This window comes from Microbispora sp. CSR-4 (genome assembly GCF_008033685.1).
In the GTDB taxonomy this organism is placed as follows: domain Bacteria; phylum Actinomycetota; class Actinomycetes; order Streptosporangiales; family Streptosporangiaceae; genus Microbispora.
The window spans coordinates 1-55,590 of the sequence record NZ_VJVX01000051.1 but is presented as its reverse complement, the minus strand read 5'-3'; the positions used below and the strand labels follow the sequence as shown (position 1 = coordinate 55,590).

Genomic DNA, 55,590 nt, shown 5'->3' with positions numbered 1-55,590 from the left:
GGTGTTCACCGTGCGCGACGTGCCGCACGACCCGCCGCCGCGGCTTTTCGCCATGGGACTGATGACGAACCTGCTCAATCCGAAGATCGCCATTCTGTACATCTCCGTGATTCCGCAGTTCGTCGATATCCGGGCGGGGAACGTGCTGGCTCAGGGCGTCGTTCTCGGCCTTTTCCAGATCGCGGTGGCCGCGACGGTGAACCTTTCGATCGTGCTGGCCGCCGGAAGCGTCGCGGGATTCCTGGGGCACCGGCCTGCGTGGCTGCGCGCCCAGCGGATCGCCATGGGCAGCATGCTCGGAGCACTCGCCGTGATGCTCGCCTTCAGCGCTTAGTCGTCGCTAGTCGTCGTCGGCGGAGCCCTCGCGGCTGGCGAGCAGCCGCCGCAGAGACTCCAGGCGTGCGGGATCCGCGTGCCCCTCCGCGACGTAGCGGTCGAGAGCGCAGTCGTCGTCGCCGAGGTGGGTGCAGCCCTTGGGGCATTCGGTCGTGGCGTCCACCAGGTCGGGGAAGGCGGCGAGCACGGTCTCCACCGAGATGTGGGCGAGCCCGAAGCTGCGCACCCCGGGGGTGTCGATGATCCAGCCGCCTCCCGGCAGCTCCAGGGCGACCGCCGAGGTGGAGGTGTGCCTGCCGCGGCCGGTCACGGCGTTCACGTGGGACACGGCCCGGCGGGCGTGCGGCACCAGCTCGTTGACCAGGGTCGACTTGCCGACCCCGGAGTGGCCGACCAGCACGCTGATCCGGTCGGCGAGCGCCTCGGCCAGGTCGTCGACCGGGCCGCCCTTGCGCACGACCACGTACGGCACGCCGAGGGGCTCGTACATCGCGACGAGGTCGTCGGCGGGGGCCAGATCGGCCTTGGTGAGACAGAGCAGCGGCTCGATGTCGGCGTCGTAGGCCGCGACGAGCATCCGGTCGATCATCCGGGGGCGCGGCGGGGGATCGGCGAGCGCGGTGACGATGACCAGCTGGTCGGCGTTGGCGACGATGGGGCGCTCGATGTCGTCCACGTCGTCGGCGCTGCGGCGCAGCATCGAGGTGCGCTCCTCCACGCGGACGATGCGCGCCAGCGTGTCGGGCTGCCCGGTCACGTCGCCCACCAGCGCCACGCGGTCGCCCACCACGATGCCCTTGCGGCCGAGTTCACGTGCCTTCATGGCCACGACGAGGGTGCGCTCGCCCCGCCGCTTCTTCGGCGTCGTGGCGCGGGGGACGCCCTCGCCGACCAGGCAGGTGTAACGCCCGCGGTCGACGGCCACCACGAAGCCCTCGACGGCCTCGCTGTGGGCAGGCCGGATCCGGGTCCGCGGCCGTGAGCCCTTGCCCGGCCGGACCCTGACGTCGTCCTCGTCGTATTGCCGCTTTCTCAGTGCCCGCGCCCCGATCGCCCGGCAGGCATCGGCCCGCGGTTCATTGCCGTCTCCTCGCCCGGTGCGCCGCCCAGCATCGTGGCCCACATGCGGGGGAACTCGGGCAGTGTCTTGGCCGTCGTCGCGATGTCCTCGACCTCGACGCCCGGCACGACCAGGCCGATGACCGCGCCCGCCGTGGCCATGCGGTGGTCGGCGTAGGAGTGGAAGACGCCGCCGCTCAGCGGCCGGGGGTGGATCTCCAGGCCGTCGTCGGTCTCCCGGGCGTCGCCGCCCAGCCGGTTGATCTCCGTGGCGAGGGCGGTGATCCGGTCGGTCTCGTGCCCCCGGATGTGCGCCACACCGCGGATGCGGGACGGGCCGTCGGCCAGCGCGGCGAGCGCGGCGATCGTGGGGGTGAGCTCGCTGACGTCGTGCAGGTCGGCGTCGATGCCGTGCACCCCGCCCTCGCCGGTGACCCGCAGGCCCTCCGGCACCCGCTCGACCCGTGCGCCCATCTCGGCGAGCAGCCCGCGAAGCGCGTCGCCGCCCTGCGTCGTCTCCTCCGGCCAGTCGGGCACGACGACCGAGCCGCCGGTGACCAGGGCCGCCGCGAGGAAGGGAGCGGCGTTCGACAGGTCGGGCTCGACCGTGACGTCCCTGGCCCGGATCGGGCCGGGCTGCACCCGCCACACGTCGCGCTCGGAGTCGTCCACCTCGACCCCGGCCTGACGCAGCATCTGCACGGTCATCTCGATGTGCGGCATCGACGGGACGGGCGGGCCGTCGTGCCGCACCGTCACGCCCTTCTCGAAGCGCGCGGCGGCCAGCAGCAGGCCGCTGACCATCTGCGAGGAGGACGACGCGTCGAGGGTGACCTCGCCGCCGGGGATCGGCCCGCGGATCGTGAACGGCAGCGCGTCGTTGTCCACCGACGCGCCGAGCGCGCGCAGCGCGCCCAGGATCGGGCCCATCGGCCGCTTGCGCGCGTGCTCGTCGCCGTCGAAGAAGACCGGCCCGTCGGCCAGCGCGGCGACCGGGGGCACGAACCGCATCACGGTCCCGGCCAGCCCGACGTCCACCGATGCCCCGCCGCGTACGGGATGTGGGGTCACCGACCAGTCCACGCTGTCGGCGCTCTCGTTGGACGGCGTCATCTCGGCGCCGAGCGAGCGCAGCGCGGCCGCCATCAGGTCGGCGTCGCGGCTGCGCAGCGCGAGCCGTACGGTGCCGGGGGCGTCGGCCAGCGCGGCGAGCAGCAGCGCCCGGTTTGTCACCGACTTCGAGCCGGGCAGGCGGACCGTCGCACGGACCGGCTCGGCGGCCACCGGAGCGGGCCAGAGCGGCGCGGCGGCGTTCTGGTGGACGGCGTGCGGCTCGGCGCCGCCGGACGCGGACTGCGGAGAGGCCATGCCGCAAGCTTAGTCGCGCACGCTCCTCCGCACTGTCGCGAGAGCGCGGGCGGCCCGCCCGAGTGGCAGTCTTGGGAGCATGTGCGGGAGGTACGCGTCTGCGCGCAAGAAGCAGGAGTTGCTGGAGGAGTTCCAGGTCGAGCTGGACGGGGTGCCCGACCAGGTGCCCGGCGGCGAGCTGCGGCCCGACTACAACGTCGCGCCCACGAAGAACGTGTACGCGGTCATGAGCCGGGTGCCGAAGGACGACGGCGGCGAGCGCCCGGGCGACGAGCCGGTCAGGCAGCTCCGGGTGGTCCGGTGGGGGCTCGTGCCGAGCTGGGCCAAGGACCCGTCCGTGGGCGCGCGGATGATCAACGCCAGGGTGGAGACCGTGGCGGAGAAGCCGTCCTACCGCAGGGCGCTGAAGTCGCGGCGCTGCCTGATCCCGGCGGACGGCTACTACGAGTGGATGCCGCTGGAAGGGAAGAAGAAGCAGCCGTTCTTCATCCACCCCGCCGACGGCGGCGTGCTCGCGATGGCCGGCCTGTACGAGTTCTGGAAGGACCCCACCCGGCCGGACGACGACCCGCTGAAGTGGCTGTGCACCTGCACGGTGATCACCACCACGGCGACGGACAAGCTGGGCCGCATCCACGACCGGATGCCGATGATGGTCGAGCGCGACCGCTGGACGGAGTGGCTCGACCCGCGCGTGACCGACCCCACCGGCCTGCTCGTCCCGGCCGGCCCGGACCGGCTGGAGGCGTACGCCGTCTCCGACGCCGTGAACAGCGTCCGCCACAACGGTCCCGAGCTGATCGAGCCCCTCGAAGGCGACGACGTCCCGCGCCTGTTCTGACGTACGACCCCTACCCGCGCCGGCGGACGGTGGGCAGGTCAGGGGTGTAAGCGGCGCGCGAAGTGGGCATCCGTTCGAGAAAGCGGCCGCACGGAAGGTGATCGGCCGCGGACCTTCCAGGAGACCGGGGGCTCCTGGACGGGTGACTCCCCCACTCCCGGAGGTGCGGATTCGTGGACGTCGCGACCGCGCGTATGCGCCTGGAAAGCATGCTCGCCGAGCTCGACCGGTCGATCAGCGTGCTGCGTGGGGATCCGGCCGCCGGACACGACAGATCGCTCGCCGACGCGGGAGCCGACCTCACCGACGCCGACCGGACCCGGGCCATGCTCGACGCCGCCTCCCGGCAGCGTACGGCCGTGCTGGCCGCGCTGCGCAGGCTGGACGACGGCGGCTACGGCCGCTGCGTCGACTGCGGCACGCTCGTGCCCGAGGGCAGGCTGGAGGCCCGCCCCGAGGCGGCCCGCTGCGTGCAGTGCCAGTCGCGGGCCGAGCGCCGCCGGTGACCGGCCGGCGCCTGCCCGAACACGGCCAGGACAACGCCCGGACGCTCTCCCGGACACCCGCCCGGGCGGGCGTCCGGGCGGGCGTTCACAGGGGCTTGCGGGCGCTGGCCACCAGGTGGATGCCGACGGTGTCGTCGCCGTCGGCCTGGGTCTCCAGCTCGGTGCGGACCAGCCAGGACAGCGACTTGCTCTCGCCGCTCAGCACGTGGTCGACGGTGGAGGGGGACAGCACGGTGCGCGGGCGCACCCACTCCACCTCCAGGCCGGCGCCGGTGATCAGCTCGCGGATCTGCTGGCTGGTGAAGCATCGGGTGATGCTGCCGTCGGGCCAGGGGATGAGCATGACCTCGCCCGTCTGGCACAGGTGCGCCCAGTAGTTCTGCTCGGCCAGGATCGCCATGCCGAGGACCAGTGAGTCGACGCACAGCAGCGCGCGCCCGCCGGGCCGCAGCACCCGGGCCACGTCCTCGATGACGGACTCGGCCATGATCTCGACCGACAGCGCGCGCTCCTCGGCGATCACGCCGTCCACGCTGCCGTCGGGCAGGAAGCCCAGGTTGTCGGCGCGCACCTTCTGTATTCGCTCGGAGGCGTCACGCAACCACGGTTCCGCCGGCCTGCGGAAGTCCATGACCTCGATCACCCGGTGTCCGCCGCGCGCGGCCTGGGCCGGCCACCGCCCCCGTCCGCCGGACAGATCCAGCAGCAGAGACGGACGGCCGGGCAACCACTGGCGCAGCTGTTCGGCGACCACCGCGTGATAAAAGGTCCAGTACGGTCCGAGCGTGCCCGAGCCGTTGAGTTCGTTGGCCGGTATAGGCAGCACGAGCGACTCCTGGACTCTGGCTGCCCCGCGCATGGGCGTGCGGCAGCGAAACTCGGTTTCCGGGCTACCAAGCCGGTGCTTACTTTTTTCCCCGCACCGGGTCGTTCGTCACCTCAATCTGCACCGGGAACAGACTCTACGCCCGCCCTGTTGCAGTTGTGCATGAAGACGTTGGTGCTGCCAGAAGGCCTCGACGGGCTCGACGTTGCCGGGCCGGTATCCTCGGCTGGGTACGGTGTCCTGAAGGGGGTGGGTCCGGTCTCCAAGACAGCCGAGGAGACTCTGGAGCAGCGCAGTGAGCGGTTCGAGCGCGACGTCATGCCGTTTCTCGATCAGCTCTACTCGGCCGCGCTCCGGATGACCCGAAACGCAGCGGATGCGGAGGATCTTCTCCAGGAGACCTTCGCCAAGGCGTTCGCCTCCTTCCACCAGTTCCAGGAGGGGACGAACCTCAAGGCCTGGCTCTACCGCATCCTCACCAACACGTTCATCAACAGCTACCGGAAGAAGCAGCGGGAGCCCAAGCAGGCGGGCACCGAGGAGATCGAGGACTGGCAGCTCGCGCGGGCGGAGTCGCACACGTCGAGCGGGCTGAAGTCGGCCGAGATCGAGGCGCTGGAGCACCTTCCCGACAGTGACGTGAAGGACGCTCTCGCCGCGCTCCCCGAGGAGTTCCGCATCGCCGTCTATTTGGCGGACGTCGAGGGCTTCCCGTACAAGGAGATCGCCGACATCATGGGCACGCCCATCGGGACCGTGATGTCGCGCCTTCACCGTGGCCGCCGGCAGCTGCGCAACCAGCTTGAGGACTACGCGCGCGAGCGCGGCCTCGTGCGGTCGGACTCCCGCGGCGCGGGTCTCGGCGGGACGCTTGGCGAGGAGGAGCGATGAGCTGCGGGAAACACCACGACACCCCGTGTAGCGAGGTGCTCGACCGGGTGTACACCTACCTGGACGGTGAGCTGGACAGCGACCGCATCGCCAAGATCAGGCAGCATCTCGACGAGTGCTCTCCCTGCCTGGAGGAGTACGGGCTCGAGGAGGCCGTCAAGCGGCTCGTCGCCAAGCACTGCGGGTGCGACCCCGTCCCGCACGACCTGCGCAGCAAGGTGCTCACCCGGATCGAGCAGGTACGCGCCCAGATGGCGGAGTAGTCCAGGACCGGTCCGGGGCTCGTCCGCCGGTTGTGGGAGGCTGAGGCCGCGCGTCTTCGCGCCGTGCCCTGCCGCCGCCGGGCGTGCCTCCACCGTGGGGGCGTGACCGGGCCGTGCCGGGGCAATGCTCGTTAGGATCTTCCGTTACAGCCGGGGGAAGGACGGGGACATGCGGGCACTGGTCACGGGCGGGGCGGGGTTCATCGGTTCCACCCTCGTCGATCGGCTGTTGGCGGACGGCCACGAGGTCGCGGTGGTGGACGACCTGTCGTCCGGCAACGTGCGCAACCCCGACGCCCCCCTGCACGTCATGGACGTGCGCGACCCCGCGCTCGCCGAGCTCGCGGAGCGCTGGCGGCCGGAGGTCGTCTGTCACCTCGCCGCGCAGATCAGCGTGCGCAGGAGCGTGGCCGACCCGGTGACCGACGCCAGGGTCAACATCGAGGGCACGGTGAACGTCCTGGAGGCCGCCCGCCGCGCCGGCGCTCGCAAGATCGTCTACGCCTCCTCCGTCGCCGTCTACGGCAGGCCGGCCGTGATCCCGGTGCCCGGCGACGCCCCCACCGATCCCCGCTCGCCGTACGCCGCCTCCAAGCTCGGCGGTGAGCTGTACCTCGCCACCTATCGGGCGCTGTACGGGCTCGAATACACCACGCTCGTGCTGTCGAACGTCTACGGGCCGCGCCAGTCGCCCGAGGGCGAGGCCGGGGTGGTCGCCATCTTCACCGACGCCCTGCTCGCGGGAAAGCCGACGGTCGTGTTCGGCGACGGCTCCCAGACGCGCGACTACGTCTTCGTGGAGGACGTGGTGGACGGCTTCGCCCGCGCCTGCGGGCCCCGGGGCGACGGGCGCCGGGTCAACCTCGGCACCGGCGTCCAGACCACCGACCGCGAGTTGCACCGCCTGATCGCCGCGGCGGCCGGTGCGCCCGACGAGCCGGGCTTCGAGCCGCCTCGCCTGGGCGACCTGCCCGCGATGGCCGTCGATCCCGCTCCGGCGTACCAGGCCCTCGGCTGGCGTCCCCGGCACGACCTGCCCACGGGCCTCAAGGCCACCGTCGAATGGGCCCGCCAGGCGCTCGTCTGACCGGCTTCGGCCACCACCGGCGGTGAACCGGCCGGGCATGACGGGACGTCTGATCCGTATGCGTATGCGTTCGATCTTCATGGCCGCCGCCCTGTGCGCGGGAGCCGTACTGGCCGGGTGCGCTCCGGAGCCGAAGGCGGTGCCCGACGCGTGCCCGCAGCGCTGGGGCGGGGAGGGCATCGGCGCCTGGGTGCCGGACGCCGTGGACGTGGACGGCGCGGACGAGTCGCTGGTGCCCGGCGCGCCGGTTCGCGCGCTGATCTGCGCCTATCCCGGCGTCAACACCGACCCGGGCGGCGAACGGCTCGGCGGGTCGCGGACGCTGACGGACCAGGCGGCGGTGATGGCCCGCGACCTCGCGTACCTGCCGGTGACCACCGGCAGGGCCGATGGTGTGTGCACGCAGATGGGCGGGCCGATGACGAACTACCTGGTCCGGTTCGCGTACGCCGACGGCTCGGCGCTGTGGGTGGGCAGCGCCGAGGAGGCGAACTCCTGCGTCACGACGACGAACGGCACGGTCCGGACCCGCTCGTACGTCGGGAAGGCCCTGACCACCGCCTACCGGGAGGGCACGTGGCGGATGCGGCGTCCATAGGCTGATGGCCCGGTTGACCCCCTGAAACGGCACCGACATACCGGTGCAATTGCACGCGGTGTGATGGCTTGGTTACGGTTTGGCTGCGATGGTCGCGACATCCCGGAGTGGCGGTCGGCCCTTCTGTAGCCTGAGTGCGACATCGACGTGGAGGCGGCGCAATGCTTGGGAAGACCGTCGTCAGGCTGATAGTGGCGCTGGCGCTGCTCACTCCGGTGGTGGCTCTGGCCGGTCTCGCGGCCGGCACCCCGGGGATCTCCTGGACGTAGTCACTGCCCGTGGGCCGGTCCGGCAGGACCGGCCCACGGGTCCGAACCGCAGTCAAGGTGGCCGCCATGCGGGAACTGCCGTGGCCCGCCAGGGTCTACTTCGTCGCACTCGTCGGAACCGCGGGTCTGGTGATCACGCGCGGTCTCCTCTCGCATCACGGGCTCGTGGCGGAGGACTGGTCGGCGCTTCTCGTTCTGGCGCTGCTCTTCCTGCTCTGCGAGTCGGTGCCGACGCTGCTCAACGTGCCGAACGTCGCGATGTCGGTGAGCTTCTCCGCCGCGCTGGCCGCCGTGGTGCTGGTCGGCCCGGTGGGCGCGGCGCTGGTGGGGCTGGCCGCCGTCGTGAGCGTGCGCCCCGGCCTGCCGATGGTGAAACGGCTGTTCAACGGCGCGCAGTACGCCCTGTGCGGGTACGCCGCCGGGTGGGCCTACGAGAGCGCGGGGGGACGGGCCGCGCTGCCCGAGCCTTCCGACTTCCCGGGCATCCTCGTGCCGTACGCCGCGGCGGCGATGGTCTTCGTGGCCGTCAACTTCGCACTGACCGCGGTCATTTTGCGGCTGGCGTCGGGGGTGCACAGAGACCAGGTGTCGTTCCGCGCGACGGTGCAGTTCCTTGGCTCCTACGTCGGCTTCGCCACCTTCGGCCTGCTGATCGCGGCCCTGTGGTCGACGGTGCAGTCGATCTCGGCCGTGCTCGTGCTGCTGCCGCTGTTCGTGGCCCGGTGGGCGCTGGGGCACTACCACGCCGAGCAGCGGGCATACGACGCGACCATCGCGGCGCTGTGCCAGGCGGTGGAGACCAAGGACTACTACACGCGCGGGCACTGCACGCGGGTCTCCGCGGCGTCGTCCATGATCGCCGAGGAGATCGGGATGGGCACCGAGCGGCTGCGCGCGATCCGATACGCGGGCATGCTCCACGACGTGGGCAAACTCGGCGTGCCGACCAAGGTGCTGCAGAAGGACGGCCGCCTGACCGAGGAGGAGTACGCCGCGATCCAGCTTCACCCGATGCGCGGGCTGGAGATCGTGCGGGGCATCGACTTCCTCGACGAGGCGTTCGCCGGGATCATGCACCACCATGAACGACATGACGGCAAGGGCTATCCGATGGGCCTGGCCGGCTCGGAGATCCCCGAGTTCGCCCGGATCATCGCGGTGGCCGACGCGTTCGACTCCATGACCTCCGACCGCTCCTATCGCAAGGCCAAGTCGATCGAGTTCGCGGTGGCGGAGCTGCGCAAGAACGCCGGGACCCAGTTCGACCCCGACATGGTGTGCGCGTTCGTCAAGGCGCTCGACCGGCACGGCTGGGACCTGGCGCAGCCGGTGCCCGCACCCATGGACGACACCGCCGTGGAGACCACCGTGAAGGACCACGACGACCCGACGACGCCCATCCAGGTGGTGTCGGAGCGGTGAGAGAGCGTCGGCTGACGGCCAGGCCGGTGGGGCTCGACTCCGGCCAGCTCCTGCTCATCTGCGCCGCCGGGATGCTGACCGTGGCCGGGATCGCCCACACCGCCGCGGTGGGCCTGACCGACGCGCGGGTCGCCATCGGCTTCGGCGCGCTCATCGCGGCCGGAGAGCTGGCCCGGCTCACGATGCCGGGCAACCGCGAGGTCGCCCCGATCTCCACCGCCGCCTCCCTCGGATACGCCCTGCTGCTCGACGTCGGCGGCCGGCCGGCGAACCACTCGGCCCTGCAGGTCGTGGCGGTGATGGCGGTCGGCATGATCGCGGGCGGGCTGCCGCATCTGGCGGTCGGCAGGCCGCCGCGTCTCGACGCGATGGCCCGGCGGCTGCTCGCCGGGTCGTTGCTCGCCTTCGCCTACCGGCCGCTCAGCGGCCCGCTGGGGGAGCTCGCGCGGGACACCGACCGGCACGGCAACTGGTGGCCTGCGCTCGGCGTGATGGCCGTGCTCGTCACGGTCATGCTCGCGGCCGACGTGGTGATCGCGGCCATGCTCCGTGCCGACCAGGTCAGGACCGCGTTCGGCGTGGCCGTACGGGACGAGATCAGGATGGGCGCGCCGCTCGGCGCCGCCGTCGCGGCCTCGGGCATCCTGCTCGCGCTCGCCTCGCACAGCATGGACATGACCGCGCTGCCCGCGTTCGCCGCGCCGCTCCTCGTCACGCAGGTGGCGTTCCGCAAGTACGCCGGCATCCGGGCGACCTACCTGCAGACCGTGCGCGCGCTGAGCCGGGTCACCGAGGTCGGCGGCTATGTCGAGCCGGGCCACTCGCGCCGCGTCAGCCAGCTTTCCGTGGCCATCGGCCGGGAGCTGGGCATGGCCGAGCCGCAGTTGCTGGAGCTGGAATACGCCGCGCTCATGCACGACATCGGCCAGTTGTCGCTGCGCGACCCCATCCCCGGAGGCGCGACCGTGCTGGCCGACCCCGCGCAGGCGCGGCAGATCGCCGAGCTGGGCGCCGAGGTGATCAGGAAGACCGGCGTCCTCCACAGCGTCGCGGAGATCGTCAGGCGGCAGTGCGAGACCCTCGGCGAGTCACCGCCCATCGCCAGCCGCATCATCAAGGCCGCCAACGCGTACGACGACCTCGTGGGCGGATCGACCGACAGGGACCGCGCGGCGGCGGCGCTGGAGCGGCTGCGCCTCGACGGGGGAACGGCCTACGACCCCGGCGTGGTGGAGGCGATGGCGCGCGTCGTCGACCGGCTCGTGCTCGTCACACGCTTGTAGCAGACGTAGCATCGGAACGTCTCCAACGGCACGCCGGGCCCGTCGTTGTTGTGGCGACCCTACAGATTCGGCCCCCGCGTTCAGTCGGAAGGGGCGGGGGGACGGAGCGGGGGATCACCCTAGAGTTGGGTGCGTGTTCGACTCAGTTCTCGTCGCCAATCGTGGTGAAATCGCCCGCCGGATCATCCGTACGGTGCGGGGTATGGGGCTGCGCGCCATCGCGGTCCACTCCGAGGCGGACGCCGACCTGCCGTTCGTGCGTGAGGCCGACGACGCCGTGCTGCTCGGCCCCGCGAACCCGGCCCAGAGCTACCTCGACGTCGACAAGGTCCTCCAGGCCGCCCGTACGACGGGAGCGCAGGCGATTCACCCCGGATACGGGTTCCTCGCGGAGAACGCCGCGTTCGCCCGTGCGGTGATCGACGCCGGTCTCGCCTGGATCGGCCCGGACCCGAAGGCCATCGAGCGGATGGGCGACAAGATCAACGCCCGCAACCTGATGGAGTCCGCGGGCGTGCCGGTCGCCGCCGGCACCAGGGAGCCGGTCTCCGACCTCGCGCAGGCCGAGCGGGCCGCCGAGGAGATCGGGTTCCCCGTGATGGTGAAGGCGGCCGGCGGGGGCGGCGGGATCGGCATGGGCGTGGCGCGCGACGCCGAGTCGCTGGCCAAGGCGTTCGAGCAGGCCACCCGGGCGGCGGCCCGTTTCGGCGGTGAGCCGGCCATCCTGCTCGAGCGCTACATCGAGCGGGCCAGGCACGTCGAGGTGCAGATCCTCGGTCTCGCCGACGGCACCGTGGTCGCCCTGGGCGAGCGTGACTGCTCCGTCCAGCGGCGTCACCAGAAGGTCGTGGAGGAGAGCCCGTCCCCCGGCGTGTCCCCCGAGCTGCGCGAGCGGATGCTCGCGGCGGCCGTACGGGCGGGAGAGGCCGTGGCCTACCGCGGCGCGGGCACGGTGGAGTGTCTGGTGGACGCGGACGCCCAGGACTTCGTCTTCCTGGAGATGAACACCCGGCTCCAGGTGGAGCACCCCGTCACCGAACTGGTCACCGGTCTCGACCTCGTGGAGCACCAGATCCGGATCGCGGCCGGCGAGACCTACTCCCTGGAACCTCGCGTTAACGGCCACGCGATAGAGTTCCGCGTCTACGCCGAGGACCCCCGCAGGTTCCTGCCGGGTCCTGGCAAGATCGGCGTTTGGGAGGAGCCGGCAGGTGAGGGAGTGCGCATCGACTCGGGATACGCGGCGGGCAACACCGTCACGCCGTTCTACGATCCGCTGATGGCCAAGCTCTGTGTCGTCGGCGCCACCCGCGAGGAGGCGCTGGAGCGGGGCCGGGAGGCCGTCGCCGCGTTCCGTGTCGAGGGCCCGAAGAACAACCTGCCGTTCTGCGCCGAGTTGCTCGACCATCCCGAGTTCGTGAGCGGGAACTATGACACCGGGCTGGTCTCCCGGATGAGAAAAGCCTGATCTGCTGAATTACGTTGAGGGGAGTGCCCGGGTGGCCGAGGTGCGCGCCGAGATGGTGGCGAACGTCTGGAAGATCCTCGTGAGCGAGGGTGGGGTCGTCGAAGAGGGCGACACCCTGGTGATTCTGGAGTCGATGAAGATGGAGATCCCCGTCGTCGCCGAGGACGCCGGGACCGTCTCGAAGCTCCACGTGAAGGAGGGTGACGTCGTCCAGGAGGGAGACCTCATCGCCGTCATCGAGTAGCGCGGGCCGGCCGGACCGCCGGTGCCGGGAGTCCGGAGACGGGCGCTCAGAGGCGGGTGCTCGGAGGCGGGACGTTCAGAGGCGGGAGAGGAACCGTTCCCGGTCGACGACGACCCGCTCGATCGTGCCCGTGGCGACCAGGGCGCCGGTCTTGTCGACGGCCCTGACGGCGAAGACGAGGCGCCTGCCGTCCACCTCCGTGAGCTCGACGCTGATCTCGACGTGCATCCCGACCGGGCTGGGCAGCCGATGCTCGATCAGCACCCTGGTCCCCACCGTGGTCTGCCCCGGCTCCAGGTGATGCTGGACGGCCTTGACCGTGGCTCCCTCGGCGAACGACAGCAGCCGCGGCGTGCCCAGCACCGGCACGTCGCCGCTGCCGACCCGGATCGCCGTGTCCGAGCGCTCCACCATGATGAGGACCTCGGCGCGCAGACCTGGAGCAACACTCATGCGGGTCAGCCTATTGGGTCGTCGTTCCCCGGTGCCCGAGGAGGCCGCAGGCAACTAATCGGGACCGCGGAGCGTCTTAGAAGGCGGCGGGGACTCCATGTGCTTTCCGGACGTCGGAGGCGGTAGCGGTTAAGGTGGTGCACTGTGGACCTCTACTGCGATCACTGCGGCCGTCCGGCAGGCAACGGTGATCACGCGGCCTGTCTGGCCGCCAGGGTGATGGAGCCACCGCGTTACTGCCCGCACTGCCGCCGCCGCATGGTCGTCCAGGTCACGCCCAGGAACTGGACGGCACGGTGCTCGGTGCACGGTAGTACGGGCGGGTAACAGGTAGGCTCGACCTTCGATCCCCCGAGCCTGGATCCCTTACGCGTACAGGGTTCCGTGAAGTTGTCGTTATCAACCCGCGACACGAACCTGCTTTGTTGGACACCTTCGGGGGTCGATTGACTTAGGGGGTACGGGGCGCAAATGGTGGCCCAAGGCATGACCCTGGCTGGGCGTTACCGGTTGGACGCCCGGCTCGGCGCCGGGGGCATGGGCGAGGTATGGCGTGGTGAGGACACCGTCCTCGCGCGCACCGTCGCCGTCAAGGTGCTTCTCCCCGGTCGTCTCGACGACCCCGGATTCGCCGTCCGCTTCCAGGGCGAGGCCCGCGCGATGGCGACCATCAACCACCCCGGTGTCGTCGACGTCTACGACTACGGGGTCACCGAGGTCCCCGGCGACGGCTCCACCGCGTACCTCGTCATGCGGTTCGTCGACGGCGAGCCGCTCGACCGACTGCTGATGCGCCTCGGCCGCATCGGCGCCGAGCCCGCGATGGAGCTCATCGCGCAGGCCGCCTCCGCCCTCCAGGCCGTGCACGAGCGGGGGATCGTGCACCGTGACATCAAACCGGGCAACCTGCTGGTGCGGTCCGACGGCACGCTGGTGCTGACCGACTTCGGCATCGCCCGCGCCGACCAGGGCAGCCGCCTCACCGACGCCGGAATGGTGCTCGGCACCGCGGCCTACTGCGCGCCCGAGCAGGCCGAGGGCGCCCCGGTCACACCCGCCGTGGACATCTACGCGCTGGGCGTGGTGGCGTACGAGTGCCTGGCCGGGCAGCGTCCCTTCGACGGCGAATCGCCTGTGGCGATCGCGCTCAAGCACATCCGCGAGGAGCCGCCGCCGCTGCCGCCGGACGTGCCGCCCGCCGTCCGGGCCATCGTCGAACGGGCCATGTCGAAGGATCCGGCGCGCCGCTGGCCGTCCGCCGCCGCGATGAGCCAGGCCGCCCGGCAGTCGGTGCTGCCTCCGGGCGCCGCGCTCCCGGACGCCGCGCCCGGCTATGGCCCGCAGGGTCTCGCCGGAGGGGGATACGGCCCGCAGAGCGTCACGGGGGCCCCGGCCTCCACGGGCATGGGGGCCGTGCCTCCGCCCACGGGCGCGGCCACCCAGGCACATCCCTACCAGGGCGGGCCGGAGGCCGTGCCGGCCGCCGGCGCCACCTATCGCGTCACCCGGGAGTCGTGGAACGACGCCCCGGCCGTGCCTCCGACGACCGTCTCCTCTCCGCAGCAGCAGGGTTCCCGTACGGCGCGGCGCGCGGCGCAGCGGTCCAAGGGCGGCAAGGGGCTGCCCGTCGCGGCCGGGGTGGCCGCGTTCGCCGTCGTCGGCGGTCTGGCCGTCCTCGGCATCAACATGGCCTCGGCCGGGTCGGGCGTCACCGAGTCGCCCGCGCCGTCCCTGACGGTGGCCACCACCGACCCGTCCCCGACTCCGTCACGGACCCGCGGCACGCGGCCCTCCGCGAGGCCGTCCCGCGAGGTGCCGGTGACGCAGCCGAGCCCGTCCCCCAGGACGAGGAGGCCGAGCCCCACGCCGAGCCCGACTCCCAGCCCGACGCCGAGCCCCACCGCCTCCCCGACGCCCTCGCCGAGCCCGACGACGGGTCTGGTCAAGGTGCCCGATCTCAAGGGCCTGGCCGAGAGCTCCGCACTGGCGCGGCTCAACATGCTGGGCCTCAGCCCGAAGCCCGCCTATGACGGCGAGGGGGACTGCAAGGGAACGGTCGTCAGCCAGAAGCCGGCCGCGAACACGATGGTCAAGGAGGGCACGGCGGTCACGTTCACCGTGAAGAAGGACTGCCCGTCTCCCTCGCCCAGCCCGTCGCCCACCGCGGCCGGGAGCCGCTCTCCCGCGGCGTCCTGAGACAGGCCGGACGGGAGCCCCGCGCGACGGACGTACGCGGGGCTCCGCCGGTGGTCACACCCTGCTCGTCACACTCTGCTCGTCACACACCGGTCGTCACACACCGGTCGTCACACCCCGGTGGTCACACCCCGGTCGTCACACACCGGTCGTGTTGCGCGGGTAGGCGATCTCCGGGTCGGTGGCGATGTTCACCAGATAGGGCACACCGGAGTCGAAGGCGCGGCGCAGCGCCGGGCCGATCTCGTCCGGCGACGTGACGAGCTCCCCGCCGCCGCCGAGCGCGGTGACGACCTGGTCGTAACGGCACTGCGGCTGGAGCTCGGCCGCCACGTCGTAGCCGTACAGCATCTGCATGGGGTGCTTCTCCAGGCCCCACATGCCGTTGTTGCCGCAGATCATGACGACCGGCAGGCGATGGCGGACCAGTGTGTCGACGTCCATCAGCGAAAAGCCCGCCGCGCCGTCGCCGAGAAGCAGCACGACCTGCGACGACGGCCGCGCGAGACGCGCCGCGATGGAATAGCCGAGCCCGGTGCCGAGACAGCCGTACGGGCCGGGGTCGAGCCAGTTGCCGGGCCTGCGCGGCTCGACGTACTTGCCGGCGTAGGAGACGAAGTCGCCGCCGTCGCCGATGACGACCGCGTCGTCGGCGAGCACCTTGTTCAGCTCGCCATAGATGCGCATCGGGTGGATCGGGTCGGCGTCCGACTCCAGCAGGGGGGCGTCCCCGGCGATCGCCGCCGCCGTGGCCTCGCTCAGCCTGCTCACCCACGGTTCGTACGCCTTGGGGTTCACCCCGGCGGCCCCGCAGGCGGCCGACAGGCCCCAGAAGATGACCGACAGGTCGCCGGCGGCCGAGCCGGACAGGCCGGTGTGCGTCGCGAGCTGGGAGGGCGCGTCGGCGATGTGGACGACCCTGGCGAGCGGCGCGCCCTCCTTGCCGCCGAACCAGCCGTACGCGAGCCGGAAGTCGAGCGGGGTGCCGACCACGATGACGAGGTCGGCCTGGCCGAAGGCGACGCCCCGGGCGCGGGTGACCAGCAGCTCGTGCCCCGAGGGCAGGATGCCCCGGCCCTGGCCGTTCGGGACGACGGGCAGCCGCCACTCCTCGGCGAAGTCGCGCGCGGCCTCCTCGGCGCGGTCCATCCAGACGTCCGAGCCGAGCACGAGCACCGGGCGCTCGGCCTCGGCGAGCAGCCGCGCGATGCCGGCGAGTGCCTCGGAGTCGGGCTCAAGGGGCGACGGGGTCAGCGTCTCCGAGACGTACTCGGGCGACGGGGAGAACAGGTCGTCCATGTAGACGTCCAGGAACACCGGGCCGCGGTGCGGGGCCAGGGCGGTCCTGAAGGCCATCTCGACGTCCTGCCCGATGGAGTCCGCACCCGACGCGGTGAAGGCGAGCTTGGTGATGGGCTCGAACAGCGGCGGGGGGTCCATCTCCTGCAGCGCCCCGGAGCCCCAGCGGGAGCGCGGGGCGCGTCCGCCGAGCACGACGACCGGGGAGCCGTTGAAGTGGGCGGTGGCGACCCCCGAGACGCCGTTGGTGACGCCGGGGCCGGCCGTGAGCACCGCGAGGCCGGGCTTGCGGGTCAGCCGGGCCGTCGCCTCGGCCGCGAACACCGCGCTCTGCTCGTGGCGCACGTCCAGGATGCGCATGTCCTGATGGACGGCCCCGTCGTACAGGGGGAAGACGTGCCCACCGGACAGCGTGAACATCGTGTCCACGCCGTAGGCCTGGGAGACGGCGACGGCGATGTCGCCTGCGTGTTTGGGGGACTCCATACGGTGAAACCTACCAGTCGGTCACTTTGGGGTGTTCCAGAAGTGATGCCCGGTGTCGCCGCGGCTACTCCGCCATCGCAGGCTGGGATTCCAGCCGATCACCACCGGCGGCGTCAGAGGGTCTGGGACAGCGCCTTGATGGGCATCCTGAGGTCGGCGAGCAGCTCCAGATCGCGCTCGGGCGCGCGGCCCAGAGTGGTCAGGTAGTTGCCGACGATGATGGCGTTGACGCCGCCCAGCATGCCGTCCCTCGTGCCGAGGTCGCCCAGGGTCAGCTCGCGGCCCCCGGCGTAGCGCAGGATCGTACGCGGCAGGGCGAGGCGGAACGTGCCGATCGTCTTCAGCGCCTCGGTGCCCGAGAGAAGGGGCAGGCCGGCGAACGGCGTGCCCGGCCGGGGGTTGAGGAAGTTGAGCGGCACCTCGTCGGGCGCCAGCTCGCCCAGCTGTGCGGCGAACTCGGCCCGCTGCTCCAGCGTCTCGCCCATGCCGACGATGCCGCCGCAGCACAGCTCCATGCCCGCCTCACGGACCATGAGGCAGGTGTCCCAGCGCTCCTCCCAGGTGTGCGTGGTGACCACGCGCGGGAAGTGCGACCGGGCGGTCTCCAGGTTGTGGTTGTAGCGGTGGACCCCCATCTCGGCCAGTTCGTCCACCTGTGTCTGCGTGAGCATGCCGAGGGAGCAGGCGACGTTGATGTCGACCGCCTCGCGGATCGCCTTGACGCCCTCGCGCACCTGGTCCATCAGCCGCCGGTCGGGCCCGCGTACGGCCGCGACGATGCAGAACTCCGTCGCCCCGGTCGCCGCCGTCTCGACGGCCGCCCGGACGAGCGAGGGGATGTCGAGCCAGGCCGCGCGCACCGGGGAGGAGAACTGGCCGGACTGCGAGCAGAAGTGGCAGTCCTCCGGGCAGCCGCCGGTCTTGAGCGAGACGATGCCCTCCACCTCGACCTCGGGGCCGCACCACTTCATCCGCACCTCGTGCGCCAGCGCGAGCAGGTCGGGCAGGCGCTCGTCCGGCAGCGTCAGGCACTCGAGCGCCTGGGCGGCGTCGAGACCCCTGCCCTCGTCCAGAACCCGAACCCGGGCGGTCTCCAGGATGTCGGTCGTCACGCGGCGCTCCCGTCGGTCCTCGGCGGCACTCCTGTCACAGGGGCAGCTTAAAGGTCGAGCGGAATCCGGCAGGGTCGAACGTGCCGCCGAAGGTGGGCGCCAGCCCGGCGCGGGCGGCGCGGGCGAACGCCTCCCGGCCGAGCGCGCCCGCGCCCTCCGGAAGCGCGCCCGACAGCGGCCGGGCGGCGAGCATCTCCAGGTCGGAGACGTTCGACCGCTCGGCGAGCCCCGGATCGGCCGGCCACGACCCGATCACCACGCCCGCCAGGTCGAGGCCCCGGCCCGCCATGGCTTCGAGGGTCAGCGCCGTGTGGTTGAGCGTGCCCAGGGCGGCGCGCGCCACCACGAGGACGGGGGCGCGCAGCCGCCGCGCCAGATCCGCGAGCGTGCCGCCCTCCTCGTCGTAGCGGACCAGCAGGCCCCCGGCGCCCTCGACGAGCACCAGCCGGTGCGACTCGGCCAGCTCCTCGATCCGCGCCGCCGCCGGCGTGAGCGACAGCGGCGGCATGCCGGAGACGCGGGCCGCGGCGGCGGGAGACAGCGGATCGGGATAGCGCGCCATCTCGAAGGTCGTCGTCACCCCTGACATGCGGATCACCTCGTCGAGGTCCCCCGGCTCCGTGGCCGTCACCCCGGTCTGCGCCGGCTTCACCACCGCGACCGTCGCGCCCCGCTCAAGGGCCAGGACGGCCAGCGCGGCCGTCACCACCGTCTTCCCCACCCCGGTGTCCGTCCCGGTCACCACGAGAACACTCATGCCCGCGAGGGTAGAGCCTGCCCGCCCGCGAGGCGGGAGGCATGATCAGGGGCGGCGGAGGCGGGTGACGAACTTGTAGCGGTCGCCGCGGTAGAGCGACTGGGCGTACTCGACGGGGTTGCCGTCGGCGTCGAAGGCGTGCCGGGTCAGCAGCAGCATGGGCAGGCCGACGTCCACGCCCAGCACCTGGGCGTCGTACGGCGTGGCGAGCACGGTCTCTATGACCTCCTCGGCGTCGGTCAGCCGCACGTTGTAGGCGTTGTGCAGCGTCTCGTACAGCGAGGAGTGCACCTCCAGCTCGCGCCGCAGGCGGGGGAACCTGCGTGCGGACAGGTGCGTGGTGTCGATGGACATCGGCTCGCCGTTGGCCAGGCGCAGGCGGTGGATCCGCAGGACCCGGCTGCCGGGGTTGATGGCCAGCCGCCGCCCGAGCGCCTCGTCGGCCGTGATGTAGCTGATGTCGAGGATCTTGGTGTCCGGCTCCAGGCCGACCGTGCGCAGGTCGCCGGTGTAGGAGGTGAGCTGCAGGACCTGGGCGACCTTGGGCTGGGCGACGAACGTGCCCTTGCCCTGGATGCGCAGCAGCCTCCCCTCGACCACGAGCTCCGACAGCGCCTGCCGGACCGTCGTCCGGGATGTCTCGAAGCGCACCGCGAGGGCGCGCTCGGGCGGGAGCGCGCTGCCCGCGGGCAGGCTCTTGGTGAGCTCCAGAAGACTGCGCTTCACGTCGTAGTACTTCGGAACCCGGGGAGAGTCCTCGCTGTGCTCCGTCACCTGTCCACCCTCAACTCGGCCACATCGCCCAACTCAGGCAACATCGTCAAATCGGCCACAGCGGTGAGCGCACCCCGGACCACCGCGAGATCATCGGACCCCAAATCGGCCCTCGCGGTCAACCGCAAACAGGACCGGCCCCGAGGCACCGATGGTGGGCGGAAGCATCCCACGCGGACCCCGAGTTCCGCACACAGGGCCGCCGCCGACAGGGCGAGCCTGGGCGAGCCGAGCACGACCGGCACGACGGCGGCCGCCGGATCGGTCGTCTCCAGTCCGAGCTCGCGGGCCAGCGCGGCCAGTTCCCCGGCTCTCATCCGAGCCCGTTCGGGCAGGTCAGCGGTGCTTTCCAAGATATCGAGAGCGGCCAGGGCGGCGCCGGCGCAGGCCGGTGCGAGGCCGGTGTCGAAGATGAACGACCGGCCGGTGTCCACGAGCGTGCCGATCACCTCGGGTGCGCCCAGGACGGCGCCGCCCTGGGATCCCAGGGACTTCGACAACGTGACGGTTCTCACAATGTCCGCGCGGCCGGCGAGGCCCGCCGCGTGCACGGCGCCCCTGCCGTGGTCGCCCACCACGCCGAGCGCGTGGGCCTCGTCCACCACCAGCAGCGCGCCGTGCCGTACGGCGGCCTCGTGCAGGGCGCGCAGCGGCGCGAGGTCGCCGTCGACGGAGAAGACGGCGTCGGTGACGACCAGGGCGTGTTCTTCGGCACGCTCGGCCAGGGCCTTGTCCACCGCCTCCGCGTCCCCGTGCGGCGTCACCACGACCCGCGACCGCGACAGCCGGCAGGCGTCCACGATCGAGGCGTGGTTGCCGGCGTCCGAGACGATCAGGCCGCCCTGCCCGAGGGCGGCGACCGCGGCGAGGTTGGCGAGGTAGCCCGAGGAGAACACCAGGGCCCCGGCCGCGCCGGTGAACGCGGCGAGCCGGTCCTCCAGCTCGGCGTGGAGCCGGGTGGAGCCGGTGACCAGACGTGAGCCGGTCGAGCCCACTCCCCACTCCCTGGTGGCCCGTACGGCCGCCTCGACGAGCCGCTCGTCCCGCGAGAGCCCCAGATAGTCGTTGGAAGCCAGGTCGAGCAGGCCGTCGTGGCCGGGCGTGCGGGGGCGGAGAACGCGGCGCAGGCCCGCCGCCTCCCGCTCGGCGGCGGCCGCGCGCAGTCTGTCCAACGGCCCTGTCATGAGGTGCATCTTGCCAGGTGGCGATGGTCGATTCGCTTTCGACCCGGGCGGCGGCGCATCATGCAGTCGTGCCGACTCTCAGCGACCTGGTGTCGCGCCACACCGCACTCGATCCCGCCGGCGTCGACTGGATCCACTCGCTGGTCTCGGACTGGCAGTTGCTGGCCGATCTGTCGTTCGCCGACCTCATCCTGTGGGTGCCCGACCAGGGCGGCACGAGGTGGGTGGCGGTGGCCCAGATGCGGCCCACGACGGGCCCCACGGTCTATCACGACGACGTCGTGGGCATGTCCATCGCGGTCGGGGACCGGCCGCTGATCGACGTGGCCTGGTCCGAGAACCGCATCTGCAGAGAGGGCGACCCCGACTGGTCCAGCGGCGTGCCGGTCCGCGAGGAGACGATCCCGGTGCGGCGCGACAAGGACGGCCCGATCATCGGGGTCATCCAGCGCTCGACCAACCTGTCGTCGGCGCGCACGCCGTCCCGCCTGGAGCTGACCTATCTGCAGAGCGCGTCCGACCTGGCGCAGATGGTGGCCGAGGGCAGGTTCCCCTTCGCGGAGGAGGAGCCGATCCTGGTCAGGTCGCCCCGGGTGGGCGACGGCCTGCTCCGCCTCGACAAGGCCGGGCGGGTCACCTACGCCTCGCCCAACGCGCTGTCGGCCTACCGCAGGCTCGGCCTGCACGCCGATCTCGTGGGGGCCGACCTGGGCAAGACGACCGCCGCCCTGTGCTACTCCGACGAGCCGATCAACGAGGACCTGATGCTCGTCGCCAGCGGGCGGGCACCCCGGGAGACCGAGGTGGAGAACGGCGGCACGGTCGTGCAGCTACGGGCGATCCCGCTGATCGTCGGCGGGGGCCGCATCGGCGCGCTGGTGCTGATCCGCGACGTGACCGAGCTGCGGCGGCGCGAGCGGGAGCTGCTCACCAAGGACGCGACGATCCGCGAGATCCACCACCGGGTCAAGAACAACCTGCAGACCGTGGCCGCGCTGCTGCGGCTCCAGGCGCGCCGGCTCAACAACCCGGAGGGCCAGGAGGCGCTGAACGAGGCCGTACGGCGGGTCGGCTCGATCGCGATCGTGCACGAGATCCTCGCCCAGATGCCGGAGGAGATGGTCGAGTTCGACGACATCGCCGACCGGGTCATCGCGATGACGGCGGAGGTGGCGCTCGCGCAGGTGGCCATCAAGCGGGTCGGCAGCTTCGGCGTGCTGCCCGCCGCGGTCGCGACCCCCATCGCGATGGTGCTGACCGAGCTGCTGCAGAACGCGGTCGAGCACGGGTTCGCCCACTCCTCCGGGAACGTCCAGGTCGTCGTCTCCCGGGACGCCGACCGGCTGGAGTTCACGGTGGCCGACGACGGCAAGGGCCTGCCCGAGGACTTCGACCTGGAGGCCACGGGGAGCCTCGGTCTTCAGATCGTCCGTACGCTGGTCGTCGGCGAGCTGTCGGGCCGCCTGGGTGTGGCCAGGAGAGACGGCGGGGGCACCGAGGTCAGGCTCAGCATCCCGGTGCAGCCGGGCTCATCCCCCTGCTGATATCCGGTCCTCCTGCTGATATCCGGGGGCTATCGCGTACGCGGGCGGCTCCACGGGGGGTCCCGCTGCACGGCACCCGTGTGAGGGATGCCATAGTGGACGCGATGCGTTGGTGGACAGAAGGCCCTGTGGGCGGGAGGCTACGCGGCAGTCCCGGCCGGGCTCCGAGGCCCCGCGATCCGGTGAATGCCCCGACTGGCATTCACCGAAGGCGTTCGCGTGCGGCGGGGGAGTCAGACGGCGGCGCGGGCGCGGGCGCGAGCCGTCCGGCGCTTGAGAGCGCGACGCTCATCCTCGCTGAGCCCGCCCCAGACTCCGGCGTCCTGACCCGACTCGAGGGCCCACTTGAGACAGGACTCGGCGACCGTGCATCGCCGGCATACCTGCTTGGCCTCTTCGATCTGCATGAGCGCCGGACCAGTGTTCCCGATCGGGAAGAACAGCTCGGGGTCCACGTCACGGCAGGCAGCGCGGTGGCGCCAGTCCATGCGTTCCACTCCTTCGTAAGGCGGAGCCTCGGTGGCTCCTCTGGCCGTCAACTTTGTGAACTCTTTCACTAGCTGATGCGAACGTTTACCCGGATCCAGGGTGGGGGCCGGGCTTGTCCGCGTGATCGTCGGGGCACCTTCCGGAGGCTGTGGTCTCCGTAAAGGTCCTACGTTCCGACGTCGTAGTTCAGCTTTTCAGCCGTTCCAACACCACACAAGAGGTTTGGGACAAGGTTTTGCCCGTCGTGGCTGTCGGATGCGTCACACTATGACTACATGTAACAAGCTAGACGAGGACTTGTAATGCGTCAGGGATAGCGCGGAAGATCACCCACTCGTGTTCTCCCAGGTAGTCGCCGTCGAGCTGGAAGGCGACCGGGCGGGAGGCGTGGAGCGTGAACTCGGCCTCGTCATGAAGCTGAACGAGGTGTTTACCGCGCGGCAATCCCCGGTGCTCGCCGATGATCTGCCGGACGAGCGAGAGCATGGTCGGCAGGCTCATCCTCCGGAGCCCGAGCATGTCGAGCCCCGTCTCGAAACCGGCCCACGGCGTCGGGTTGATCGGACGTGTGCCGGCGTACGTCCACGGCGACGTGTTGGACACGATCGCCATGAAGATCCCGTTCTCCGCCGGCCGGCCGGGACGCGTCAGCCGGATCGCCGGCTGCCGCCGGTCGGTCACGAAGAAGTGGCGGACCGTCGTGTTCACGTAGAGAGCGGGCAGCGCGCGACGCCCCGCGCTCCGCAGGCCCTCCACGGCTCGGACGACCTCCGCGTCGTATCCCAGCCCAGCACAAAATGTGAAATATCTAGACCTCTGCTGGTCAGGTGGCGCTCCTGCCCCCGGATCCGGGCCTGAAACCTCGTCGTGCCAGATCGCCTGTCCCAGACCGATGGTCCGGCGGCGTCCCTCGCGTAGCGCCTCCAGGGCGGCGCCGGTCGCCTCGACCGGGTTGTTGGGCAGCCCGAGCGCGCGGGCGAAGACGTTGGCGCTGCCCCCGGGGATCACGATGAGCGCGGGCCGCTCGTTCGCGCCGCCGTCGGGGCGGGCGTCCAGCAGGCCGTTGACCGTCTCGTTGATCGTGCCGTCGCCGCCGAGGACCGCCACCGCGTCGAAGCCCTTGGCGTGCGCGGTGGCCGCGAGCGCGGTCGCGTGGCCGCGGTAGGCGGTCTCCTCGACCGACAGGTCGACGGCGGCGCCGAGCGCCCGGATCAGCACGTCGCGCGTGCGCCGGTGCGTCGAGGTCGCCTTGGGATTGACGAGGAGGAGTGCCCGCATGCCTGAAGGTTAACGAACGGTTTACCGCTCGTGCGGGGTGACGCCTCCCCGGTGCCTCACCCACGGAGGCGCGGGTGCCTGCGGGTAGGGTTGTGCGGTGTGATCAGCAGTTCCGCCGGCCGCCCCGTGACCCTGACCGTGGCCGCCGTCGTCCTGGCCGCGGAGGGCCTGCTCGCCCTGGCTTTGGGGGGTTATGTCGGCATTGAGACCGTGATCGGCAAACCCACCGACCTGGTCACCAGCATCGCGGTGGCCGGATTCGGCGTGCTCGGCGGCGCCCTGCTGCTCTGGGTGGCCTGGGGCGTGTGGCAGGTGCTGCGCTGGAGCCGGGGCCCGGCCGTGGTGACGCAGATATTCGCGCTTCCGGTGGCGATCAGCCTCATCCAGTCGGCGCAGTACGGGTTCGGCGTTCCGCTCATCACCGCGGCGGTGGTCGCCCTGGTCGCGCTGCTCGCGCCGGCCTCCACCCACGCCCTCATGGGCGAGGACGGCGCACGCTGAACAGGCTCCGAGCGGGCGGCGATCCACCACTGACCGGGCGCCGCCGGGGGGAGCGCGGCGTCGCGGTCGTCCGTCTCTGATCTTTGCGGGCCGGGCGGTCAGTCCTCGGCGGTGAGGCCCTCGCGGAGCTGGGCCAGGGTCCGGGCGAGCAGCCGGGACACGTGCATCTGCGAGATCCCCAGCTCGGTCGCGATCTGCGACTGCGTCATGTTGCCGAAGAAACGCAGCAGCAGGATCCGCTTCTCGCGCGGCGGCAGGCGCTCCAGCAGCGGCTTGAGCGACTCCCGATATTCCACGCCCTCCAGCGACTCGTCCACGATGCCGAGCGAGTCGGACACGGCGGGCGCGTCGTCGTCGCCGGAGTCGGGCGCGTCGAGCGACACGGTGGAGTAGGCGTTGGCCGACTCCAGGCCCTCCAGGACCTCTTCCTCGCTCATGCCCAGGTGGACGGCGAGCTCGGCGACCGTGGGCGCCCGGCTCTCCCGCTGCGAGAGCTCGCTTATCGCCTTGGTGAGCGACAGCTTCAGCTCCTGCAGCCGGCGCGGCACGCGGACCGCCCAGCCCTTGTCGCGGAAGTGCCGCTTGATCTCGCCGACGATGGTCGGGGTGGCGTACGTGGAGAACTCCACGCCGCGTGCGAGGTCGAAGCGGTCGATCGACTTGATCAGCCCGATCGTGGCGACCTGCGTGAGGTCGTCGAGCCACTCGCCCCGGTTGCGAAAGCGACGGGCCAGGTATTCCACCAGTGGCAGGTGGAGCTCGACCAGCTCGTCGCGGATGCGCTGGCGCCTCGGGTCGTCCGGCGGGAGCTCCGACAGCTCGGCGAAGAGTGTGCGCGCGCGTACGCGGTCCGGCACCGCCGAGTCGCCGGAGGTCATCGCACTCGTCCTTTCCGTCATCACGACGGCCTCGCCGTGCTCCGGCGCTTACGCAGCACGATCGCCAGGTGGTCGGCGTGATCGGAGATGGCGTCCACGTCGTCCGCCAGCGCCGTCAGCACCATCCAGGCGAAGTCCTCCCGGTTGGGCGAGCTGACGCCGAGCGTGTTGACCTCGACGCGGACCGTCATCTCCTGGCCCGTGAGCTCGAACTCCGCGAGGAGATCCGTTCCGGGCACAGCATGCCGCAGCAACATGGCGCACGCCTCGTCGACGGCGATGCGCAGATCCTCGATCTGATCGAGGGTGAAGTCCAGCCGCGCGGCGAGCCCGGCGGTTGCCGTGCGCAGCACGGACAGGTAGGCGCTCACGGCGGGCAGCCGGACACTCACAGCATCGCGAATCCCGGTCAGATCCACCGCAGGCGTCTCGGTTTCCTCGGTCACGTTCCTCCTCGCCCCTTCAGCCGGCTGAGTGCCGCTGACTGCAACCTACCGCCACTCGCGCGGTGCTGCCCCGGCTGGACGCGCTGATTGTGGCGATCCTTGGAGGTAACTGCACGTAAATTCCGTACTACCGAATATGGAGTTTGTATGGGCCTTGAGATGATCTGGCCCCGCGCGGCCGTGGAGGCCGTGCGGGGCCGTGATTCCGCGGCTCAGGCGGCCTTGGTCTCCCAGAAGATCTTGGCGATCTCGTCGATCTTCGCGAGGAGGTCGTCGGCCAGCGAGGGGTCGACGGTGCCCTTGGCCCCGGCGGCGCCGGCGAGCTTCGTCGCGTCCCAGAAGAGCTGGTGAAGCTGGGGGTACTGCTCCAGGTGCGGGGGCTTGAAGTAGTCGGTCCACAGCACCCACAGGTGATGCTTGACCAGCTCGGCCCGCTGTTCCTTGATGATCAGCGCGCGGGTCCTGAAGACCGGGTCGTCGTTCTCGGCGTACTTCTTAATGATCGCCTTCACCGACTCGGCCTCGATGCGGGCCTGCGCCGGGTCGTAGACCCCGCACGGCAGGTCGCAATGGGCGGATGCCTCGTGCCTGGGTCGCAGCAGTCGTGCGAGCATCGGAATCCTTCCTTAGGAATGCTGGTGACAGCACTGTTCCAGGACCGACCTTACTCGTCTCGAAATGACTGTGCGGAGGGGGATGTGCTCACAGCGGTGTGTGTCTCCGGCGACTCGATGCTGCCCGTGTTGCGCCCGGGAGACTGGCTGCTGGTACGGCTGGGCGCCCCCGTACGCCCGGGTGACGTCGTGGTCGCCAGGCGGCCGCACGGGCTGATCGTCAAGCGGGCCTTCCGGCACACCGGGGACGGCTGGTGGCTGGAGAGCGACAACCAGTCGGCCCCCGGGCGCCGCGACAGCTGGGACTTCGGCGCGGTGCCCGAGGAGGACGTCGTCGGCAGGGTCGTGCTGCGTTACTGGCCGAGGCCCGCGCTGCGCTTCCCGGCGCCGCCCGCCTCCTGATCTCGCCTCCTGACCTTGCCTCCGGACCTGTCAGGCGCCCCGCTTGCGCGCCCGGTAGGCGGCCACGTTGGCCCGGCTGGCGCACCGCTCGGAGCAGTAGCGGCGCGACCGGTTCGAGGAGGTGTCGAGGTAGGCGTTGCGGCACGGCGTCGCCTGGCAGATGCCGAGGCGATCCACGCCGAGCCGGGTCACCACGCTGGCCAGGCCCATGACCGACCCGACCGCGAGGGCGTCGGCGACCCGGCCGCCCTCGGTCAGGTGCAGGTGCCAGGGCTGCCCGTCGTGCCCGGAGATCTGCGGATGCACCGGATGGCGGACCAGCAGCCCGTTGAGCCGCTCGACCACGTCCGCGTCGTCGCCCTCGGCGGCGGAGGCGAAGACCCCCGCGAGCTCGTCGCGCAGCTCGCACAGCGCGTCGATGTCACGGCGAGTAAGGCGGGCGGCCGCCTCCGTGCGGCCCGTCTCCTCCAGCAGGGCACGAAGGGAGAAGGGGTTTTTGAGCTCGTCGCCCATGTTGACCAGTTGAACGGCCAGCTCGGCGTAAGACGTCAAGTCCACTGGGGCGCCCAAATGAGTAAGAGATCACTGGCAAAGCCGAGTATTACACGCCCGATGGCCTGGGGGAACACCTCGGCGTACAACGTTATGCGACCCGATCCGGCAGAGGCGGTTGTCACTTCGTGTGGCACAAACAGGGAACGGGGGACCCCCCTACCCCCCCCAAGAGACGACCGTCAACGACGACGGCCCCCGGCGGCTACCGAAGCCAGGGCTCTCGTTCTCTTGACGGCGCGCTACCGAAGGAACTCGTCCTTTCGACACTGGGGTCGCTGTGACCGTTACACCTGTTTCCTTGGAATCTCTCGACCTGGATCCCGCTTTCGCGCTACACCGTGGCGGCAAGCTGGAGGTCCGCTCCACTGTTCCGGTTCGCGACGCCGACGACCTGTCGCTCGCGTACACGCCGGGGGTCGCCCGCGTCTGCACCGCCATCGCCGACAACCCGGACCTGGTCAACGACTACACCTGGGTCTCCAACGTCGTGGCCGTGGTCTCCGACGGCACCGCCGTCCTGGGGCTCGGGGACATCGGTCCGGCCGCGGCCATGCCCGTGATGGAGGGCAAGGCCCTGCTCTTCAAGGAGTTCGCCGGCGTCGACGCCGTGCCGATCTGCATCGACTGCACCGACCCGGACGCGATCGTCGAGACCGTGGTCAGGCTCGCGCCGTCGTTCGGCGGCATCAACCTGGAGGACATCAGCGCCCCCCGCTGCTTCGAGGTCGAGGAGCGCCTGCGGGAGCTTCTCGACATCCCCGTCTTCCACGACGACCAGCACGGGACCGCGATCGTGGTCCTCGCCGCGCTGCGCAACGCCGCCCGCCTCACCGGGCGGTCCCTCGGCGAGCTGCGCGCGGTGGTGGCCGGCGCCGGCGCCTCCGGCGTCGCCGTGTCGCGGATGCTGCTGAACGCCGGGATCGGCGACATCGCGGTCTCCGACTCCAAGGGCGTCATCCACGCCGGCCGCGAGGACCTGAACCCGGTCAAGCGGGCGCTGGCCCGCGACACCAACAAGGCGGGCCTGTCCGGGTCGACCGAGCAGGCGCTCGCCGGGGCCGACGTCTTCGTCGGGCTGTCCGGATCGACGGTCTCGGAGCAGGCCATCGCCGGGATGTCGCAGGACTCGATCGTGTTCGCGTTGTCCAACCCCACCCCCGAGGTGGATCCCGCGGTGGCGGCGCGGCACGCCCGCGTGGTCGCCACGGGCCGGTCCGACTATCCCAACCAGATCAACAACGTGCTGGCCTTCCCCGGGGTCTTCCGCGGCGCGCTCGACGTCCGCGCCACGACGATCACGGAGAACATGAAGGTGGCGGCGGCCGACGCGCTGGCGGCCGTGGTCGGGGACGACCTCTCCGAGAGCTACGTCATCCCCTCGCCGTTCGACGCCCGGGTCGCGCCCGCGGTGATCGCCGCGGTGGCGCAGCAGGCCCGCGAGGACGGCGTCGCCCGCAAGTAGCCGCCCTTGAGGCAGGCGGCCGCATGGGCACGGAACGTGGCCGCCGCCGTAGACACGACCGTAGACACGGACCCCGGGGGCCGCGCACCGCGTGACGGACGCGGGGCGCGGCCCTTCGTCGTGCTCTGGCATCGTGCCCTGTCGTCGGCCTCGTCAGCGCCCCTTGCCAGGGCGCCGAACATTTGGGAATCCCTTTAGGTCCTCACGGTTAGTGCTATAAAGAAAGCTCTCCGTAACCAACTCGGTTATTGCCTGTCCCGGTTGGAGAGCGATGCGACGTGACCCCAACCGCCTCCTCCAGCAGCACCTCACCGAAGCCGGACTGTCCCGCAAGGGCCTGGCCCGGCGGCTCAACGGCCTCGGCTCGGCCCGGGGATTGCTGGGAATGCGGTACGACCACGGCTCCGTGCTGCGCTGGATCGGCGGACGCCGCCCGCGCGAACCGGTGCCCGGCCTGCTGGCCGAGATCTTCTCGCTGCGGCTGGGGCGGCAGGTGTCCAGGGAGGACATCGGCATGCCGCGCGGAACGGTGCCCGCCGATCTTGGACAAAAGTTCCCCCATTCGTGGGAGGAGGGTGTGGCAAGCGTGACAGCACTGTGGAGGGCCGACGTCGAGCGGCGCAGGTTCCTGCTCGACTCCACCTTCGCCCTGGGAGCGGGCTCGGCGGGCATGTTCCGCTGGCTGGCGGCGCCCGACGGGGAGCGGCTTTCCGCGAACGGGCCGCGCCGGGTCGGGCCCTCTGACGTGGCCGCGATCCGTGAGGTCACCCGGTCGTTCAGCGAGCTGGACAACCGGTTCGGCGGCGGCAGCATCCGCGGCCCGGTCGTGCGCTACCTGCACACCGCCGTGACGCCGCTGCTGCGCGACGGCGCGTACGGCGAGGCCACCGGGCGCTCGCTCGCGACGGCGGCGGCGGAGCTGACCCGGCTGGCCGGATGGATGGCCTACGACCTGGAGCAGCACGGGCTGGCCCAGCGCTACCTGATCCAGGCGCTCGGCCTGGCGCGCGGCGCGGGCGACCACGCCCTGTGCGGCGAGATCCTGGCCGGGATGAGCCACCAGGCCGTCTACATCGGGCATTCCCGGCACGCGCTGGAGCTGGCGGGGGCGGCCGTCGCGGCGGCCCGGCGCTCTGGGGGCGGCACGCTGCTGGCCGAGGCCCGGGTGCTGGAGGCGCACGCCCTGGCCCTGCTCGGGGAGCACAAGGCGTGCGGCGGCGCGCTGCACGAGGCGGAGGTCGCCTTCGACCGGCGCAGACCCCAGGACGAGCCCGGCTGGATCGGCTACTTCGACGAGGCCTACCTCGCCGCGAAGTCGGCGCACTGCCTGCGCGACCTCGGCGACGGGACGCGGGCCGTACAGCAGGCCCGGCGCTCGCTGCTGATGGACGGGCGCTACGTGCGCGGCAAGATGTTCAACCTCTCGCTGCTCGCCACCTCGCTCATCCAGGAGGGCGAGCTGGAGGAGGCGTGCCAGGCGGCGTCGTCGGCCCTCGACCTGGCCGAGGGCATCCAGTCGGCGCGGACCCGGACGTACGTGGCGGACATGTGCCGCCGGTTCGCGCCGTACGCCGCGGAGCCGCGCGTGGCGGAGGTGCTGGAGCGCGGCCGGGGCCGCGCGAAGGACACGGCTGATGCGGGGAGGCAGGGCGCGGCCCGGCAGGGCACGGGCAGGCAGAGCGTGAGCAGGGAGGCGGTCGGCGTCTGATCCGACGCCGCCGCCAGCCCCCGCTCTCAGCCGGTGCTCCTCAGCCGGCGCGCCGCGCCGCGCTGTAGACCTGGAACAGCTCCCCGTCGAAGTACGGCGACAGGCCGGTCCCCGGGCCGGAGAGGCCGATCGTCAGGCCGTTCAGATATCCGAGGCCGCGTACGCCGTGGTAGGCGGCCAGCCACGGCGACCCCGAGGCGGCGGTGAAGGCCGAGCGCACGGCGATCAGCTCGTTCGCCCTCCTGGACAGGTCCTGGGCCAGGAAGGGCCTGCCGTACGCGCGGGTGAGCCGGGTGCTCCCGGTCGCGTGGCCCTCGGCGGTCTGCGTCGGGTAGCCGAAGATGGCGAGCGGCCGGTCGACCGGCAGGTTGTAGGCGAGGCCCTGCCCGCCGACCTTGTCGCCGAGACGCCCCGCGGGCAGCAGCCTGACGCCGGTGTAGCCGGTGGTGGTGCGATATTTCGGCCCGGCGGAGAACGCGGCGTACTGCGCCGCGTCCCGCAGCGTGACGCGCTTGGGCAGCAGTCCGGCGTGGACGCTGACGAACGCGTAGTCGCGGTCGAGGTCGCCATATCGGGTGAAGTCGCTGTGGGCGAAGACCCGGGCGCCGACGTAGACGCCCCACGGCGTGCCGCCGCCGGCGTACCCCGGAATGAAGATCCAGTAGCGGTAGGGCGCCGGGGTGGAGTCCTCCGCGCCCTGCGCCGTGCCCGCTGCCGTGCCCGCTGCCGTGCCCGCTGCCGTGCCCGCTGCCGTGCCTTCTGACGTGCTCCCTGCCGCGGGCCTCGGGGCGTACACGCAGTGTCCGGCCGTCGCCACGAGATTGCGGTGATCGGACTGCACGGAGGTGCCCGCGCACCAGTGGGGGCGGCCGTCCGAGCCGACGAAGAAGACCTTGCCCGTCGTCCTCGGCAGGTTTACGTTCCTCGACGGACCGGAGGCCCGCTTGACCCCGGCGGAGGCCGGCACCACGCCCCGCACGCCGCCGGGGGCGCTGCCCTCGGCCTTGACGGGAGTGGCCTGGATCCCGGCCGGTGCGGAAAAGGGAGTGGCCGCCGTGAGCGGGCGTCCGCCGTCGCCGAGCCAGTAGGCGATCACGTCCGCCGCCTTCTCACCGGAGACGAGGGGTGTCGTCACCGTGATCTCGTAGGCGTGAGCGGGCACCGCCGTCCCGCTGACGAGCAACGCGGCCGTCGCCGCCGCACCCCACAGCGGGGGGAGGATGCGCTTCAACCGGATCTCCTTGCTGTGGAACGTCTCCCTCGCCCGTGGCGCCCTCGGGAGTGCGGTGTGAAGGGGCTGCGAAGGAAGATACAGCGACGGGGATCAAGTCGGGAAAACAACGCGGGTGGAGAGCTGTTCTCCCGGAACGCAGAAGTGCCCCACCGCGGTGCGGCGGGGCACTTCCGGGGGGTGCTCAGGCCTGTGCCGTGAGACCCGGAGCCTGCGTGGGCTGCGCGGCCTCCTGGGCGAAGGTGATGACGATGTCGCGGCCGTTGGCGTAGCTGACCACCGGCCGCTGGAGCGTCTCACCCACCCTGCGGGCGACCGTCTGCCACAGGTCCACCATTTCCGGGGTGTCCGCGGTGATCCGGAACCGTCCCTGGGTGGTGAGGTGGTGGGTGACGAGCTGCGAGAAGGTGATCTCGCCGCGCGCCCTTTCCTCCGCGTTCAGGGGGGTGCGCCGGAAGGCGGGCCGCGTGCTGGAAGGGTGGGTCATCCTGATCTCCTCGTGATCGCCGTCCACCCAGCATGTCACTCGTGGACCGGCACCGGGGTGTTCGCGACTCAGGCGATCGAGCCGGACCAGTTGCTGGCGGCGGCCTTGTAGACGCCGTAGGTCTCGCCGTCGAAGTAGGGGGAGACGCTGGTGTCGATCCGCCGGTTGCCGTCGGTGTCCGAGACGCCGCTGGTGACGCCGTTGAGGTAGCCGAGCCGCTTGGAGCTGCTGTACCTCAGCAGCCACGACGAGCCCAGGGAGCCCTCGCCGGTGAAGGACGACTTGACGCCCACGAGCTCCTCGCCCTTGACCGAGGGGGCCTTGGCGGCGAAGGTCTTGCCGTACGACCACTTGAGGGTCTGGCCGGTGAAGGCGTGGTTGCCGTCCGGGTGCGACCCGCTCGGGTAGCCGAACACGTAGACCGAGCTGCCGACCTTCTGGTTGTAGGCCAGGCCCTGCGCGCCGACGTTGCTCTCGAGCCGGCCGGCGTCGGTGAACTTGACGACGTAGTACTTGCCGCCCTTGCTCTTGCGGAGGAAGCGGTCGTGGCCAGCGTAGGTCTTCCTGTCGACCTGCTTCCAGCTCCACTCGGCGACGTTGCGCAGGTCGCCGCCGCGCCCCGCCTTGATGCCGTTGTAGACGGTCACGAAGGCGTAGTCGCGGTCGCCGTCCTCGTAGACGTCGTAGTCGTAGTGGGTGTAGGCCGTCTTGCCGACGTAGATGCCCCACGGCGCCTTGCCCTGGTAGTAGCCGGGGATGAACACCCAGCGGTCCATGGTGGCCCGGTTGGTCTTGGTGTCGTAGACGCAGTGCCCGGCCGTGGCGACCAGGTTGCCGTACTTCGAGTGGACGGAGGTCGCGCTGCACCAGTGCGGCCTGCCGTCGCCGCCGCGGAAGAAGACCTTGCCGGTGGTGCGCGGCAGGTTCACGTTCTTCAGCGAGCCGCCGGACGACCCGCCGCCGATGGGGGAGACGATGCCGGGCTTGCTGTCGGCGGACGGGCCGCCGCTCGAGATGTGCTTGGCGCTGACCTGGCTCTCATACCCGTACGGGGTGGCGTGGAGCAGGTTGGAGGCCTTCTGGTTGAGCCAGTAGGCGATGACGTTCTTCGCGGCGAGGCCGCTTCCGGCCAGGGTGTCGTGGGCCGTGTCGCCGGCGGCCTGAGCCGGCGCCGCCATCGAGGCCCCGACGAGGCCGGCGACGGCCACGCCCCCGATGGGCAGGATCAGGCGCTTGACTCGCGTGTTCATGAATCTCCAGGTGCTGTCGGGGCAGGTCACATGCGTCCCACACGTCAGTAAAGGGACAGTAAAGACAGTACCCCGCGCCTTATCCGTGTTTCGGGAGCTTTTCGGACCGATGTGCGCGTGATCTTTTCGTGACATTCGACAGCGCTTGTCAGGAACGTGCGATCAGTGCAGGTCTCCTCGGCTTCCGTCCGTGTCAAGCCGAGCACGCGGCGCAGTCGAAGGGGGCGTCCTTGTGTGACGCAGATCACATGGTGACGCGCCTGGAGGGGGTCAGCCCGTGCCCTGCTTGCTCGCCTGGGTGTACACCCGCTGGGTGAGCTGGTTGAAGTAGGGCGTGGAGACGGCGTCGAGGCGTCCGCCGCCGTTGAGGTTCCAGGTCAGGCTGGTGATCCCGGCGAGGTAGCCGGTCCGCGTGGTGGCATTGTAGCCGATCACCCACGGGCCGCCGCTCGCGCCGGCCGTGAACGGGCAGCCCGCCAGCCGCACCCCGTGCTCAAGCTGCCAGGTCGGGGCGCTGACGAACTTCTTCTCGGTGATGCCGTCGCAGGACTTCACCGTCTGCCCGGTGTACGGGCGGGTGCCGTCGGGATTGGCGCCCGCCGGGTAGCCGAAGACGTACGTCTGCCGTCCGAGCGGCTTGCCGGAGGCGAACCGGAACGCCCCGACCTTGTCCTCCAGCCGGCCCACGTCGACCGAGCGATACTTGAGCCTGCCGCCCTCCACGTACGGCTGCCAGGAGAAGCCCCGGTGCACGGTCACGAAGGCGTAGTCGCGGTCGAAGTCGCCCTGGCCGGCGAAGTCCTCGTGCATGTAGAGCGTGTGGCCGACGAAGATGCCCGAAGGGGCGACGCCGTCGTGGTACCCGGGGATGAAGACCCAGTTCTGCACCGGCTTGTCCTGCGACAGCGCGTACGCGCAGTGCCCGGCCGTGGCGACGAGGTTGCGATGGGCGGAGTGCACCGCGGAGGCGGAGCACCAGAACTCCTTGTCGCCGACCTTGAAGAACACCTTGCCCACCATCGGCGGGGAGGCCACGGGCGGGGGCGCCGCGCCCCGTGGGGTCCTCGTGTGCGTCTTCGCGTCCCCCGGGCCCATCTCCACGGCGGAGGTCGTGCTCCTGGTCGAGGGGGACGGCTTGGTGCTGGGCACGTAGCTGCTGGCCTGCTTGAGCCGCTCGGGGCTCCAATAGGCCGCCACCCGCTGCTTGTCCGCCTGGCTGGGAGCGAGCGGGAAGGCGCTGACCCCGTTCTTGTTGACGCCGGCGTTCCTGTTGACACCGGCGCTCTCGTCGACGCCGGTCACCGCGGAGACCGGGGTCGTGGCCACGCGGGACGCGGCGGTCGCGGGAACGGCGGGCCCCTGGCTCCAGAAAACGGCGACCGCACTCGCGGCGGCGACGACGCCACCGATGGCGAGTGTGAGGTTCCTGGTCACCGTGAGCCTCTCGGGGCGGAGATATGGTCAGTAAGGGGTGATTTTTCCAGATCCATACGGTTGTGGCACAGCTTCTTGTCCACCTCGTTATGAATCGAGCGGAACCGATGTGGTCTGTGGTACGCCACGTTTCCGCTGAGGTCCGGAGTGGACGCTTGCCCTGGAGCTCTCCCGTGAACACGCTGGTCAGCAGCGGAAACGGGGGGATCGCATGAAACCGCTGCTTGTCCTACTGGCCGGTGCGGCGCTGGCCGCCGGCCCCGCTGCGCAGGCCTCTGCCGAGGCCGCCGCGCAGGTTCCTGCTCGGCCGGGTGTCTCCGGCGACGGGGCGACATCGCTCCCGGAGTGGGCGGACACCCTGCCCGCTCCACCGCCGCCCGAAGTCGCCCTGCGGGCGTCCCGGCCGTCGGCCGCCCGGGTGCGGGCGGTGATCCTGACCGTCGCCGAGGGCGAACAGGCGGAGCCGCCGGCGCGGTCGGTGTTCCTGAACTGCTCTCCGGTGGGCGGCTCGCACCCTTCCGCGGAGGAGGCGTGCGCGTGGCTGAACAGGGCGGGCGTCGACCCGAGCGCGCTGCGGGTGAACGCGGCCGCGCCCTGCACGATGATCTACGCACCTGTCACGGTCACCGCCAGCGGCATATGGGACGGGAAGTACTTCCAGTTCCGGCGCACCTTCGGCAACGACTGTGAGCTGAAGTCGGCCGCCGGGGCGCTGTTCGACTTCTGACGATCCCAGTCGACCGCACGCGGCGTACGGGGAACGTAAAAGGTGGACCGGGGAACCGTGACACGAGAGGGCCCGGCGGGACGTCCCGCCGGGCCCCCTGTCCGACCTTGCCCTGATATGTCAGACGTGAGCCATCACTGGGTCCACCGGTTGGCGGCCGCCTTCTCGGGTGTCCGAGCCGCGGCCTTGACGGTCACGTCGCCCGGAGTGGCCTGTGCCGCCGCGACGGCCGGGGTGATCGTCGCGGTCGCGACGAGCCGTACGAGGGTGTCCGGGCGGGAGGCGGCGGCCGGAGTAATGTTCTGGCATGTTCGCCGTCACCGCCACACAGTTCGATCCGGACGACCCGATCAAGGGCCTGACGCTCGGGGAGCACCCCGAGCCCGTCGTGCCGGAGGGATGGACGACCGTCACGGTCCGGGCCGCCGCGCTCAATCACCACGATCTGTGGACCCTCAAGGGCGTGGGGATCAGCCAGGAGCGGCTGCCGATCGTGCTCGGCTGCGACGCGGCGGGGGTGGACGAGGACGGCAACGAGGTCATCGTCCACTCCGTGATCGGCACGCCGGTCGACGGGGACGAGACCCTCGACCCGGCGCGTTCGCTGCTGTCGGAGAAGTACGACGGGACGTTCGCGGAGAAGGTCGCGGTGCCCCGCCGCAACCTGGTGCCCAAGCCCGCGTCGATCTCCTTCGAGGAGGCCGCCTGCCTGCCCACGGCCTGGCTCACGGCCTTTCGCATGATCTTCGACAAGGCTGAGCTGGAGCCCGGCTCGACCATCCTGGTCCAGGGCGCAGGCGGCGGTGTGGCGACCGCGCTGATCGCGCTCGGCCGGGCCGGCGGCTTCCGCGTCTGGGCGACGAGCCGCTCGCAGGACAAGCGGGAACGGGCCCTCGGGCTCGGCGCCGACCGGGTCTTCGAGACCGGCGCGCGGCTGCCCGAGCGGGTGGACGCCGTCATGGAGACGGTCGGCGAGGCCACCTGGAAGCACTCGCTCAGCTCCCTGCGCCCGGGCGGCCGGATCGTCACCTGCGGCGCGACGAGCGGCATGGTCGCCGCGACGCAGCTCGCGCAGGTCTACTTCCTGCAGAAGTCGATCATCGGATCCACGATGGGGACGCGCGAGCAGCTCGCGCGGCTCGCGGTGTTCCTGGAGCAGACGGGTGTCCGGCCGGTGATCGACCGGGTGCTGCCACTGGCCCGGGCGGAGGAGGGCTTCACGGCCATGCACCGCGGCGAGGTCTTCGGCAAGGTGGTCTTCACGCTCTGACGCGCGTGGCCGGGGCGCGGAGGGCGCGTCCCGGCCCGGAAGGCTTCGGCCGGGTACGCGTCGCTCAGGGGTGCAGTGCCCGGCGGATGCGCTCGGCGGCCTCGTCGAGGGCGGCCCGGCACTCGGCGAGGGCCTGTTCGCCGGGCACGCCCCCGCCGGAGGAGCGGTGGACGTCGGCGACGAAGTCGGCCAGCATCCGGCTGAGCGCGGCGTCGTGGTCGCCCTGGCGGCCGCCGCCGAATCCCCAGGACTCCTCCCAGATCCGCCGCCACTCCTGCTGCCAGCGCTCGCTCTCCTCCTTCCACTGGCGCTTGTGGCGACGCCACTCCTCCTTGGCGTGGTCGCGCTGCCGCCGCCACTCCTCCTTCTGCTCACGCCGCAGGTCGCGGTTGTCGTGGCCGATGTCCCTGGCCATCTGGGTGAGCTCCTCGCGCAGGGACCGCACGGTCTGCCGCACGTCCTCCTTCACCTCGCGCGCGATGTCCTGGACCGAGGCGGTGATCTCCTGCTCCAGGTCGGCCAGCTCGTCCATCCGGTCGTTGATCTCGGCCCGCCCCTTGTCGGTGAGGGTGAAGACCTTCTTGCCGTCCACGACCTCGTGGGTGACCAGGCCCTCGTCCTCCAGCCTGGCCAGCCGGGGATAGATCGTGCCGGGGGAGGGGGAGTAGACGCCGAGGAAACGGTCCTGCAGCAGCCGGATGATCTCGTAACCGTGCCGCGGGCTCTCCTCCAGCAGCTTCAGCAGGTACAGCCGCAGCCGGCCGTGCCCGAACACGGGACTCATGACGTCTCCTCGCTCTCGGCCCCGAGCGGCAGCCGCCCGGTGCGGTGCCGCCTCGTTCGCTCGCTCACGCTCTCTCCTCTTCTCGCCTGCCGGCGGGCTGGCCGCTGAGCAGGGTGACGGCGCCGGACACCGTGATGGCCGAGAGGGACGCCATACCGCCGCCCAGCCGGCCGCTGAGCGAACGGGTGCCCGGGGCCGAGGTGACGTGCAACTCGGGGAAGGCCGACTCGATCCTGCCGGAGGTCGAGCGGACGGACACGTCGGCGTCCACGTCGTGCGGGAGCCGTACGACGATCGAGCCCGACATGCTGTTCGCGGTGACGTGACCGGTGGGCTCCAGTTCGAGGTCGGCGGTGACGCGGCCCGACACGGTGTTCGCGCGCAGCCGCCGCGGCCGGCCCGCGGCGACGGTGAGGTCGCCGGAGACGCTGGAGAAGGACAGGTCGCCGGTCAGGCCCCGGCTCTCCACCGAGCCCGAGACCGTCTCGGCGTGCACCTCGCCGCTGACGCCGTCGAGGACGATGTCGCCCGACACGGACTTCACCCCGGTGTTCCCCTCCATGCCCGTCACGACGGCGGAGGCGGAGACGACCCCGGCCCGCACGGGGCACGTCCTCGGCACGGTCAGCGTCAGCGTCGTGCTGCGCGGGCCCGGGCGTAACAACCCGAGGACGCCGTCCCACGTCAGGTCCTTGTACGCGACGGTCAGGCGGCCGTCATCGTCGTGCGTCACCACCAGGGGCGCGCCGTCCACCTCCGTCACGTCGAGGGCCGGCGGGCCGTCACTGGCCAGCACCGCCAGCCGACCGGCCATGATGCGCACGTTGAGCGCGGTGACCGCGCCGAACGTGAGCCGTCCGGGAGAGTCGATCGTCCATTGGGGCATCGCTCAGGCCCTTCCACGCGAAGTCCTGCGTCCGCACGGGTCGGCTTCCGCGCAGACGAACCATCCACAAACACGATATATCGCGTTTGTGCAAAGTCAAGATGTATCGCGTTTCCGTGGCCAGCCGGTCTTGGTGGCCTCCTGTCAGTCGTCCTCGTCCAGGCGTGCGAGCCAGGTGGCCAGGCGCTCGACGGGCACCTCGAACTCGGGGTTGAGGTCCACGAACTCGCGCAGCCGCTCCGCGAGCCAGCCGACGCTGACCTCCTCCTCGCCGCGACGCTCGACGAGCTCCTCGATCCCCCTGTCGGTGAAGTACATGCCTCGCTCCAGTGAGCTCCAGTGAATGGTCTGATCATGGAGAGAGGTCCCCCACGGGCGTGGGGGACCTCCTCAGTGGTACGGGATCCTCGCTCAGCCGAAGATCTCGTCCAGGATGCCGTGCAGTTCCTCGTCGTGCTTGGCGTGCGAGCCGACGGCCGGCGAGGAGTTCGGCGTACGCGAGACCCGGCGGAAGGTGCGGCCCCCGAGCAGGTCGGGCTTCTCCACGATCTTCAGGCTGAGGTAGGGCCACGGACCCATGTTGACGGGCTCGTCCTGCGCCCAGAGCAGCTCCGCGTCCGCGCTGTAGCGGGCCAGCTCGGCCTTGAGCGGGTTCTCCGGGAACGGGTAGAGGCGCTCCAGGCGGACCAGCGCCACGTCGTTCCTGCCCGACTTCTCGCGCCGCGCGAGCAGGTCGTAGTAGATCCTGCCCGAGCAGACCACGATCTTGCGCACCGCCGACGGGTCCACCGTCGAGTCGCCGATGACCGGTCGGAAGGCGCCGGAGGTGAACTCCGAGGTGGCCGAGGCCGCCGCCTTGAGCCGCAGCAGCGACTTGGGCGTGAACACGATCAGGGGCTTACGCCGCTCCGACAGCACCTGCCAGCGCAGCAGGTGGAAGTAGTTCGCCGGGGTGCTCGGCTGCGCCACCGTCATGTTGTCCTGCGCGCACAGCTGCAGGTAGCGCTCGATGCGGGCGGAGGAGTGGTCCGGGCCCTGACCCTCGTAGCCGTGCGGCAGCAGCAGCACGACCGAGGAGCGCTGACCCCACTTCTGCTCACCCGACGAGATGAACTCGTCGATGATCGACTGGGCGCCGTTGGCGAAGTCGCCGAACTGCGCCTCCCAGGCGACCAGGGCGTCCGGGCGGACCACGCTGTAGCCGTACTCGAAGCCCATCGCGGCGAACTCGCTGAGCAGCGAGTCGTACACGTAGAACTTCGTGGTGCCGTGGTTGAACGTCTTGAGCGGGGTGTGCTCCTCGCCGGTGACGCGGTCGACCAGCACGGCGTGACGCTGGCCGAAGGTGCCGCGGCGGGAGTCCTGACCGACCAGGCGGACCGGGTGGTCGTCGATGAGCAGCGAGCCGAACGCGAGCAGCTCACCGGTCGCCCAGTCGATCGCGTCCTCGGCGACCATCGTGCCGCGGCGCTGGATGACCGGGGCGAGACGCGGGTGGACGGTGAAGCCCTCGGGCAGGTTGAGCTGGGTGTCGATGACCCGCTTGACGACCTCCTCCGAGATCGCCGTCTTGGTGTCCTCGTGCGACCACGGGATCAGCTCGTCGGGCTCGGGGACCCGGACGGCACCGGGCGCCGGTGGATGCTTGACGGCCTCGCGGGTCTCGGTGAAGGCCCGCTCAAGCTGCTCCTGGTAGTCGCGCAGGGCCTGCTCGGCCTCCTCGACCGTGATGTCCCCGCGGCCGATGAGGGCCTCGGTGTACAGCTTGCGGGTCGAGCGCTTGGCGTCGATGAGGTCGTACATCAGCGGCTGCGTGAACGCCGGGTTGTCGCCCTCGTTGTGACCACGCCGCCGGTAGCAGACCATGTCGATGACGACGTCCTTGCGGAACGTCTGGCGGTACTCGTACGCGAGCCGGCCGACCCGCACGACCGCCTCGGGGTCGTCGCCGTTCACGTGGAAGATCGGCGCCTGGATCATGCGCGCGACGTCGGTGGCGTACACGCTCGACCGCGAGGACGCGGGGGAGGTGGTGAAGCCGACCTGGTTGTTGACCACGATGTGGACGGTGCCGCCGGTGCGGTAGCCGCGCAGCTGGGACAGGTGCAGGGTCTCGGCGACCACGCCCTGGCCGGCGAACGCCGCGTCGCCGTGGACGAGCACGGGCAGGACGGTGAAGCCCTCCTCGCCGCGCTCCAGCAGGTCCTGCTTGGCCCGGACCACGCCTTCGAGGACGGGGTCGACCGCCTCCAGGTGCGAGGGGTTCGCCACCACGGACGTGCTGATCGTGTTGCCCTCGGGCGTCGTGAAGTCGCCGCTCGCGCCGAGGTGGTACTTCACGTCGCCGGAGCCGTGCGCGCTGCGGGGGTCGATGTTGCCCTCGAACTCGCCGAAGATCTGGGCGTACGACTTGCCCACGATGTTGGCGAGCACGTTGAGCCGGCCGCGGTGGGCCATGCCGATGACGACCTCGTCAAGGTGCTCGGCCGCCGCGTAGCTGATCACCGAGTCGAGCAGCGGGATCAGCGACTCGCCGCCCTCGAGCGAGAACCGCTTCTGGCCGACGTACTTGGTCTGCAGGAAGGTCTCGAACGCCTCGGCGGTGTTGAGCCTGCGCAGGATGTTGAGCTGCTCCTCGCGGCTGGGCTTGGAATGCGGCCGCTCCACCCGCGCCTGGATCCAGGCCCGCTCCTCGGGGTTCTGGATGTGCATGTACTCGATGCCGATCGTGCGGCAGTACGAGTCGCGCAGCACGCCGAGGATGTCGCGCAGCTTCATCAGCGGCTTGCCGCCGAAGCCGCCCGTCGGGAACTCGCGCTCCAGGTCCCACAGCGTCAGGCCGTGCGACTGGATGTCGAGGTCCGGGTGCTTGCGCTGGCGATACTCCAGCGGGTCGGTGTCGGCCATGAGGTGGCCGCGGACCCGGTAGGCGTGGATGAGCTCCAGCACGCGCGCGGACTTGGCGACGTCGTCGTCGTGGGTGGCCGAGATGTCCTGGACCCAGCGCACCGGCTCGTAGGGGATGCGCAGCGACTGGAAGATCTCGTCGTAGAAGCCGTCGGCGCCGAGCAGGAGCTGGTGGATGCGGCGCAGGAAGTCGCCCGACTGGGCGCCCTGGATGATCCGGTGGTCGTAGGTGGACGTGAGCGTCATCACCTTGCTGATCGCGAGGCGGGACAGCGTCTCCGCCGAGGCGCCCTGGTATTCGGCGGGGTATTCCATCGCGCCGACGCCGATGATCGTGCCCTGGCCGGGCATCAGGCGCGGCACCGAGTGGACCGTGCCGATGGTGCCGGGGTTGGTCAGGGAGATCGTCGTGCCCTGGAAGTCCTCCACACCGAGCTTGCCCGCGCGGGCCTTGCGCACGATCTCCTCGTACGCCACCCAGAACTGGCGGAAGTCCATGGTCTCGGCCTGCTTGATCGAGGGCACCAGGAGCTGACGGGTGCCGTCGCTCTTCTGGACGTCGATCGCGAGGCCGAGCCCGACGTGCTCGGGCTTGACGAGGACCGGCTTGCCGTCCACCTCGGCGTACGAGTAGTTCATCTCAGGCATCGACTTGAGCGCCTGGACGATCGCGTAGCCGATGACGTGGGTGAAGGAGATCTTGCCGCCACGGCCGCGGGACAGGTGGTTGTTGATGACGATGCGGTTGTCGATCAGGAGCTTGGCGGGGACCGCGCGGACGCTCGTGGCCGTGGGGACGACCAGCGACGCCTCCATGTTGGCGGCGGTGCGCGCGGCGGCGCCGCGCAGCTTCTCCTCGACCGCGCCGGCGGGGGCCGGCTGCTTGGCGGGGGCCTGCTCCTTTGCGGGGGCCTTGGCCGCCGGCTTCGCCTGCGGCTTGGGCTGCGGAGGCGCCGTCTGCGGAGCCGGGCTCACCGGAGCGGGAGCCTCGGGCGCTGCCGTCGCCGTCGCGCCGTTCGCGACGGCGGCGGACTTGGACGGAGCGGGCTTGGCCGTCCCGTTGTAGTCAGCGAAGAAGTGCCACCAGGCCTGATCAACAGACTCTGGATCTTCGAGATACTTCTGGTACAACTCGTCGACAAGCCACTCATTTTGTCCAAAGCTTGCCAGCGGGTTTGACCGCGACGACTCAGACGACACGGCGGAAATCGCCCTCTTCCGCAGATCGGCGTTGATGTTTGGTGAACCTGTCCAAGGCTACTCGCCTCACACACCGACGTGCGCCCCGGCGGGTCGTAGGTCCCGGCCCATCCTCCCAGGATCGATAAAACAGGTCACGCGCGGATAGCCCGTCTGGGTGGTGAGGTGTCCCTTACCCCCTGGTCACAGCGGCTGGTCAGCCGATGAGCCGCGACTTGATCTGGATATCGGGAGCTATATCGGTCAGCATACCGGCAAGGTCGTCGGCCGCGGCGTGCAGCGCCTCGAGGGAGAGCGGTTCGAGGCGTTCCAGCAGGAAGAGCGCGTCCACCGTCTCCTCGGTGATCCTCGTCCTGACACACTGCCGCCAGTTCCAGCGCCGGCAGGTGACGCCCGCGTCGTCGCGCCACACCACCTCGCCGATCTCCGGGTCGCCCAGCACCTCTTCCGAGGGCTCGTCGCCCGCGGCCCGCACCAGCCGGGCCGTGCCCTGGTAGCGGCTCAGGTCCTCGCCGCCGATCGGGAGGCCGTGCCGTACGGACACGCTGTTGTAGGCGTCCACCACGAGGTTGATCTCGGGCAGCGGCATCCGGCGGACCAGCGCGTCGACCGAGGGCCGGGTGCGCTGCGGCTTGGCGCCGAAGGCGCGGTAGGCCGTCCGCCAGGCCTCGATCCTCTCGTCGGTGAGCGGCACGGCGTGGGCCGCCGCGTCGGCGAGCCAGGCCCGCGACCGGTCGTCGGAGGGCCCGTTGCGCAGGCCGTACGCGCAGACCACCAGGACGGCGAAGTCCGGACGTAGCGCCGTGACGGCGTCGTCCACCCAGATGTCGTCGATCACGCCCGACAGCCTACGGCCACGCCCGCATGGCGAGCGTCGCCACCGCGTCGAGGTCGCCACGGCTCGCGCCGTCCCTGGCCTGGGTGGACATGCCCTGGATGACGGCGGCGAAGAACGTCGCGAGCGCGGGGGCGTCGGTCTCCGGGGGGAGGAGGCCGGCCTCGACGTCCCGCTCGATCCGGCGGCGGATCGCCGCCTTGCTCGCCTCGCGGTGCGTCCGCAGCTCCTCGACCACGCCGGGGTCGCTCGTGTTCACTCCCGCCGAGATGATCATGCAGCCGGGTGGGTGGGCCTGGTCGGTGTAGACCTCCGCCGCCTCGCGCAGCAGGCGCTCGACGGCGGCCCGCGCGGTCGGCTCCCCCGCCAGGGCATGCGAGGCGAACGCGCCGTGGGTCTCCTGGTAACGGCGCACGGCCTCGCCGAACAGCCGGCGTTTGTCCCCGAAGGCGGCGTAGAGGCTCGGCGGGTTGATCCCCATCACCGCGGTCAGGCCGGCGACCGAGGTCGCCTCGTAGCCATGCCGCCAGAACTCCTCCAGCGCCCGCTCCAGCGCGACGTCCCGGTCGAACGCCCTCGTCCTGCCCATGCGCTGATTTTATAGCGATCGCTACAGGTCGTGTTATTTTGTAGCGGTCGCTAAAGAAAGGAGACGGGCATGGGCACGCTCGACGGCAGGACGGCGCTGGTCACGGGCGCGAGCAGGGGAATCGGACGCGGGATCGCCGAACGGCTGGCGGCCGACGGGGCGCTGGTGGCGGTGAACTACGCCAGGGACGAGGCGGCGGCCAAGGACACGGTGGCGGCGATCGAGGCCCGAGGCGGCCGGGCCTTCGCGGTCAGGGCCGAGCTGGGCGCGCCGGGCGACGTGGACGAGCTGTTCGCCGGGCTGGACCGGGAGCTGGGCCCGCGGGCGCCGATCGACATCCTCGTCAACAACACGGGGATCACCGTGCGGGGAACGATCGAGGAGGTGACGCCGGAGCTCTATGACCGGGCGTTCGCCGTCAACACGCGGGCGGCCTTTTTCGTCACCCGGCGGGCGCTGCCGCGCATCCCCGACGGCGGGCGGATCGTGACCGTCACCTCGGGAGTGACCAGGATCGCGTTCCCCGAGGCGATCGCGTACGCGATGACCAAGGGCGCGCTGGAGACCTTCACACTGGCGCTGGCCAAGCACCTCGGGCCGCGAGGGATCACCGTCAACAACGTGGCGCCGGGGATCGTCGACACCGACACCAACGCGGACTGGCTGCGCGGCGACGAAGCGGCCTGGGCGGCGTCGGCCGGCCGGGCGGCGCTGGGCCGCGTCGGCACACCGCGCGACATGGCCGACGTGGTCGCGTTCCTCGCCTCCGGAGACGCCCGCTGGGTCACCGGCACCACGGTCGACGCCACCGGCGGCAGCGACCTGTGAGCCCGCCGCCCGGGGGCAGGAGGCCGGGCGAGTAGAGTCCGGGCTCATGCCGGAAACGCCGCGTGTGCTCGCCGTACAGAACGGGGCGAAGGGGGGTCCCGGGCGGTTCGGGAAATGGCTGGAGGCCGCCGGGGTCGCCGTCGACGTGGTCACCGCCTTCGACGGCTCCGCCCTGCCGTCACGGCTGGAGCACGACGGCCTGCTCGTGCTCGGCGGCGGCTACATGCCGGACGACGACGACACGGCGCCCTGGCTGCCGGCCACCCGCGCCCTCGTCGAGCAGGCCCTCGCCCGGTCGGTGCCCTACTTCGGCATCTGCCTGGGCGGGCAGATGCTGGCCTCGGTCGGCGGCGGGAAGGTCCAGGCGGACGCCGGGGCGCCCGAGCACGGCAGCACCTCCATCGCCATGAGGGCCGAGGCGGCGGACGACGTGGTGTTCGGCGGGCTGCCCCAGGTCGTCCCGGCGATCGAGAACCACATCGACGCCGTCACGGCCCTGCCGCCGGGCGCGGTCTGGCTCGCCGAGACGGAACGCTGCCCCTACCAGGCGTTCCGGCTGGGCGAGCGTGCCTGGGGCGTGCAGTTCCACCCCGAGGCCGGGCCCGAGCGCATCCGGCTGTGGGACGCCGAGCACACCCGCAGGCGGGGGCTGGACATCGACGAGCTGTACGCCGCCGCCGTGACCGACGACCCGCTCGCGCGGGCCGCCTGGGGCGAGGTCGCCTCCCGCTTCGCCGCCGTGGTCGAGCGGGGCTGAGCGGATCGTCTCCGGGGCGTCAGTCCCAGGGGACGTCGAGCAGCCGTTCGAACTGGGCGGCGGCCTCGTCGGGGTCGAACCCGGGCAGGCCGTCGCGGATCAGCTCCCGGGTCCGGCGCGCGGCGTCGAGCCGCGCCCGGGAGACGGCGGCGCGGACCTCCTCCGCCAGCGTCCGGCTGTCCAGGCGCATAGCGCGCGGCCCGAACGTCACGTCCAGCACCATGCCCTCCGCCGACACGGTGGCCGTCACCTGGCCGGAGGCCGCCTCGCCCGTGCCGGTGATCTCTTCGAGGTCGGCCCGGGCCCGCTCTGCCCAGGCGTGGACGCGCTCCGCCTGCTCCTCGGCCCGGGCGAGATCCTCCTCGCGGATGTCGGCCGGGTTCATGCGAGAGCCGTACACGGCGCCTCCAGTCGGGTCGTGAAGGGTCACAGCAGGTCGCGGGCGATCCGCTCCACACGGTCGCGGACGAAGCCGTCGTCCAGGGGCGCGGGGACGTCCGCGGTCTCCGCGAGGGCGGCATCCATGATCTGCCTGGTCCTGGCCTCGGCGTCCCACTGGGCCGCGCGCAGCACGGCCGTCACCTGCCGGCCGAGCGCCTCGCGGTCGAGTCGCAGGACGCGGGGGTCGAAGTGCAGCTCCACGATGTCGCCCCGGCCGTCGGCCACCGCTCTCATCGTGCGGTCGGGGTTTTCCGCCCGACCCGTCACGTCGCGGACCAGGGCCCGCGCGTCCTGCAGCCGTCGCATCATCGCCCGGCCCTCCAGCAACACGCGCTCCAGCAGCTCGGCGTCGCCGTCGGGGGAGGGGGTCGTCATGAAAAAAGGTTATCGAATGGTAGATCGGTGTTTACTGGGATCTGTACGCGACGGGAAGTGGGGGAGTTGAGCCTGCGGCATGGAGTCGGGACTGGAGATCATCCACGACCGGATGAGGCAGGACGCCTCCCGGATGCGGGTGCACGGTGAGGACTACGCCGCCGCGCTGCGCCGGCTCAGGGAACGCGGGCTCGGGGGCGCGGCCTGGCAGGACGACGGCCTGCTCGGCATGCTGACCGGGCCGTACGCCGAGTGCACGCTTCTGGGGGTGGAGGCGCTGACCGGTCTGTCCGCGGCGATGGCCGACACCGGCGACGGGCTGGGCAGGGTGAGCGCCCGCGTCGGCGAGGCCGAGGACGCGAGCCTGACGCGGTCCCGCGACCTGTACGGCGAGCAGTGGGCGTGACGGGGGCCCCGCGATGGGTGTGACGGTTCCTCCGCAGGTGGACGTGATGCTGAGCATGCTCGGCATGCCCTGGCCGAACGTCGACGAGGACGAGATCCGCAAGGACGCAGACGCCTGGCGGACCGTGCTCGCGGGCACCGACCGGTCCGGTGCGGCGGCGAACGCCACGATCGCGGGGACGGGTGAGGTCTATCGCGGCAGGTCGGCGAACGCGCTGGCCGGCTACTGGAACGAGACGGGCGGCGAGGGCGGGCACCTGAGCCGGGCGGCCGCCGCCGCGCGGCTGGCCCCTGCCGTGCTCGACAACACCGCCTGGCTGACGACCGGCGTGAAGGTCGCGGTGGCCTCGACCGCCGTCTACACGACCGTACGGGTGGCCAGGGCGTACCTGTCCGGTGGCCCGCTCGGCGCGGCACTGGCCGCGGCGGAGATGTTCCGCTCCCGCGCCGCCATCGGGAAGATCCAGCGGGAGGGCGCCGAGGGCGCCGGACGGGTGCTGGCCCCCGCGCTCGACCGCCGGGTCACCGAGCAGTTCCGCCGGATCCTCGAAGGCCTGCGCCGCCCGGGCGGAGGAGGGCCGGTCCCCGCGTTCGCCGGCGCGGGTCACCGCATCCCGGCCCGGGGGACGGTGGGTCCCCGCGCGGCGGCCGGCCGGTCCCCGCAGGACGGCCTGGCGCTCATGGGGCGCAGCAACAAGAACGCCAGGAGCGGCGGCAACGGGCGCCGCGGCGGGGGCGGACGCCGTAGCGGGGGCGGGGGGGGCGCCAGTGCCAGGGACGACGGCCGGACCTCCCACAGCGAGCAGCGCCAGAGCCAGCGTGGTTTCAGCGACGACATGATCGACGACGTCAAGGCGAACGGCCGGAGGAGCCGTGGCCACGAACCCGGCACCTCCGTCTATGAGACGGACAAGCTGAAGGTCGTCGTGAACGACAAGACCGATAACGTGATCACTGTCATCCGCAAGAAGAAAAGAAGGAACTAGTGGGCGGGGGAGTCTGACGTGCGAATCGAGCACGACAGGGAGAACAACGTCGCCTACATCTACCTGGTCGACGAGATCGGTGAGGGAGAGGCGGTCACCCAGATCGAGGTCGAGGACGACGACCTGCGCGGGGAGATCGTGCTGGACCTGGACCGGGAGGGGCGGCTGCTGGGCATCGAGGTGCTCGGCGCGTCGCGCGTCCTGCGGCCGGAGGTCCTCGCCCTGGCCGACGACGATGCCGGCGATGATGCCGGCGACCAGGCAGGCGACCAGGCAGGCGAAGGAGACGGCGGGGACGACGGCGGGGACGGGGGCGGGCCGGGCGGTTCCAGCCTGCCGCCCTACGAGCCGCACCTGCGCTGAATTCTCTTTGTGCTGAGTTCTTTTGCGCTGAGTTCTTTTGTGATGGGCCTGCCGACGACGTGGAACCGGCCGCCGCCTCTGCTGAGGCGGCGGCCGGGGTCTTCAGAGGCGGCGGGCCGTCAGGCGGAGCAGGCGGCGCCGTTCAGCGTGAACAGGTCGGGCGTGGGGTTGGCCTCCGGCGCGGCCTTGCCGTTGAAACCGAAGGTGATCGACTGGCCCGGGTTGATGGTCTTGTTGTACGACTCGTTCGAGGCGGTCACCGTCGCCGCCTTCTGGGAGAACTTGGCGTTCCAGCCGATGTCGATCGTCTGACCGCCCAGGAACGACCACTTCAGCGACCAGCCCTCGATCGCCTTCGTGCCGGTGTTCTTGATCGTGAGCTGGGTGGTGAAGCCCGTCGGCCACGAGCCGTGCGTGGTGTAGGTGACCTTGCACCCGGCCGGGGCCTTGACCGCGCCGTCGCCCTGGTCGGCGATGAACGCCGAGATCCACGACAGCGGCGCGTTCCAGTTGATCGTCAGCTCGTTGGTCGCCCAGGAGCCGATGTCGTCGATGTAGCAGAACTGCGCCACGCAGCCCGTGAGCTTCGCCTGGGCCACCGGGTCCTGGATGGCGGAGTTGGGGCCGCCCGCGAGCGTGCCGCGCGGCGGGTTCGGCAGCGAGGTGTCCAGGGAGTGGGCGTACCACCTGGTGTGCTGGTTCTTCGACGCCACCTCGCCGTAACCGGTCACGTACGACTGGTTGAGCGCGTTGCGGCCGAAGATGTAGTCGATGCCCTCCAGCACGCCGTCGCGGTACTTCACGTCGCCGGTGAGGTCATAGGCCGTGGCGATGACCACCAGGTTGTTGACGACGATGCTGTTCGATCCCCAGTCGTAGTTCGTCGTGTCGTACGGCAGGCCGTACGGGTGGGCCTTCAGTATGGCGAGGTACTTGTCCGCGCCGGCCACCACGGAGGCGCGCACCTCGTCGCGGCCGGGCAGATCGTTGGGCACGGTCGCCAGGTCGAGGCGGCCGAGCGCGGCGACGTTGCCCCAGTCCATGGCGCCCGTCTTCCAGATGTCGGCCGTGTGGAGCGGCGAGGCGAGGACGTAGTCCTTGTACTCCTTCTCACCGGTGGTGATGTAGAGCTCGGCGGCCGCCCAGTAGAACTCGTCGCTGACGTTCGCGTCGTCGTAGGTGCCGCCGCCGACGCCGTCGGAGGGGGAGGCGAGCAGGTTCGGGTGCGCCTTGGCAGCCGTCCACGCCTTCTTCGCCGCCGTGAGGTTCTTCGCGGCGAACTCGGCGTCGTACGGCGCGAAGATCCGCGCCGCCTGGGCGGCCGTCGCGGCGAGGTTGAGCGTGGCGGCCGTGGAGACCGGGTGCAGCTCCCGCTTCTGCGCGTCCAGGTGCGGCAGCAGCGGCAGGCCGGTCCAGTTCTCGTCGTGGATCTTGTGGTGGACCATGCCGTCGGGCCGCTGCATCTTCAGCAGGAACTCCTGCTCCCAGCGGGCCTCGTCGAGCACGTCGGGGACGTCGTCGCCGCTCTCGGGGATGTTCAGGCTGCCGATCGGCTTGGCGGTCGCGGCGTTCTTGGTCCGCTCGAACTCGCTCATGAGCTGCGCGACCGAGATGCCGCCGTTGACGACGTACTTGCCGTGGTCGCCCGCGTCATACCAGCCGCCGGACACGTCGAGCGAGTAGTCGCAGACCCCCGGCTGGCAGGGGACGTTCGTGTCGCCCTGGTTGGGGGCGACGCCCACGTGCCCGGCGGGACGGCCGTAGCCGGGACGCAGGGCGTCGTCGATCGCGATCCCGCTGCGCTGGGTGTAGTAGAACTTCAACGCGTCGAGCTTGAGGTCGGCGTACGCGTCGGGCTTGATGTCGAACGGCCGGCTGGTCTCGCCGTCGGCGGTCAGCGTGTAGCCGGTCCCGGCCTTCGTGTACGTGCTGAAGTCGATCGTGTGGACGTTCTGCCCGGAGCTGGAGTCGACGCCGCGCGGGGTGGTCGTGCCGTGCGCGACCACGGTGCCGGCGGAGTTCTTGAGCTGCCAGGGCAGCGCCTCGGTGGCGTCGGTGACCACGGTGGCGTTCTTGGGGCCCTTGGGCAGGTAGGCCACCTGGTTCACGCGGACCCGGGGGCCGGTGTCGGGCGTGTAGACCTCTGGCGGCGCCCCGCCCTTGAGGGAGACGTTGTCAACGCAGAACCGCCATGCCGTCGCGCTGCCGCCGAGCTGGAAGACGACCTGCGCGTTGGGCAGGTCGACCGGCGAGGTGAACGTGTAGCTGTAGGTGTTGCCCGAGACGCTCAGCTCGGGAGCGGCCGACACATACTGCGTGTAGGGGTCGGTCGGGAGCTGGACGTACGCCCTGGCGACCTTCCCGGGGTCCGCGGTGGCGAAGAAACTGAACGCGTAGGTCTCGTCCTTCACCAGCGGGATGTCGTTGACGCCGATGATCGCGTCCCAGGGGTTGATCGTGCCCGCGGGGACGTCGGAGCAGAGACGGCCGTCGGTCAGCTCGAAGTCGAGGTTCGCCGTGTGCCACCACGGGTCTGTGGTGGTGTCGAACGTGCCGTTGGGGATCTGTTCCGGGCCCTCCTCCGCCGTGGCGGGAGGTGCGCCTGTCAGGCAGGCCGTGGCCAGCGCCGCCACGGCGAGAATGCCGATTCGTCTGAGCACTGTGGTCCTCGGGGAGAGTGGGAGCGCTCCCAAAGTCGGAAGCGACTCGCATGCTTCCTTCGGCTTTCCGCGGGCGTCAACGATGCGGGCGGTGGGACGCGCCTGACCGGCCATTGCGAGGGGGTGTGACTGAAACTTACATTTCCGCAAAGGGTTTTTTGCAAAGATTCCTTTGCGAAGGGTAGCGTCGGCCGGCATGGACCACGAGGTCTTCCATGTCGACGATCCCCGTGCGCTGAAGGCCGTCGCCCACCCGTTGCGGGTGCGGCTGCTGGGGGAACTGCGTACGAACGGCCCGGCGACCGCGACCGAGCTGGCCGGGCGCCTCGGCGAGAGCTCCGGCGCGACCAGCTATCACCTGCGCCAGCTCGCCAGGTATGGCTTCGTGGACGCCGATCCCGACCGGCGCGACCGGCGTGAGCGCCGATGGCGGGCGATCCACCGCTTCACCTCATGGAGCGACGTGGAGACGGCCGCGACGGCTGCGACGCCCGCGACGCCTGCGACGGCTTCGCCGGCCGAGGGCAGGGAGGCCGCGGCGGTCCTGCGGTGGCGTCAGCTCGAAAAGCTCACTGCCGACGTCGAGAGCTTCGAGCGCGAGCGCGACCTGTGGAGCGAGGCGTGGGTCGAGGCCGCCGGGATGTCCGACCTGGTCGTACGGCTGTCGCCGGCGACGGTGGCGTCCCTCTACGAACGGGTGTCGGCCATGCTCCTCGAGGCCGCCGAGCGGGATCGGGACGACCCGGACGCGCGTCCGGTCGCGGTGTTGCTGGCGGCCCATCCGCGCCGGGACCCGGCGGCCTGACATCAACCGGCCCCGCCCCCTGAAGGCACCCCCTGTAGAACGAAATTCGGTTACACGGCACAATCAAGCGTCAGGGCTGCGAAAGGGGCGGGGAGCCGATGAGCAAGGTGATCGTGACCGCGGCGAACGAGGCGCAGCGCGCGGCGTGGCTGGGCGGGAGCCTGCCCGAGGTCGAGCGGGTGCGGCCGGGGCTGTGGTCGATTCCCGTCCCGATCCCCATCAACCCGCTGCGCTACGTCCTCGTCTACGCCCTGGAGGTCCCGGACGGGGTCGTGATCATCGACGCCGGATGGAACACCGAGGAGGCGTACGGCGCGCTCGTCGCGGGGCTCGCCACGGCCGGATATGAGATCACGGACGTGAAGGCCGTGCTGGTCACCCACATCCATCCGGACCACTACGGCCTGGCCGGGCGGATCCGGGAGGCGTCCGGCGCCTGGATCGGGCTCCACCCGGCCGACGCCCGCATCGTGCACGACCGCTATGACGAATCGGCGATCGACTCGCTCGTGCAGCGGGAGCGGTCCCTGCTGGTCAGGTGCGGAGTGCCGGACATGACGGCGCAGGAGCTCGCCGGGGCGTCGGTCATGCTGCGGCAGTTCGTCACGATGGCGACGCCCGACCGGCTCATCGAGGACGGCGACCGGCTCGACCTGCCGGGCTGGGACCTGCGGGCGATGTGGACCCCCGGCCACTCGCCCGGTCACCTGTGCTTCGTGGAGCCGGAGCGCAGGCTGCTGTTCTCCGGCGACCACGTGCTCGCCCGGATCACGTCGATGGTCGCCGTGCATCCCCAGTCGGCGGCCAACCCGCTCGCCGACTATCTCGACGCGCTGCGGGCGGTGGGCAAGCTCGATGTCGAGGAGGTGCTGCCCGCCCACGAATACCGCTTCCTTGAGCTGGCCAAGCGGGTGGACTACGTGATCGGGCACCACGAGGAGCGGCTGGCGGAGGTGCAGCGCGTCGTGGCCGACGGCGACGGCTCCACCTGCTGGGACATCGCCACCCGGCTCACCTGGTCGCGCGGCTGGGAGGAGATCCCCGCGCACATGCGGCGGGCGGCCAACAACGAGACGCTCGCCCACCTGGTGTGGCTGGAGCAGCGGGACATGGTCACCCGAGTGCCGGGCGAGCCCGACCTCTGGTACGCGCCGTCCGCCTGACCGGGCCGCTCGCGGCCATACCGGCCGCCGGGGGACCGCCGCTCATCACGATGCCGTGTTTCCGGCGGAGACCACGTCGTTTCCGGCGGAGACCGCGTCCTGCCGGGGGAGTGCGGCCGCGGTGACGTTCAGGTGGGTTTCGAGGTAGGCGTCGACGACGTCCAGATCGGCGGTCACGGCGGCGACGTAGCCGTCGGGGCGCACCAGGACCCACTCCCCGGAGACGAGTCCGTAACCGTCGCGCACGTGGTGGCCGGTGTCCGCGATGTCGCCGCGTTCGCCGATGGTGTGCACGTGCACGCCGCGCCGGGCGGCGGGGGCGTCGCCCGCGGGCACGTCGTAGCCGATCAGTGTCCAGTGGGTGCCCCGGAAGAGCGAGAACAGGCGTGTGGGCAGGCCTCCGGCACCGGTGACGGGCGCGTCGGGGGCGCGGTGGCCGGCGAGCACGCCCGCGCTTCGCAGGGGGTCGGTGAGAGTGAGCGGCGAGCCGGGGTAGCCGAGGTCGAGCTGGGAGACGTCCCGCTTGCGGTTGATGTCGCCCTGCTTGGCCGCGTCGAGCAGCCGTGTCGACAGGCCGAGCACCGCCTCCGCGACCGGGCGGCGCTCCTTCTCGTACGACGCCAGCAGCCGCTCCGGGGCGCCGTCGAGCACGGCGGCGAGCTTCCAGCCCAGGTTGTAGGCGTCCTGCACGCTGGTGTTGAGCCCCTGCCCGCCGGTCGGCGGGTGGACGTGCGCCGCGTCTCCGGTCAGGAACACCCGTCCGGCCTGGTAGGTCCCCGCCAGGCGGGCGTTCATCTCGTACGCCGAGGCCCACGGGACCGAGCGGATCACCACGTCGTCGCGGCCGGTGCGCTCGCGCACCAGCTCGGTCAGGCCGTGCGCGGACAGGTCGACGTCCACGTCGAAGGGGATCGGCGCCTGGAGCTGGAACATCTCGGTGCCGTAGAGCGGGCACAGCATGAGCTGGTCGTCTGCTCCCCGCCCCCAGCGGTGCCACGCGTCGAACGAGAGCCCTTCGACGACCACATCGGCCACCAGGGCGCGCACCCCGAGAGTGGCGCCGTCGAAGGCCACTCCCAGGGCCTTGCGTACGAAGCTCGACCCACCGTCGGCGCCCACCAGATAGCGGGCGCGCACGGTGCGCGTACCGGCCGGAGTGAGGATGCGGGCGTTCACGCCGTCGTCGTCCTGGTCGAAGCCGACCAGCTCGTGGTCGTAGTGCGGGGCGTGGCCGAGCTCGGCCAGCCGCTCGCGCAGCCTGCGCTCGGTGAGGAACTGCGGGACCAGCAGCGCCATCCGATAGGGCTCGTACGGAGTCGGGCCGGTCATGTCGGTCATCGCCCTGTCGATCGGGCCGTCGGCGGTGTAGAGGCGCTGGGGCGGATATTCGCCGCCGGAGGCGACGATCTTGTCGATCACACCGAGGTCCTCGAACACCTCCTGGGTACGCGGCTGGATGCCCTTGCCACGTGACCCCGCGAACGGGCGGGCGGCCTTGTCGATCAGCAGGAAGCTCACGCCCCGGCGGGCCAGGTCGATCGCGAGGGTCTCCCCGGCCGCCCCGGCTCCGCTGATGATCACCTCGACGTCGGTGTCGGTCATGTCCGGCTCCTCTTCCGCATGCCTCGGGACGGCTCGGCCGTCCATCGAAATTATGTGTAAAACGCACACATCGTAGACATGCCTGCGATCACTCGTCAATCGTGAGTCGGCAAAGTAGGCTGTAAGCAGCATCTATTGAAGGGTGGGTCGGTCAGAAAGTTGCATGCATGTTGCACTGGATTCTGGACACTTGCGCCCTTGGGCGGCCCCCGTGAGACCCGCGTCGCGGCGGCCCAGAGCGGTCAGATCCGCGCGTCGGAACGGCGGGCCACGGCCCCGCGAGGCGGTGACCAGAGCCGTCAAGAGCGTCAAGACCTGCCTGGGGGAGCTCGACGTCTGTCCGCGCGTCAGCCTGGGCCTGCCCTGTGCGTTGCCCTCTGTGCCTCTCGCCTCACTCGCGCAGCCGCTGGGCCTGTCTGTGCGTCGCTCGGGCCTGTCCGCGCGTCGCTCGGTGCCGCGTCGCGCTCCCTGTGTGCCCCCGCGTCTTACTCATGTAGTCGTCGGGTTCTTCCGAGGCGGTGGTAGGTGAAGGCCCAGCGGTCTTCGCCGACGTTGCGGCGGGTGTAGCGCTCGGGGTGCTGGTAGCGGTCGCGGTTGTGGAACTGGCAGGCCGGGCCGAGGAGTTTCAGGTCCGTGAGCCCGCCGGTGCTCCAGTTGTCGGCGTGGTCGATCTGGCACATGGTCGCCGGGAGTGGGCAGCCGTCGATCCAGCAGGTGGCGTACCGGGCGAAGATGGCCCGGCGTTGGGCGGGGGTGGCCAGGCGGACTTTGCGGCCCATGTCGAGGACTTGCCCGTCGGCGTTCATGACGATCCGGACCAGGGTTGAGGTGCGGGCGAGGCGGTGCACGCTGGAGAGGGGCAGCACCTGCCCGGTCGCGAGCAACAACCCCGGCGCGGTCCCCGGTGCCATCCCCAACGCCCCTCCCAGAGACGCCCCCAGCAGCGTGCTTGCCGACGCTCCCAGCGCCGACCCCAGCGACGCCCCGGGCAGCGTGCCCGCCGACG

The 55,590-nt window shown here is 71.1% G+C and carries 56 protein-coding genes (1 of these 56 only partly in view); 26 read left to right on the top strand and 30 right to left on the bottom strand.

Annotated elements, in window-relative coordinates:
* Nucleotides 1–334, top strand: partial view of a LysE family translocator gene (locus FLV34_RS30135; RefSeq protein ID WP_142651240.1) — the 3' portion only. 293 nt of this gene lie to the left of the window's left edge; 334 of the gene's 627 nt are visible here — the last part of the coding sequence; the start codon falls outside the window, past its left edge; it ends in the stop codon at nt 332–334.
* A 6-nt stretch (nt 335–340) separates the two neighbouring features.
* Here FLV34_RS30135 and rsgA read toward each other — a convergent pair whose 3' ends face one another.
* Together rsgA and aroA are read right to left on the bottom strand one after the other, a co-directional pair.
* Entirely contained in the window at nt 341–1,372 is a 1,032-nt protein-coding gene (gene rsgA, locus FLV34_RS30130; protein WP_142651241.1) for a ribosome small subunit-dependent GTPase A, read from the bottom strand.
* Nucleotides 1,369–2,763, bottom strand: coding sequence for a 3-phosphoshikimate 1-carboxyvinyltransferase (gene aroA / locus FLV34_RS30125; RefSeq protein WP_147944702.1), 1,395 nt, complete (start codon nt 2,761–2,763; stop codon nt 1,369–1,371). Before aroA ends, rsgA begins: the two co-directional genes overlap by 4 nt.
* Nucleotides 2,764–2,842: 79 nt before the next feature.
* Between aroA and FLV34_RS30120 the strand changes: the two genes are divergently transcribed.
* Nucleotides 2,843–3,604, top strand: a complete 762-nt coding sequence (locus FLV34_RS30120) for an SOS response-associated peptidase (RefSeq protein ID WP_142651243.1) — start codon at nt 2,843–2,845, stop codon at nt 3,602–3,604.
* A 173-nt stretch (nt 3,605–3,777) separates the two neighbouring features.
* Nucleotides 3,778–4,110, top strand: coding sequence for a TraR/DksA family transcriptional regulator (locus tag FLV34_RS30115; protein WP_142651244.1), 333 nt, complete (start codon nt 3,778–3,780; stop codon nt 4,108–4,110).
* A gap of 85 nt (nt 4,111–4,195) precedes the next feature.
* On the opposite strand, the gene FLV34_RS30110 is transcribed toward FLV34_RS30115, so the two are convergent.
* Entirely contained in the window at nt 4,196–4,936 is a 741-nt protein-coding gene (locus tag FLV34_RS30110) for a class I SAM-dependent methyltransferase (RefSeq protein ID WP_142651245.1), read from the bottom strand.
* A gap of 249 nt (nt 4,937–5,185) precedes the next feature.
* Between FLV34_RS30110 and FLV34_RS30105 the strand changes: the two genes are divergently transcribed.
* The 8 genes from FLV34_RS30105 to FLV34_RS30070 all read left to right on the top strand — a co-directional run bounded on the left by FLV34_RS30105 (nt 5,186) and on the right by FLV34_RS30070 (nt 12,461).
* Nucleotides 5,186–5,827 (top strand): sigma-70 family RNA polymerase sigma factor, encoded by a 642-nt coding sequence (locus tag FLV34_RS30105; protein ID WP_079316278.1) that lies wholly within the window; start codon nt 5,186–5,188, stop codon nt 5,825–5,827.
* Complete coding sequence (rsrA, locus tag FLV34_RS30100; protein ID WP_142651246.1) at nt 5,824–6,090, top strand: mycothiol system anti-sigma-R factor; 267 nt, start codon at nt 5,824–5,826, stop codon at nt 6,088–6,090. Before FLV34_RS30105 ends, rsrA begins: the two co-directional genes overlap by 4 nt.
* 169 nt (nt 6,091–6,259) lie before the next feature.
* Nucleotides 6,260–7,177 (top strand): NAD-dependent epimerase/dehydratase family protein, encoded by a 918-nt coding sequence (locus FLV34_RS30095; RefSeq protein WP_147944701.1) that lies wholly within the window; start codon nt 6,260–6,262, stop codon nt 7,175–7,177.
* Nucleotides 7,178–7,241: 64 nt separating this feature from the next.
* Nucleotides 7,242–7,775: a hypothetical protein gene (locus FLV34_RS30090; protein ID WP_147944700.1), complete on the top strand. Its 534-nt coding sequence runs from the start codon at nt 7,242–7,244 to the stop codon at nt 7,773–7,775.
* A 335-nt stretch (nt 7,776–8,110) separates the two neighbouring features.
* Nucleotides 8,111–9,466, top strand: a complete 1,356-nt coding sequence (locus tag FLV34_RS30085; RefSeq protein WP_142651248.1) for an HD-GYP domain-containing protein — start codon at nt 8,111–8,113, stop codon at nt 9,464–9,466.
* The gene (locus tag FLV34_RS30080) at nt 9,463–10,749 is read left to right on the top strand and encodes an HD-GYP domain-containing protein (protein WP_260617498.1); all 1,287 of its coding nucleotides are present in this window, start codon (nt 9,463–9,465) and stop codon (nt 10,747–10,749) included. Before FLV34_RS30085 ends, FLV34_RS30080 begins: the two co-directional genes overlap by 4 nt.
* Before the next feature lie 133 nt (nt 10,750–10,882).
* Nucleotides 10,883–12,217, top strand: a complete 1,335-nt coding sequence (locus FLV34_RS30075) for an acetyl/propionyl/methylcrotonyl-CoA carboxylase subunit alpha (RefSeq protein WP_142651249.1) — start codon at nt 10,883–10,885, stop codon at nt 12,215–12,217.
* A 31-nt stretch (nt 12,218–12,248) separates the two neighbouring features.
* Nucleotides 12,249–12,461 carry a biotin/lipoyl-binding carrier protein gene (locus tag FLV34_RS30070; RefSeq protein WP_142651250.1) on the top strand — a complete coding sequence of 71 codons (213 nt, stop codon included), beginning with the start codon at nt 12,249–12,251 and terminating at the stop codon, nt 12,459–12,461.
* Nucleotides 12,462–12,536: 75 nt separating this feature from the next.
* Here the strand turns inward: FLV34_RS30070 and FLV34_RS30065 are convergent, their stop codons facing one another.
* Nucleotides 12,537–12,914, bottom strand: a complete 378-nt coding sequence (locus FLV34_RS30065) for a thioesterase family protein (RefSeq protein WP_147944699.1) — start codon at nt 12,912–12,914, stop codon at nt 12,537–12,539.
* A gap of 486 nt (nt 12,915–13,400) precedes the next feature.
* Here FLV34_RS30065 and FLV34_RS30055 point away from each other — a divergent pair, with 486 nt between their 5' ends.
* A complete protein-coding gene (locus FLV34_RS30055) occupies nt 13,401–15,110 on the top strand; it encodes a serine/threonine-protein kinase (protein ID WP_240972037.1) in 1,710 nt (569 codons plus the stop codon).
* A 138-nt stretch (nt 15,111–15,248) separates the two neighbouring features.
* Here FLV34_RS30055 and FLV34_RS30050 read toward each other — a convergent pair whose 3' ends face one another.
* The 5 genes from FLV34_RS30050 to FLV34_RS30030 form a co-directional block, all read right to left on the bottom strand.
* Nucleotides 15,249–16,895: an acetolactate synthase gene (locus FLV34_RS30050; RefSeq protein WP_147944698.1), complete on the bottom strand. Its 1,647-nt coding sequence runs from the start codon at nt 16,893–16,895 to the stop codon at nt 15,249–15,251.
* Between the two features lie 113 nt (nt 16,896–17,008).
* Nucleotides 17,009–18,007, bottom strand: coding sequence for a biotin synthase BioB (gene bioB / locus FLV34_RS30045; RefSeq protein ID WP_147944697.1), 999 nt, complete (start codon nt 18,005–18,007; stop codon nt 17,009–17,011).
* Nucleotides 18,008–18,041: 34 nt separating this feature from the next.
* Nucleotides 18,042–18,764: a dethiobiotin synthase gene (gene bioD / locus FLV34_RS30040; RefSeq protein ID WP_147944696.1), complete on the bottom strand. Its 723-nt coding sequence runs from the start codon at nt 18,762–18,764 to the stop codon at nt 18,042–18,044.
* 45 nt (nt 18,765–18,809) lie between these two features.
* Nucleotides 18,810–19,538 carry a GntR family transcriptional regulator gene (locus FLV34_RS30035; RefSeq protein ID WP_030511441.1) on the bottom strand — a complete coding sequence of 243 codons (729 nt, stop codon included), beginning with the start codon at nt 19,536–19,538 and terminating at the stop codon, nt 18,810–18,812.
* Nucleotides 19,535–20,722 carry an 8-amino-7-oxononanoate synthase gene (locus FLV34_RS30030; protein ID WP_147944695.1) on the bottom strand — a complete coding sequence of 396 codons (1,188 nt, stop codon included), beginning with the start codon at nt 20,720–20,722 and terminating at the stop codon, nt 19,535–19,537. Before FLV34_RS30030 ends, FLV34_RS30035 begins: the two co-directional genes overlap by 4 nt.
* Nucleotides 20,723–20,790: 68 nt before the next feature.
* Between FLV34_RS30030 and FLV34_RS30025 the strand changes: the two genes are divergently transcribed.
* A complete protein-coding gene (locus FLV34_RS30025; protein WP_142651258.1) occupies nt 20,791–22,266 on the top strand; it encodes a sensor histidine kinase in 1,476 nt (491 codons plus the stop codon).
* Between the two features lie 233 nt (nt 22,267–22,499).
* Here the strand turns inward: FLV34_RS30025 and FLV34_RS30020 are convergent, their stop codons facing one another.
* Nucleotides 22,500–22,754, bottom strand: coding sequence for a WhiB family transcriptional regulator (locus tag FLV34_RS30020; RefSeq protein ID WP_030511444.1), 255 nt, complete (start codon nt 22,752–22,754; stop codon nt 22,500–22,502).
* A gap of 286 nt (nt 22,755–23,040) precedes the next feature.
* Entirely contained in the window at nt 23,041–24,033 is a 993-nt protein-coding gene (locus tag FLV34_RS30015) for a diacylglycerol kinase family protein (RefSeq protein ID WP_142651259.1), read from the bottom strand.
* 99 nt (nt 24,034–24,132) lie between these two features.
* Here FLV34_RS30015 and FLV34_RS30010 point away from each other — a divergent pair, with 99 nt between their 5' ends.
* Nucleotides 24,133–24,534, top strand: coding sequence for a hypothetical protein (locus FLV34_RS30010; protein ID WP_260617499.1), 402 nt, complete (start codon nt 24,133–24,135; stop codon nt 24,532–24,534).
* A gap of 98 nt (nt 24,535–24,632) precedes the next feature.
* On the opposite strand, the gene FLV34_RS30005 is transcribed toward FLV34_RS30010, so the two are convergent.
* The 3 genes from FLV34_RS30005 to sodN form a co-directional block, all read right to left on the bottom strand.
* Nucleotides 24,633–25,433 carry an RNA polymerase sigma factor SigF gene (locus FLV34_RS30005; RefSeq protein ID WP_030511447.1) on the bottom strand — a complete coding sequence of 267 codons (801 nt, stop codon included), beginning with the start codon at nt 25,431–25,433 and terminating at the stop codon, nt 24,633–24,635.
* Nucleotides 25,433–25,858 carry an ATP-binding protein gene (locus FLV34_RS30000; RefSeq protein ID WP_079316287.1) on the bottom strand — a complete coding sequence of 142 codons (426 nt, stop codon included), beginning with the start codon at nt 25,856–25,858 and terminating at the stop codon, nt 25,433–25,435. The genes FLV34_RS30005 and FLV34_RS30000 overlap by 1 nt, the downstream gene beginning before the upstream one ends.
* Nucleotides 25,859–26,070: 212 nt before the next feature.
* Nucleotides 26,071–26,472, bottom strand: a complete 402-nt coding sequence (gene sodN, locus FLV34_RS29995) for a superoxide dismutase, Ni (protein ID WP_142651260.1) — start codon at nt 26,470–26,472, stop codon at nt 26,071–26,073.
* Here sodN and FLV34_RS29990 point away from each other — a divergent pair.
* Entirely contained in the window at nt 26,428–26,874 is a 447-nt protein-coding gene (locus tag FLV34_RS29990) for a S24 family peptidase (RefSeq protein ID WP_356993487.1), read from the top strand. The two genes, sodN and FLV34_RS29990, sit on opposite strands and share 45 nt — an antisense overlap.
* Before the next feature lie 30 nt (nt 26,875–26,904).
* On the opposite strand, the gene FLV34_RS29985 is transcribed toward FLV34_RS29990, so the two are convergent.
* A complete protein-coding gene (locus FLV34_RS29985) occupies nt 26,905–27,432 on the bottom strand; it encodes a CGNR zinc finger domain-containing protein (protein WP_142623090.1) in 528 nt (175 codons plus the stop codon).
* A 295-nt stretch (nt 27,433–27,727) separates the two neighbouring features.
* Between FLV34_RS29985 and FLV34_RS29980 the strand changes: the two genes are divergently transcribed.
* On the top strand, nt 27,728–28,891 hold the full coding sequence (locus FLV34_RS29980) for an NADP-dependent malic enzyme (protein WP_205831001.1): 1,164 nt from the start codon (nt 27,728–27,730) through the stop codon (nt 28,889–28,891).
* A gap of 271 nt (nt 28,892–29,162) precedes the next feature.
* Nucleotides 29,163–30,599, top strand: a complete 1,437-nt coding sequence (locus tag FLV34_RS29975; RefSeq protein WP_261985958.1) for a hypothetical protein — start codon at nt 29,163–29,165, stop codon at nt 30,597–30,599.
* Between the two features lie 40 nt (nt 30,600–30,639).
* Here FLV34_RS29975 and FLV34_RS29970 read toward each other — a convergent pair whose 3' ends face one another.
* From FLV34_RS29970 to FLV34_RS29955, 4 genes are all read right to left on the bottom strand, one after another.
* The gene (locus FLV34_RS29970) at nt 30,640–31,830 is read right to left on the bottom strand and encodes a serine protease (RefSeq protein WP_261985957.1); all 1,191 of its coding nucleotides are present in this window, start codon (nt 31,828–31,830) and stop codon (nt 30,640–30,642) included.
* A 184-nt stretch (nt 31,831–32,014) separates the two neighbouring features.
* A complete protein-coding gene (locus tag FLV34_RS29965; protein WP_147944694.1) occupies nt 32,015–32,317 on the bottom strand; it encodes a hypothetical protein in 303 nt (100 codons plus the stop codon).
* Nucleotides 32,318–32,385: 68 nt separating this feature from the next.
* Nucleotides 32,386–33,567 (bottom strand): serine protease, encoded by a 1,182-nt coding sequence (locus tag FLV34_RS29960; protein WP_142651263.1) that lies wholly within the window; start codon nt 33,565–33,567, stop codon nt 32,386–32,388.
* Nucleotides 33,568–33,837: 270 nt separating this feature from the next.
* Complete coding sequence (locus FLV34_RS29955; RefSeq protein WP_147944693.1) at nt 33,838–35,001, bottom strand: serine protease; 1,164 nt, start codon at nt 34,999–35,001, stop codon at nt 33,838–33,840.
* Between the two features lie 211 nt (nt 35,002–35,212).
* Here FLV34_RS29955 and FLV34_RS29950 point away from each other — a divergent pair, with 211 nt between their 5' ends.
* Nucleotides 35,213–35,728, top strand: coding sequence for an SSI family serine proteinase inhibitor (locus tag FLV34_RS29950; RefSeq protein WP_147944692.1), 516 nt, complete (start codon nt 35,213–35,215; stop codon nt 35,726–35,728).
* Nucleotides 35,729–36,035: 307 nt separating this feature from the next.
* Nucleotides 36,036–36,998, top strand: a complete 963-nt coding sequence (locus FLV34_RS29945; RefSeq protein WP_142651266.1) for a zinc-binding dehydrogenase — start codon at nt 36,036–36,038, stop codon at nt 36,996–36,998.
* Between the two features lie 64 nt (nt 36,999–37,062).
* On the opposite strand, the gene FLV34_RS29940 is transcribed toward FLV34_RS29945, so the two are convergent.
* From FLV34_RS29940 to FLV34_RS29920, 6 genes are all read right to left on the bottom strand, one after another.
* Complete coding sequence (locus tag FLV34_RS29940; RefSeq protein WP_147944691.1) at nt 37,063–37,782, bottom strand: PadR family transcriptional regulator; 720 nt, start codon at nt 37,780–37,782, stop codon at nt 37,063–37,065.
* A gap of 64 nt (nt 37,783–37,846) precedes the next feature.
* Nucleotides 37,847–38,668 (bottom strand): DUF4097 family beta strand repeat-containing protein, encoded by an 822-nt coding sequence (locus FLV34_RS29935; protein ID WP_142651268.1) that lies wholly within the window; start codon nt 38,666–38,668, stop codon nt 37,847–37,849.
* A 144-nt stretch (nt 38,669–38,812) separates the two neighbouring features.
* Nucleotides 38,813–38,986 (bottom strand): DUF6104 family protein, encoded by a 174-nt coding sequence (locus tag FLV34_RS40820; RefSeq protein ID WP_167530605.1) that lies wholly within the window; start codon nt 38,984–38,986, stop codon nt 38,813–38,815.
* Nucleotides 38,987–39,079: 93 nt separating this feature from the next.
* Complete coding sequence (locus FLV34_RS29930; RefSeq protein ID WP_142651269.1) at nt 39,080–42,775, bottom strand: multifunctional oxoglutarate decarboxylase/oxoglutarate dehydrogenase thiamine pyrophosphate-binding subunit/dihydrolipoyllysine-residue succinyltransferase subunit; 3,696 nt, start codon at nt 42,773–42,775, stop codon at nt 39,080–39,082.
* Between the two features lie 196 nt (nt 42,776–42,971).
* Entirely contained in the window at nt 42,972–43,613 is a 642-nt protein-coding gene (locus FLV34_RS29925; protein ID WP_142651270.1) for a B3/4 domain-containing protein, read from the bottom strand.
* A gap of 10 nt (nt 43,614–43,623) precedes the next feature.
* Nucleotides 43,624–44,199, bottom strand: coding sequence for a TetR/AcrR family transcriptional regulator (locus FLV34_RS29920; RefSeq protein ID WP_147944690.1), 576 nt, complete (start codon nt 44,197–44,199; stop codon nt 43,624–43,626).
* Between the two features lie 69 nt (nt 44,200–44,268).
* On the opposite strand from FLV34_RS29920, the gene FLV34_RS29915 reads away from it, so the two are divergent.
* Nucleotides 44,269–45,027, top strand: a complete 759-nt coding sequence (locus FLV34_RS29915; protein WP_142651272.1) for an SDR family oxidoreductase — start codon at nt 44,269–44,271, stop codon at nt 45,025–45,027.
* A gap of 46 nt (nt 45,028–45,073) precedes the next feature.
* Nucleotides 45,074–45,784, top strand: coding sequence for a type 1 glutamine amidotransferase (locus FLV34_RS29910; protein ID WP_142651273.1), 711 nt, complete (start codon nt 45,074–45,076; stop codon nt 45,782–45,784).
* A 19-nt stretch (nt 45,785–45,803) separates the two neighbouring features.
* On the opposite strand, the gene FLV34_RS29905 is transcribed toward FLV34_RS29910, so the two are convergent.
* Together FLV34_RS29905 and FLV34_RS29900 are read right to left on the bottom strand one after the other, a co-directional pair.
* Nucleotides 45,804–46,184 carry a YbaB/EbfC family nucleoid-associated protein gene (locus FLV34_RS29905; RefSeq protein ID WP_147944689.1) on the bottom strand — a complete coding sequence of 127 codons (381 nt, stop codon included), beginning with the start codon at nt 46,182–46,184 and terminating at the stop codon, nt 45,804–45,806.
* Nucleotides 46,185–46,210: 26 nt separating this feature from the next.
* Entirely contained in the window at nt 46,211–46,600 is a 390-nt protein-coding gene (locus tag FLV34_RS29900) for a YbaB/EbfC family nucleoid-associated protein (RefSeq protein ID WP_142651275.1), read from the bottom strand.
* Between the two features lie 79 nt (nt 46,601–46,679).
* Between FLV34_RS29900 and FLV34_RS29895 the strand changes: the two genes are divergently transcribed.
* From FLV34_RS29895 to FLV34_RS29885, 3 genes are read left to right on the top strand one after another with little or no spacing between them, the layout of a single operon-like run.
* Nucleotides 46,680–47,006 carry a hypothetical protein gene (locus FLV34_RS29895; RefSeq protein ID WP_142651276.1) on the top strand — a complete coding sequence of 109 codons (327 nt, stop codon included), beginning with the start codon at nt 46,680–46,682 and terminating at the stop codon, nt 47,004–47,006.
* 13 nt (nt 47,007–47,019) lie between these two features.
* A complete protein-coding gene (locus FLV34_RS29890; protein WP_142651277.1) occupies nt 47,020–47,991 on the top strand; it encodes a DUF4258 domain-containing protein in 972 nt (323 codons plus the stop codon).
* An 18-nt stretch (nt 47,992–48,009) separates the two neighbouring features.
* Nucleotides 48,010–48,354, top strand: coding sequence for a DUF2283 domain-containing protein (locus tag FLV34_RS29885; RefSeq protein WP_147944688.1), 345 nt, complete (start codon nt 48,010–48,012; stop codon nt 48,352–48,354).
* 119 nt (nt 48,355–48,473) lie between these two features.
* On the opposite strand, the gene FLV34_RS29880 is transcribed toward FLV34_RS29885, so the two are convergent.
* Complete coding sequence (locus FLV34_RS29880) at nt 48,474–51,014, bottom strand: glycoside hydrolase family 9 protein (protein WP_260617501.1); 2,541 nt, start codon at nt 51,012–51,014, stop codon at nt 48,474–48,476.
* A 196-nt stretch (nt 51,015–51,210) separates the two neighbouring features.
* Between FLV34_RS29880 and FLV34_RS29875 the strand changes: the two genes are divergently transcribed.
* Together FLV34_RS29875 and FLV34_RS29870 are read left to right on the top strand one after the other, a co-directional pair.
* On the top strand, nt 51,211–51,819 hold the full coding sequence (locus FLV34_RS29875) for a helix-turn-helix transcriptional regulator (RefSeq protein ID WP_147944687.1): 609 nt from the start codon (nt 51,211–51,213) through the stop codon (nt 51,817–51,819).
* 98 nt (nt 51,820–51,917) lie between these two features.
* A complete protein-coding gene (locus tag FLV34_RS29870) occupies nt 51,918–52,982 on the top strand; it encodes an MBL fold metallo-hydrolase (protein WP_142651281.1) in 1,065 nt (354 codons plus the stop codon).
* A 45-nt stretch (nt 52,983–53,027) separates the two neighbouring features.
* Here the strand turns inward: FLV34_RS29870 and FLV34_RS29865 are convergent, their stop codons facing one another.
* Together FLV34_RS29865 and FLV34_RS29860 are read right to left on the bottom strand one after the other, a co-directional pair.
* A complete protein-coding gene (locus tag FLV34_RS29865; RefSeq protein WP_147944686.1) occupies nt 53,028–54,584 on the bottom strand; it encodes an FAD-dependent oxidoreductase in 1,557 nt (518 codons plus the stop codon).
* 485 nt (nt 54,585–55,069) lie between these two features.
* Nucleotides 55,070–55,590, bottom strand: a 521-nt coding sequence (locus FLV34_RS29860) for an HNH endonuclease signature motif containing protein (RefSeq protein ID WP_222709671.1), incomplete at its 5' end; no start/stop codon positions are given.

Coding starts and splice junctions, on each gene's coding strand:
- FLV34_RS29910 (WP_142651273.1), top strand. CDS start 45,074: ATGCCGGAAACGCCGCGTGTGCTCGCCGTACAGAACGGGGCGAAGGGG.
- FLV34_RS29965 (WP_147944694.1), bottom strand. CDS start 32,317: ATGACCCACCCTTCCAGCACGCGGCCCGCCTTCCGGCGCACCCCCCTG.
- FLV34_RS30020 (WP_030511444.1), bottom strand. CDS start 22,754: ATGGACTGGCGCCACCGCGCTGCCTGCCGTGACGTGGACCCCGAGCTG.
- FLV34_RS29915 (WP_142651272.1), top strand. CDS start 44,269: ATGGGCACGCTCGACGGCAGGACGGCGCTGGTCACGGGCGCGAGCAGG.
- rsrA (WP_142651246.1), top strand. CDS start 5,824: ATGAGCTGCGGGAAACACCACGACACCCCGTGTAGCGAGGTGCTCGAC.
- FLV34_RS30055 (WP_240972037.1), top strand. CDS start 13,401: ATGACCCTGGCTGGGCGTTACCGGTTGGACGCCCGGCTCGGCGCCGGG.
- FLV34_RS29945 (WP_142651266.1), top strand. CDS start 36,036: ATGTTCGCCGTCACCGCCACACAGTTCGATCCGGACGACCCGATCAAG.
- FLV34_RS29935 (WP_142651268.1), bottom strand. CDS start 38,668: ATGCCCCAATGGACGATCGACTCTCCCGGACGGCTCACGTTCGGCGCG.
- FLV34_RS30065 (WP_147944699.1), bottom strand. CDS start 12,914: ATGAGTGTTGCTCCAGGTCTGCGCGCCGAGGTCCTCATCATGGTGGAG.
- aroA (WP_147944702.1), bottom strand. CDS start 2,763: ATGGCCTCTCCGCAGTCCGCGTCCGGCGGCGCCGAGCCGCACGCCGTC.
- FLV34_RS29975 (WP_261985958.1), top strand. CDS start 29,163: ATGCGACGTGACCCCAACCGCCTCCTCCAGCAGCACCTCACCGAAGCC.
- bioD (WP_147944696.1), bottom strand. CDS start 18,764: ATGAGTGTTCTCGTGGTGACCGGGACGGACACCGGGGTGGGGAAGACG.
- FLV34_RS29870 (WP_142651281.1), top strand. CDS start 51,918: ATGAGCAAGGTGATCGTGACCGCGGCGAACGAGGCGCAGCGCGCGGCG.
- sodN (WP_142651260.1), bottom strand. CDS start 26,472: ATGCTCGCACGACTGCTGCGACCCAGGCACGAGGCATCCGCCCATTGC.
- FLV34_RS30090 (WP_147944700.1), top strand. CDS start 7,242: ATGCGTTCGATCTTCATGGCCGCCGCCCTGTGCGCGGGAGCCGTACTG.
- FLV34_RS29900 (WP_142651275.1), bottom strand. CDS start 46,600: ATGACGACCCCCTCCCCCGACGGCGACGCCGAGCTGCTGGAGCGCGTG.
- FLV34_RS29960 (WP_142651263.1), bottom strand. CDS start 33,567: ATGAACACGCGAGTCAAGCGCCTGATCCTGCCCATCGGGGGCGTGGCC.
- FLV34_RS29895 (WP_142651276.1), top strand. CDS start 46,680: ATGGAGTCGGGACTGGAGATCATCCACGACCGGATGAGGCAGGACGCC.
- FLV34_RS30015 (WP_142651259.1), bottom strand. CDS start 24,033: ATGCGGGCACTCCTCCTCGTCAATCCCAAGGCGACCTCGACGCACCGG.
- FLV34_RS29950 (WP_147944692.1), top strand. CDS start 35,213: ATGAAACCGCTGCTTGTCCTACTGGCCGGTGCGGCGCTGGCCGCCGGC.
- FLV34_RS29865 (WP_147944686.1), bottom strand. CDS start 54,584: ATGACCGACACCGACGTCGAGGTGATCATCAGCGGAGCCGGGGCGGCC.
- FLV34_RS40820 (WP_167530605.1), bottom strand. CDS start 38,986: ATGTACTTCACCGACAGGGGGATCGAGGAGCTCGTCGAGCGTCGCGGC.
- FLV34_RS30120 (WP_142651243.1), top strand. CDS start 2,843: ATGTGCGGGAGGTACGCGTCTGCGCGCAAGAAGCAGGAGTTGCTGGAG.
- FLV34_RS29940 (WP_147944691.1), bottom strand. CDS start 37,782: ATGAGTCCCGTGTTCGGGCACGGCCGGCTGCGGCTGTACCTGCTGAAG.
- FLV34_RS30085 (WP_142651248.1), top strand. CDS start 8,111: ATGCGGGAACTGCCGTGGCCCGCCAGGGTCTACTTCGTCGCACTCGTC.
- FLV34_RS29890 (WP_142651277.1), top strand. CDS start 47,020: ATGGGTGTGACGGTTCCTCCGCAGGTGGACGTGATGCTGAGCATGCTC.
- FLV34_RS29990 (WP_356993487.1), top strand. CDS start 26,428: ATGGGCGGATGCCTCGTGCCTGGGTCGCAGCAGTCGTGCGAGCATCGG.
- FLV34_RS30005 (WP_030511447.1), bottom strand. CDS start 25,433: ATGACGGAAAGGACGAGTGCGATGACCTCCGGCGACTCGGCGGTGCCG.
- FLV34_RS30030 (WP_147944695.1), bottom strand. CDS start 20,722: ATGACAGGGCCGTTGGACAGACTGCGCGCGGCCGCCGCCGAGCGGGAG.
- FLV34_RS29920 (WP_147944690.1), bottom strand. CDS start 44,199: ATGGGCAGGACGAGGGCGTTCGACCGGGACGTCGCGCTGGAGCGGGCG.
- FLV34_RS30050 (WP_147944698.1), bottom strand. CDS start 16,895: ATGGAGTCCCCCAAACACGCAGGCGACATCGCCGTCGCCGTCTCCCAG.
- FLV34_RS30095 (WP_147944701.1), top strand. CDS start 6,260: ATGCGGGCACTGGTCACGGGCGGGGCGGGGTTCATCGGTTCCACCCTC.
- FLV34_RS29875 (WP_147944687.1), top strand. CDS start 51,211: ATGGACCACGAGGTCTTCCATGTCGACGATCCCCGTGCGCTGAAGGCC.